The organism is Microbacterium sp. ZW T6_19, assembly GCF_044987465.1.
Taxonomy (GTDB): Bacteria; Actinomycetota; Actinomycetes; order Actinomycetales; family Microbacteriaceae; genus Microbacterium; species Microbacterium natoriense_A.
Genome location: NZ_JBJDRH010000004.1, coordinates 340,477 through 395,915 on the forward strand (window position 1 = coordinate 340,477; position 55,439 = coordinate 395,915).

Genomic DNA, 55,439 nt, shown 5'->3' on the forward strand with positions numbered 1-55,439 from the left:
AGGCGAGCCTCCGATCGGATTCTCTGGAGCACCTGACTGCCCTAGCCGAACTCATCGTCGGTCCGAAGGAATAGCGACGCGCGGCGAAGGCCCGGTGGTTTCAGCGCGTGGGATCAGGAATCATTCACGTTGATGACGGCCGGGTTCGTGGTGGTGATCTGGGCCGTCGCCGGGCCGGCGCTCAGCGCTCTGTTCCAGCAGGCCATCGAACGGGTCTCCGGGCTCTGAGGCTCATGAGCCTGCGTCGAGAACTCGCGGACGAGCGGGGCTCCAGCCCGGTGGAGTTCGTGCTCGTCGGCACGCTGCTCACTCTGTTGACGCTCGCGGTGGTGCAACTCGCTCTGGCCACCTACGTGCGCAACGTGGTTCACGACGCCGCGGTCGAGGGAGCCTATTACGCAGCTCTCGCAGACACGACTCCCGAAGAGGGGGCGGAGCGGACGCGGCTGGCCATTGCTAGGGCGGTGGGCGCGTCGTATGCGGAGGACGTCGCGGTGAGCACGGCGGATGCGGGCGGCCAGCAGGTCATCGAGATGCGCGTGCGGACCACCCTCCCGATCATCGGGCTCATCGGACTTCCCTATGCGTTGGAGGTGGAAGCGCATGCGCCGATGGAATCGCTGGGTGACGGATGACGAGGGATCGGCCGCGCTCGAGTTCATCACCGTCGGACTGATCCTGCTCGTCCCTCTGGTGTACCTGATCGCGGCTCTCGGGGTCATCCAGGAGCAGACCCTCGGCGTCGAAGCGGCGGCACGGCACACCGCGCGCGTGATCTCCTTGGCGCCTGACGCGGATGCCGCCGTCGCGCGCAGCGAACAGGTGCTCGCGGGCATCGTCGAGGAGTACGGTCTCGACGCGGATGCCGTCGACGTCAGTCTGTCGTGCGTCCCCGCGGCGTCGGGGTGCCCGACGGCCGGAGCCACGGTCACCGTCACGGTGCTGACCCGCGTGTCGCTTCCCCTGATGCCCTCGCTCTTCGGACTCGATCGCTCGACCGCGATCCCCGTCGAGGCATCTGCCGTGCAGAAGATCTCGCGCCTGTGGGGAGGAGGGTGACGATGCGGAGGATGACGTCGAGACGCGATGCGGATGACGAGGGCAGCGTGCTGCTGCTCGCGCTCGGCTACGCGCTTCTCGCGATCGCCGTGATCTTCGTGTGCGTGTGCGCGACCGATCTGTACATCACGCAGAAGCGGCTCGACTCCCTCGCAGACTCGGCAGCGCTCGCCGGGGCCGACGGGTTCACGTTCTCGATCGACGCTGCCGGACCCCATGCAGAGCTCACCGACGACGGCGTGCTCGAGCAGGCGGAGGCGCTGCTCGCCGCGCTGCCCACCGACGCCGTCCTCGTCAGTGCGGGGACACCCGACGGAGTCTCAGCGCGTGTGACGGTGGCGGGCGTGTGGCATCCACCGCTGCTGAGCCCGTTCGTACCCGAGGGGGTCCCCTGGAGTCGACCGGGACCAGCCGCACCGCGCTCCAGTGAGTCAGCCTGTCGCGCGAGCCCGAAGCACGTCGAGCAGCGCGCGCACCCGCCGCTCGAACCCTTCCGGCACATCAGCCGGCAGGCTGTCGATCGGCCACCACCGCACGTCCTCCGACTCCTCGCTCACCGTCAGTGCGGCTGCGGTCGGCACGATGACCGCCACGCCGATGTCGAGGTGAGAGGCGCACCGGCCGAAGGCCGACGACAGGGCGTGGTGGTCGAGGTCGTAGAGGAACGGGTTCGAGACGGATGCCGTGACGCCCGTCTCCTCACGGAGCTCGCGCAGCGCGGCATCCGCTATCGAGGCGTCATCGTCCTCGAGATGACCGCCGGGCTGCACCCAGAACCGGCCCTTGCGGTGGAAGACGAGCAGCGTGCGAGCGAGCGTCGGATCGAAGACGAACGCCGACGCGGTCGCGTGGCTCGGGCCGTCATCGCGCCGCACCGGGCCGAAGTCGTCGGGAAAATGCGTGGCGAAGTCTGCTCGCGCGGCGTCGTCGCGAGGGGAGCGCGGAGCGAACGCGCTGACGAGTCGCCGGACGTCAGCCGCCAGCGTCATGTTTCGGTGCCCTTGTTCCGCGGCACGAACATCGGGATCCAGCGCAGGAACCCCGCGGCTCCTGCCACACCGAGCGCGCCCATGGTCGCTGCGGCCACCGGCAGCGAGGCGACGGCGACGATGGCCGAGATCAGCAGCGGGGCGATCGCGCCACCGGCATCCGTCAGTGTCCGCCATGACCCGAGGAAAGCCGCGGGCTCGCTCTTGGGCGCCACGTCGGCGCCGAGCGTGAGCAGGATGCCGCTGGACAGGCCGTTGCCCACGCCGAGGACCGCCGCGAACATCCCGAACCACAACACCGAGTCGTCAAGGTCGTGCGTGAACGACAGTGCGAGGAACCCCGCGCCCATCAGCACCATGGCGGGCATGGCTGCCCAGAGCCGTCCGAAGCGGTCCATCACCTGGCCGCTCGCATAGAACAAGGCGAAGTCGATCGCGCCGGAGACGCCGACCACGAGCGCGATCGTCGAGGCATCCAGACCGAGAGAGATTCCCCACAGCGGAAGCAGCACCTGACGAGCGCTGCGCACCGCCGACAGCGACGCGGCGGCGAGACCGAGTCGGCCCAGAACCGAGCGCTGCAGCCACATGGTCCGCAGGACGCCTGCGCGCTCGATCGTCGGTATCGATCCGCTGACCGCTTCGCCCGAGTCCTCGGCCTGCAGCGCGGGCGCTGCGACCGGGATCGTCTTCTCCGGATCCGGCCCGAACAGCACCAGCGCCACCATCACGACCAGGCAGCCGAGGAAGAACCAGAACGCCGCCGCCTCCGAGCCGAACAGCTGCAGCAGCCCCGCCGCGATGAACGGACCGACGAAGACACCGAGGCGGAAGCTCCCGCCGAGCAGAGACAGCGCTCTGGCGCGGAAATCGAGAGGCACACGGGTCGTCATGAAAGCATGCCGGGCGAGGCCGAAGGCCGCGGCGCAGAATCCCAGGAGGAAGACGGATGCCGCGAGCACTCCCGGCGACGCGGCGAACACCATGGCGACTCCCGCGACGATCGCCACCACGCCGGCGATCACCATCGTGAAGCGCTCCCCGAGCCGCGAGACAGCCCACCCCGCAGGCAGGTTGCCGCACAGCTGACCGACCACGAGAGCTGCGGAGATGAGGGCTGCGAGAGCGATGTCGGCGCCCATGCGCGAAGCCACGACGGGGATCAGGGGGATGACCGCACCCTCGCCGAGCGAGAACAGGATGGTCGGCAGGTACACCATGGGCCCGAACTTCTTCAGGACCACCGATGCACTGCTCATCACTGCGACTCTACTCGGCAGAGTAGGCTAAGGAAGCCATGCTCGAACTCGATCTCTCCGCCGACATCCAGGCCCTGCGACTCACCTACGGTGACATCCGCGAGGTCATCGATGTCGAGACGCTCCGTTCCGATATCGCCCGACTGAGTGAAGAGGCCGGTGCCCCAGATCTCTGGGATGACACCGAGCGGGCGCAGAAGGTGACCAGCGCGCTGAGCCACCGGCAGTCGGCGCTCGCGCGCGTCACGGCCATCGGAAGCCGTCTCGACGACCTCGAGGTCCTCGTCGAACTCGCCAACGAGATGGGCGACGAGGAGTCGGCGACCGAAGCACGTGCCGAGCTCGCCGCTCTCACCGACATCATCAGCCAGCTCGAGGTGCAGACGCTGCTCGACGGCGAATACGACGAGCGCAGCGCGATCATCACGATCCGTTCGGGGGCCGGAGGCGACGACGCCACCGACTTCGCCGAGATGCTCATGCGCATGTACCTGCGCTGGGCTGAGCGCCACAAGTACCCGGTGAAGGTCATGGACACGTCCTACGCCGAAGGAGCCGGCATCAAGTCGGCCACGTTCGAGATCGACGCCCCTTATGCGTTCGGGACCATCTCGGTCGAGGCGGGCACGCACCGCCTCGCGCGCATCAGCCCCTTCGGCTCAGCCGACAAGCGTCAGACCTCGTTCGCCGCGGTCGAGGTCATCCCGCTCATGGAGGAAGCGACCGAGGTCGACATCCCCGAGAGCGACATCCGCGTCGACGTGTTCCGCTCCTCTGGCCCTGGTGGCCAGTCGGTCAACACGACCGACTCTGCCGTGCGCCTCACGCACCTTCCGACCGGCATCGTAGTGTCGATGCAGAACGAGAAGTCGCAGATCCAGAACCGTGCGGCGGCCATGCGCGTGCTGCAGACCCGCCTTCTGCTGCTGCAGAAGGAACAGGAAGCCGCGAAGAAGAAGGAGCTCGCCGGCAACATCACGGCGAGCTGGGGCGACCAGATGCGCTCGTACTTCCTCTACGGCCAGCAGCTCGTCAAAGACCTGCGCACCGGGCACGAGTCCGGTAACCCGATGGCCGTCTTCGACGGTGATCTCGACGGCTTCATCTCGGCCGGCATCCGCTGGCGCAAGCGCAAAGAAGAGGACTGATCGGCCCGGGGAGTCGAACCGCTGCCGCGACGCTCTGAGCGTGCCGGCGACAACGGAATCAGCCCGGTTGCAGGACACCTCTCGGTGACCCAGCAACCGGGCTGATTCGCTTCGGCCGAGCGGAGGCTCAGCTCATCGTCACTGAGCCATCGCGCACGTGGCGAGGTTGTCGGTGAAGACCTCGAGGAATGCCGAGGCGGCCTCGTAGTCCTCGAACACGCCCGTGCCTTGTGCGATCTTGCGCAGGGTCTCGTCGTCGAGGTCGGAGTCGTAGAAGGCCTGTGCGAAGCATGTCATCTGCGCGTCGGTGTAGTCCTCGGGGCTGCTTCCGGACTCCTCCATGACAGCGACGAGACCCACCTTGAGCTCATCGACGGTCGGGCGGCCCAGCGATGCGGAACCGTCATCGGTCGGCTCATCGGTCGGCTCGTCGCTCGGAGTGTCCTCGGCGCTGCTCGACGGCGGCGATGACGGCAGGTCGTCGATCGCGCTGTTGATGGCCATGGCGGCGAAGAAGACGATCGCGACGATGAATGCGATGACGATGCCGATCACACCCACGATGAGTCCGGTGATTCCCGGCCACTTGCGGCCCTTCAGGAACAGCGAGACCACGGAGATCACGAGCCCCGCGAGCAGCACGACCCAGCCGATCACCATCACGGGCGTGACGGGGATGCAGGAGAGGATGACGCCGAGGACGGCCAGACCGAGGCCGACCAGACCCAGGATCGAGATCGACGCCGGCGCGCTGGGGGCCGTGCCATAAGGAGCGGCGCCCGCCGCAGCATAGCCGGGCGCTCCGCCCTGCGAACCGGGGGCTGCAGCAGGATACGCGGGTGCCTGGGGCACGCCGGCGTACGTCGGAGCGGCCTCGGGGTAGCCCGCCGAGGGCGCGTAGCCCGGTGCCGGTGCGGCATACGGGGGAAGCCCGCCGGTTACCGGCGGAGTCTGCTCACCGGCGCCCGGTGCTTCGAACTGCTGAGTGGGCTGCTCGGCGGGGGCGTCGAACGGGATCGTCGGCTGCTCCTGAGCGGGCGCCCACGCGTCGGTAGTCGGCTGCTCACCGTATGACAGGTTCTCGGGCACCGGAGGGACTTCGGGGACCTCGGAGGCTGCAACCGGAGCGGCGTCTTCGGAAGGCACGGAGGGGGCGGCCTCGATGACCCGCTCTTCGGCGGGCGCGAACGGATTCGACTCGGCGGTCTCGACGGAAGGCGTCTCGGCGACAGGGGCCTCGGGCTCGGCGACCGGTGCGAAATGCTCCGTCCACTGGGTGCCGTCCCACCAGCGCTGTCGGCCGGACCCGTCGTCGTACCAGCCAGCAGGTGTCGTCATGATGTGCATCCCCCTCGGAATCGGTCCCCGCGCGATCGCGCGGATCAGCAGTTCATGTATAGCAGTGACCGTCGACGCAAGGCAGGTGTGCGGGGTGTCGCTCGCGGGCAGGGGAGAGGTGGAGCTTAGGCTCGTACCGCCATGATTCGGTTCGAGAACGTCACGAAACGCTATCGCGGGACCACCAGGCCCGCTCTGTCCGGCGTCGACTTCGAAGTCCAGCGGGGAGAGTTCGTCTTCCTCGTCGGTGCATCGGGGTCGGGCAAGTCGACCTGTCTGCGACTGATCCTCCGCGAGGAGGTGCCGACGTCCGGACGCGTCGCCGTGCTCGGTCGAGATCTGCGTTCCCTCGCCAATCGCAAGGTGCCCTATTTCCGGCGCCACATCGGCTCGGTCTTCCAGGACTTCCGCCTGCTGCCGTCGAAGACGGTGTTCCAGAACGTGGCCTTCACACTGCAGGTCACTGGCTCGTCGCGCGGATTCATCCAGCAGGCGGTGCCCGAGGCTCTCGCTCTCGTCGGTCTCGACGGAAAGCAGAAGCGGATGCCGCATGAGCTCTCCGGCGGTGAGCAGCAGCGCGTGGCGATCGCCCGCGCGCTGGTCAATCGCCCGCAGGTGCTGCTCGCCGACGAGCCCACCGGCAACCTCGACCCCGGAACCTCGGTCGACATCATGCAGCTGCTCGCCCGTATCAACGCCGGAGGAACGACCGTGCTGATGGCTACGCACGAGGCGGCGTTCGTCGACGCGATGCAGCGCCGCGTCATCGAACTGCGCGACGGGGAGATGGTGCGCGACGAAGTGCACGGCGGATACGGCGACACCTCGAACATCCCGCGGTTGGTGCCGGAAGAGGTGCGAGGAGCCGCGGCCGCGGCAGCCCTCACCGCCGTCCAGGAGGTTCAGCGCCAGACCGCCGACCTCTCTGTCGTGCGGGCATCACTCGCCGAGGAGCTCAGCGCGCAGCGCAAGGCCGCGGCTGCCACCTCCGACGCGGTGCCGACGGCATCCGAGACTCCCGAAGCGCAGGCGGCTCCGGCCGAGCCGCAACCGGCTGCTGAGGTCGAGCAGCCTGCAGCCGTGGGCCCGCGCACGCACCCGATCATGCTTCCGCAGGTCGATGTCGCCGAGCTCGGCGTCGCCGACCGACTGGGCCTCTCCGACGACAGCGACGAAGTGGGGCCGACCTCATGAGAATCGGTCTGATCCTCGCGGAGGCCCTCGGCGGCCTTCGACGCAACATCTCGATGGTGATCTCGGTCGTGCTGGTCACCTTCGTGTCGCTGACGTTCGTGGGCGCGGCCATCCTGATGCAGGCGCAGATCGGCACGATGCGGGCCTACTGGTCCGAGCGCGCTCAGGTCGTCGTCTCGATGTGCTCCACTCTGTCCGAGTCGACCGAGTGCGTCGACGGCGCGGCCTCGGAGGAGCAGACGGCGGCGGTCAAGGCTCAGCTCGAGGACGACGCGCTCTCCCGGCTGATCTCTGACGTGCGCTTCGAGACCAAGGACGAGGCCTACGCCAACATCGTCGAGCAGCTCGGAGAAGACAAGGCGAGCCTGTTCAGCGCAGAGCAGATGTCGGAGAGCTTCTACGTGACTCTCAAGGACCCGGCGCAGTCGCAGGTGCTGGTCGAGGCGTTCAACGGGAAGACCGGCGTCGAGCAGGTGACCGATCAGTTGCAATACCTCGAACCTCTGTTCTCAGCGCTCACGGTTGCGACCTATATCGCGGTCGGCATAGCCGTGCTGATGCTGATCGCAGCGATCCTGCTGATCGGCACGACCATCAGACTGTCGGCGTACGCGAGACGCAAGGAGATCGGCATCATGCGGCTGGTCGGCGCCTCCAACCGCTTCATCCAGACGCCGTTCGTCCTCGAAGGAGTGTTCGCGGCCTTCCTCGGCTCGGTGCTCGCGAGCGCCGCGGTGCTCGCCGGGGTGCATTTCGGGGTCGACGGCTACCTCCGCGGCCGCGTCGCGTTCATCACGACATGGGTGGGGATGAAGGACGCGGCGATCGTCGTGCCGGTGCTGATCGGCATCGGGATCGTGCTCGCCGCGCTCTCGGCCGGCTTCGCGATCCGCCGATGGCTGCGCACCTGAGGTAGGCTGGTCGGCTGGCCGCCGACGATCATGGCCGGCCACCGACACGGAGAGCAGGAGCATCATGCCCAGGGAACGCGGGGAGAAGGTCGTCGCGACCAATCGTCGCGCACGTCACGACTACAACATCGAGAAGTCGTACGAGGCGGGGATGGTGCTCACCGGCACCGAGGTCAAGTCGCTGCGCCAAGGGCGCGCCAATCTGAGCGACGGATACGCCTTCATCAAGGGCAACGAGGTGTTCCTCGACTCCGTGCACATTCCGGAGTACTCGCAGGGCCACTGGACCAATCACTCCGCCAAGCGCATCCGCAAGCTGCTGCTGCATCGCGAGGAGATCGCGAAGCTGCAGCATGCCGTCTCTGCCGGGGGCTACACGCTCGTCCCGCTCAAGCTGTACTTCTCCGACGGCCGGGCCAAGGTCGAGATCGCCCTCGCGAAGGGCAAGCGCGAGTTCGACAAGCGTCAGACGCTCCGCGAGCGCCAGGACACTCGTGAGGCCGAGCGCGCCATGCGGATGCGCAACCGCACCGGGGAGTAGCCCCCAGACAGACTCAGGGACCCGGATTCAGGGCGCTCTGAAGGAACGCGATCTCGCGATCCAACGCATCGACGATGGTCTCGGCGCGGCGGAACCCGTGTCCCTCCGCCGGGTATTCGACGTACTCGTGGGCGACGCCGTGCGCGGCCAGGGCATCGCGGATCGCCTCGGACTGCGAGGGAGGAACCACGCGGTCGTCGGCGCCCTGCAGAAGCAGCACCGGCACGTCGATGCGATCGGCGTTCGTGAGGGGCGAGCGGTCGATATAGAGCGATTCGGATGCCGGCAACGGGCCCACCAGTCCCTCGATGTAGTGCGCTTCGAAGTCGTGCGAGTGCTCGACGAGGCCGCGCAGATCGGTCACGCCGTACCTGCTGATCCCCGCGGCGAACGTGCCTCCCCGCACCAGGGCCGACAGAACCGTCCAGCCGCCGGCCGAACTGCCGCGGATGGCGATGCGCGCGGGGTCGGCGTGCCCGGCGTCCGCAAGGCCTCGTGCGGCGGCGATCACGTCGTCGACGTCGACGACGCCCCACTCGCCGAGCAGCCGCTCGCGATAGGCGCGGCCGTAGCCGGTGGAGCCGCCGTAGTTCACGTCGAGCACCCCGATTCCGCGGCTGGTGTAGAAGGCGATGGCGGTGGACGCCGCGCCTGTGACGTGCGCGGTGGGCCCGCCGTGCACGAAGACGACGTACGGCGGGAGCTCGTCGGACGGCGGCTCGACGTGGGGATTCGCGGGGGGATAGGCGAAGGCGTGCACGGGACCATGCTCGCCGTCGACGACGATCCCGCGCGCGGGTGGCATCCAGGCCGCGTCGACCGGCGTCCCGCCGGCGATCGTGGTCACGACACCGGTGTCCGCGTCTGCGCACCACACGCCTGGTGAGACGGTCGAACCGTTGCCGCTGAGCAGCACGCGCGATCCCTCAGCTGCGTCGACGCTCACGTGGCCGTCGCAGGGCGCGTCCAGAGTGCGCGGCGCGCCCTCGGGTGAGATCACGACGACCTCGTCGCGCCCGTTCGTGCGCACCGCGACGATCCGTCCGTCGGACAGCGGCTGGTACCAGCGGTTGCCCAGCACCCACAGTCCGTAACCGGTGTCGGCATCCGTCGTGGTGACGGGCACGGCCTCGCTCACCGGGGCCGACCGTTCCAGCCGCAGGCGGTGCAGTTGCCACCGGCCGTCCGGATCGTCTGCGAAGAGCAGCTCGTCGTCGCCGATCCACTCCGGCTGCAGCGCCGCTCTGGTGCGTATCGGAGCGAGACTCTGGTCGTCGAGATCGACGGTCACCAGCTGCGCCTCCTGCCACGGCATCCGGCTGCCGCTCCACTCGACCCAGGCCATGCGGCTGCCGTCGGGGGAGAGGGCGGGATGCGCGAAGAAGACTGTGCCTTCCACGATCACCTGGATCGCCGAGGGATCATCGGCCGCGGAGCCGTCGGACGGGATCTCGACGATCGCGCGCAGGTGGGGATCGACGGAGAGATCCTCGCGCACGGCGAACAGACGCCCGCGCTGCAGGCGGAGGCCTCCGTGCGCGGGACCCGCGGGCGTGAGGGGCACCGGCTCGACGCCGGGCTCGAGGCGGTGCACCCGCTGATCGCGGGCGTCGACGAAGAACAGCGTGCCGTCGGCGTCGGCCGCCCAGGATCCGCCACCGTACTCGTGCACGCGGGAACGGGCGCTCCAGGGAGCGGGCAGCACTTCTCGTCCCGAGGTGCTCCGCACGGTCATCCGCCCGCCCTCGGCAGGCACGGACTCGCCCCACCAGATCTCCTCGCCGACGAAGGCCGATCCGTCGATGCGAGGGACGGATGCCGCGACCGACGCGGCGGTGAAGGGCGAGGGCCAGAACCCGAACGGCGTCGACATGACCTCGAGCCTATTGCGACGATGACACACGACGTCACAGTTGATGCGGAGCGCGGAGGATTGCCATAGGTTTCTGGAAACGCCCGGTTCACCCTGAGCGTGGAGCGACAGCCGAGCCCGGCACCCGCCCGCGAAAGAGACGCAGAAGCGCGTCGTTCGCGGCCCTGTGCCCGCCCTGTCCCCTGGAGTAGAAGATGTCTTCCGAGACGACGAAGCCCTCTGCAGATCAGACCAGCAGAGTGCCGTTCTCGTTCGAGCTGTACCCGCCGCGCTCCGAGTCGAGCCAGACGGCGCTGCACGAGACGGTGCGACGGCTCGCCGCCGCAGGGCCGGACTTCATCTCGGTGACCTACGGCGCCGGCGGCTCGACCGGCGGGCGCTCGCTCGAAGTTCTGCGATTCATCCGCGAGCACACCGACGTCGAGCCGCTCGCGCACATCACCTGCGTCGGCAACACCTATGCGGGTGCGGCGGGCCTCATCAGGGAGTTCCTGGATGCCGGAATCCTCAGCTTCCTCGCGCTGCGCGGCGACCCGCCTGTCGGCCACGACGAACCGTTCCTCGGCGACCTCGAGAGCGCGGCGCAGCTCGTGCAGCTGATCGATCGCGTGCAGGCGGAACGGTCACCCTACGAGGAGTCGCCCGTCCCGGGGTTCCCGGGAGCAGCGACGGTGGGTGCCCGGCGGAAGGCGTCCGTCGCCGTGGCGGCCTTCCCGAACGGGCATCCGCGGTCGACCCATCGCTGGCAGGACATCGACGCCCTGCTCGCGAAGCAGGCGGCGGGTGCGACGTCGGCGATCACACAGCTGTTCTTCCACTCCGACGACTACCTGAGCTTCGTCGAGAAGGCGCGCGCCGAGGGGGTCACCATCCCGATCCTCCCCGGCATCATGCCGATCGTGTCGCCCGTGCGCCTCACCCGCGTGCTGGAGCTGACGGGCGAGACCCTGCCGAGCGAACTCGCCATCGCGCTCGATGTCGAGCCGACGCCGGAGGGGCGCCATGAGATCGGCGTCGAGTGGGCGGCCCGTCTCGCCCGCGAGGTGATCGCGGGCGGTGCCCCCGGCATCCACCTGTATGCGTTCAACCAGCACGACACCGTGCTCACCGTTCTCGAAGAGGCCGGCGTCCTGCCGGTCGCTCGCATCCGCTGACCCCGCTGAACCCCCATCGAAAGGCTCCACCATGTCCGGATTCCCTGAGGGCACCATCCTCGGCTACCCCCGCATCGGCCGACGCCGCGAGCTCAAGAAGGCCGTCGAGGCGTTCTGGGCCGGTCGCTCCGACCTCGCCCAGCTCGAGGCGACCGCCGCGGAACTCCGAGCCGCGACCCGCGAACGGCTCGCCTCGCTCGGTCTCGGCCGCGCCGACTCCGCCATCCCCGAGTCGTTCTCTTTCTACGACCAGGTGCTCGACGCCGCAGTCGCCGTCGGTGCGATCCCCGCACGCTTCGAAGACCTCCGCGCGGCGGACGGCACGATCGGGCTTCCCGCCTACTTCACGATCGCGCGCGGTGAGGGCGATCGCGCTCCGCTCGAGATGACGAAGTGGTTCGACTCGAACTATCACTACCTGGTGCCCGAGATCGGGCCGGACACGAGCTTCTCGCTCTCCGACGACCGTCTCGTGCGCGACGTCGCCGAGGGCGTCGCCGCCGGCTTCGTGACGCGTCCTGTGATCGTCGGACCCGTCACGCTCCTCGCGCTGGCGAAGGCGGCGGACGGCGCGCCCGATGACTTCGACCCGCTTTCCCGCCTCGACGACCTTCTGCCCGTCTACGTCGAACTCCTCGCGGCCCTGAAGGATGCGGGAGCGGAGTGGGTGCAGCTCGACGAACCGGCGCTCGTGAGCGAGTCGCTGCCCGCGTCCGTCGCCCAACTGGCGGATGCTGCGGCCCGCGCGCTGGCTGTGCTCGGTGGCTCGTCCGACCGTCCCTCGATCCTGGTCGCAGCTCCCTACGCCGACCTCGGCGAGGTGTTCCCGGTGCTCGCCGCCGCCCCGATCGAGGCGATCGGGGTGGACCTCGTCCGCGGTGGAGTGCCCGCGGAGGCCCCGGGCCTCGAAGGCAAGGCCCTCGTCGGGGGAGCGATCGACGGGCACAACATCTGGCGCGGCGATCTCGCTGCGGCGGCCGACAAGCTCGAGGCGCTGGGCGGACTCGGTGCGGCATCCGTCTCGGCATCCACCTCCACCTCGCTGCTGCACGTGCCGCATGACGTCGACGACGAGACGAAGCTCGACGCGCGCCTGGTCTCGTGGCTCGCGTTCGCCGACCAGAAGGTCGCGCAGGTCGTGACCCTCGCTCGCGGCCTCGCCGAAGGACGCAGCGCGATCGCGGCCGAGCTCGACGCGGCATCCGCCGCCCTGGCCGACCGACTGTCGGCCCCGGGCGTGCGCGACGGCGCCGTGCGCGATCGCGCCCTCACCGACGCCGACTTCTCGCGTGCGTCCTACGAGGAGCGCGAAGCGGCCCAGGAGGCGCTCGGCCTGCCCGCCCTGCCGCTCACCACGATCGGATCGTTCCCGCAGACCGGTGACATCCGCCAGGCACGCGCCCGCTTCACGAAGGGCGAGATCCCCGTGGAGGACTACGAGGAGTTCCTGCGCCGTGAAGTCGCCAGCGTCGTCTCACTGCAGGAGGATCTCGGTCTCGACGTCCTCGTGCACGGCGAGCCGGAGCGCAACGACATGGTGCAGTACTTCGCCGAGAACCTCGATGGCTTCGACGTCACCGAGAACGGCTGGGTGCAGTCCTACGGTTCCCGCGCGACGCGTCCGTCCATCCTCTGGGGCGACGTCTCGCGTCCGGCGCCCATCACGGTGGGCTGGTCCACGTACGCGCAGTCACTGACCACCGCGCACATGAAGGGCATGCTCACGGGCCCCGTGACGATCCTCGCCTGGTCGTTCGTCCGCGACGACCAGCCGCTCGCCGAGACGGCCAACCAGGTCGCGCTCGCGCTGCGCGATGAGATCGCCGACCTCGAGGCCGCGGGCATCGCGATCATCCAGGTCGACGAGCCCGCGCTGCGCGAGCTGCTCCCGCTCAAGAAGGCGGACCAGCCCGAGTACCTGCAGTGGTCGGTGGACTCGTTCCGTCTCGCCACGGGTGGAGCCGCCTCAGGCACGCAGGTGCACACGCACCTCTGCTACTCGGAGTTCGGGGTCGTGATCGACGCGATCCGGGCGCTCGACGCCGACGTCACCTCGATCGAGGCGGCACGCAGCCGTATGGAGGTCGTCGCGGACGTCGCCGAGGCGGGCTTCGACCACGGCATCGGGCCCGGCGTGTACGACATCCACTCGCCGCGGGTGCCGAGCGTCGAAGAGGTCGAGGCGCTCCTGCGCCGGGCCGTCGACGAGATCCCGCTGCGTCAGCTCTGGGTGAACCCCGATTGCGGTCTGAAGACCCGCGGCTACGACGAGACGGTCGCGTCGCTGCGCAACATCGTCGAGGCGACCCGTCGCGTCCGGGAGGACGTCTCGGTCGCCGTCTGATCGAGGATCGTCGGTCCGCAGCAGTGCCGGGAGCCCGCCGAGAACGGATGCCGGCGCCGCCCGCGAACAGCAGAAGCCCCCTTCACCTGTGAAGGGGGCTTCTGCGCGTCGGAGACCGTTCAGACGGCGCGGAGCACCGCCACGACCTTGCCGAGGATCGTCGATTCGTCGCCGAGGATCGGTTCGAAAGCGGAGTTCCGGGGGAGCAGCCAGGTGTGACCGTCACGACGGCGGAGGACCTTGACTGTGGCCTCGCCGTCGAGCATGGCGGCGACGATCTCGCCGTTCTCGGCCGTGTGCTGGGTGCGGACGACGACCCAGTCGCCGTCGCAGATCGCCGCGTCGATCATGGACTCGCCTGACACCTTGAGCATGAACAGGTCGCCCTTGCCTACCAGCTGGCGGGGGAGCGGGAAGATCTCCTCGACCTGCTGATCGGCCGTGATCGGGACTCCGGCTGCGATGCGTCCGACGAGCGGCACCAGGGCGGCATCGCCCACCGGGGTCGCGACGTCGGCGGGGTTCTCGCCGCTCGTGCCTGGCAGATCGATCAGCACCTCCATGGCACGGGTCTTTCCAGGGTCGCGGCGCAGGTAGCCGCTGAGCTCGAGCTGGCCGAGCTGATGGGTGACGCTCGACAGCGACTTGAGGCCGACGGCGTCGCCGATCTCGCGCATGCTCGGCGGATAGCCGTGCCGGCTGATCGAGTTCTGGATCACCTCGAGGATCGCCATCTGCTTGGGGCTCAGGCTCTTTCGGCGACGGGTGCGCGGCGCCTCGGGCTCAGGTGCGGAGTTGTCGCTCATCGTGCTCCTTAGATGCGTGATTCCGGGGCCGCAGTTCGAATGTCGGTGGTCCGTGATGTGGTGTCCGTATCGAAACCGTATCCGAGAAACGGGCCGATCTGGAAGATCTGTTCGAGCGTGTCGGCAGATTCTCGAACCAGGTTTCGAAGAACGCTTGACAGATGTTCGAATTCGAATATAGATTCGGAACGTAGCTTCGCATCCACGGCTCCCGGCCGAGTCCTGAATGCGAACGCTACGCCAACTTCCCCCTCAGGGGGCTTCCCGCAGGGAAGCGACAAGAAGGAGCACGACATGAGCACCATCGCCTTCGGCACCGCGGCAGTTCTTCCGGCACGTCCGGCGACGCGCCTGCGAGTGACGGCGCGTGGTCGCCGTGTGCTCCTGGCCCTCGCGTCGATCCCTCTCGCCGCTGGTATCGCATTCGGCGTCCTCAGCGGCGGCAGCGCTCTGGCCTCGAACGACGCGGTCTCCACGGCGACGTTCGAGACCGTCACGGTCGTGCCCGGTGACTCGCTCTGGTCGATCGCCTCGAAGGTCGCTCCGAATGAGGACCCGCGCGGCGTCATGGACGAGATCAGCGACCTCAACATGCTCGAGGGTTCGACCCTGCAGGTCGGTGACGAGCTCGCGATCCCTGCTCGGTACACGAGCTGACCATCGATGTACGCGAACTGACCATCGTTCGGTTCTGGGAGCGTCCTTCGGCAGGCTCAGGAACCCAAGGGGCGAAGTGTGTCACCTGGCTCGGTTGCATAGCCGGTGCGTTCTAGCATGGGAAGGGTGACCGCTTCTCTTGACGACCTGCCGCTTCGCGACGACCTCCGGGGGCTGACGCCTTACGGTGCACCTCAGGCTCCCCTCCCGATCGCGCTCAACGTCAACGAGAACACCCATCCGGTGCCGGATGCCGTCGCCAGCGACATCCTCGACGACATCGCGGTCGCGATCCGCGACGTGAACCGCTACCCCGACCGGGAGTTCACGACGCTGCGTGAGGCGTTCGCGTCGTACCTCGGGCACGGTCTGACCTCCGAGCAGATCTGGGCGGGCAACGGATCGAATGAGGTGCTGCAGCACATCCTGCAGGCCTTCGGCGGCCCTGGGCGCACCGCGTTCAGTTTCGCGCCCACCTATTCGATGTATCCGCTGATCGCTCAGGGGACAGGTGCCCGCTGGGTGGCCGGCACCCGCGAGCCGGACTACACGATCACCCCGGACGACGCCGCGGCGCAGGTGCGCGACGCGGATCCCGACGTGATCCTGTTGTGCTCGCCGAACAATCCGACCGGCACGCCGCTTGGGCTCGACGTGGTCGAGGCGGTGTACGACGCGGCTCGTGGCATCGTGATCGTGGACGAGGCTTATCAGGAGTTCGCGCCGCGGGATGCGGCATCCGCCCTCAGCCTGCTCGAGGGGCGTCCGCGCCTCGCCGTCTCGCGGACCATGAGCAAGGCCTTCGCCTTCGCGGGCGCCCGAGTCGGCTATCTCGCCGCCGACCCCGCGTTCATCGACGCACTGAGGCTGGTGCGTCTGCCGTACCACCTGAGTGCGCTCACGCAGGCCGCTGCCGTCGCCGCTCTGCGCAACGCCGACGTGATGCTGGGGATGGTCGACGAGATCGTCGAGCAGCGCGACCGCATCTCGGCCACGCTCGAGGCGCTCGGCTACACCCCCCACGAGTCCTGGTCGAACTTCGTCCTGTTCGGTGGCGTGTCCGATCCGAAGGCGACCTGGCAGGGGCTGTACGACCAGGGCGTGCTCATCCGCGACGTCGGGATCCCCGGGCACCTCCGCGTCACCGCGGGAACCGAGGCGGAGACCACGGCGTTCCTGGACGCTCTCGCCTCGATAGGATCGGCTTCATGAGCACCCCCGCGCCTCGCACCTCTCGTCGTGTCCGCAGCACGTCCGAGTCGACCGTCGAACTCGAGTTGAACCTCGACGGGACGGGCGTCAGTCACATCGACACCTCCGTGCCGTTCTTCGATCACATGCTCACGGCGTTCGCGAAGCACTCGCTCACCGACCTCACCGTGCGCGCATCCGGCGACACCGACATCGACGCGCACCACACGGTCGAGGACGTCTCGATCGTGCTCGGCCAGGCGATCCGCGAGGCACTCGGCGACAAGTCGGGCATCTCGCGGTACGGCGACGCTCTCGTGCCTCTCGACGAGGCTCTCGCTCAGGCTGTCGTCGACATCTCGGGGCGTCCCTACCTCGTGCACGAAGGCGAGCCGACGGGCTTCGAGTTCCACCTCATCGGCGGCCACTTCACCGGCGCGCTCGTGCGTCACTCTTTCGAAGCCATCACCTTCAACGCCGGTCTCACTGTGCACGTGCGCGTTCTCGGCGGCCGTGACCCGCATCACATCGCGGAAGCGGAGTACAAGGCGTTCGCACGTGCGTTCCGCCAGGCGAAGGCGCTCGATCCACTGGTCGACGGCATCCCGTCGACCAAGGGCGCACTGTGAGCACTGCACCGAGAGTCGCCGTCTTCGACTACGAATCCGGCAACGTGCACTCCGCGGTCAAAGCTCTCGTCGCCGCCGGTGCGGATGCCGTGCTCACGCGAGACAAGAAGCTCACGCTCGAGGCCGATGGTCTCGTCGTGCCCGGCGTCGGCGCCTTCCAGGCCGTCCGCGACGCCCTGTACGCGCACGGCGGTGACGAGATCATCGACCGTCGACTCGCGGGCGGGCGACCGGTGCTCGGCATCTGCGTGGGCATGCAGGTGCTCTTCGCCCACGGGGTCGAGCGGGGTCGTGACACGGAGGGTCTCGGCGAGTGGCCGGGTGCGGTCACCGAGCTCAACGCCCCCGTCCTCCCGCACATGGGCTGGAACACGGTCGAGCCCGGCGATGACAGCGTGCTGTTCCGGGGCATCGAAGACGAGCGCTTCTACTTCGTGCACTCCTATGCCGCGCAGTCGTGGGAGCTCGACGTGATCCCGCCGTTCCCGCAGCCCGTGCTCACGTGGACGACGTATGGCGACCCCTTCCTCGCGGCGGTCGAGAACGGACCGCTGTCGGCCACGCAGTTCCACCCGGAGAAGTCGGGGGACGCCGGCATCCAGCTGCTGCGCAACTGGGTCGGAAGCCTCTGATTCCGGTGTTCGACGTCACGCATTTGGGTGAGCGTCGATCGCAGGGGTACCCTCGTTTCTCGTGCCCGCCATGGGCGCCTTCTCACCACTCAAGGACGTCATGAACGACTTCGCACAGTCCCCTTCGCTCACTCTGCTCCCCGCGGTCGACGTCGCCGGCGGCAAGGCCGTCCGTCTCACGCAGGGCGAGGCCGGAAGCGAGACCAGCTATGGCGACCCGCTGGACGCCGCGGGGGAGTGGGTCGCGCAGGGTGCGCAGTGGATCCACCTCGTCGACCTCGACGCGGCCTTCGGACGCGGCAGCAACGCGCCGATCCTGCGCAAGGTCATCAAGCAGTTCAAGAACGTGAACGTCGAACTCTCCGGCGGCATCCGTGACGACGCCACCCTCGAGGCGGCGCTCGAGAGCGGGGCGACCCGCATCAACCTCGGCACGGCCGCGTTGGAGAACCCGGAGTGGGCAGCCGACGTGATCGGCCGCTACGGCGAGGCGATCGCGGTCGGCCTCGACGTGCGCGGCACGACGCTCGCCGCTCGGGGCTGGACCAAGGACGGCGGCGACCTCTGGGAGGTCCTGGCCAGGCTCGAGGATGCCGGCTGCAGCCGCTACGTCGTCACCGACGTCACGAAGGACGGAACGCTGCGCGGCCCGAACCTCGAGCTTCTGCGCGAGATGACGTCGCGCACTCCGAAGCCCGTCGTGGCTTCCGGCGGCATCGCCAACCTCGATGACATCGTCGCTCTTCGCGAGCTCGTGCCCCTCGGCGTCGAAGGCGCGATCGTCGGCAAGGCTCTCTACGCCGGCGCGTTCACGCTGGCCGAGGCGCTGGATGTCGCAGGAGACTGACCCCCACTCCTGCGGACCGGAGTCGCACGGCCACGGCATCCCGGCAGGTCAGGGCGAAGCCGGCGATTCGGCGCCTCCAGGCGGAGCCGGCGATTCGGCAGGCGTCCCGTGGGAGGGGCGCAGCTTCGAGTCGAACCCGCATGCCGGGGATGACGGATCGGCTGATCCCGCTCTGCTCGACGCCCTGCTGAGGTTCCGGTCGGGTGAGGGGTCGCAGGCCGAGGTCGTCGACGCCTTCCGCTCGGCGCGCGTCCTCATCCCTCTCGTCGCCGAGAAGGGCGACGAAGGCGTCGGGCCCACCGGGCTTGTCGTCGACAAGACCCAGGAATTGTCGATCGTGACCGTCGCCGCTCCTGACGGGCGTCGCGTTCAGCCTGTCTTCTCCTCTGTGCAGGCGATGCAGAGGTGGGATGCGACCGCGCGGCCGATTCCGGTAGAAGCGGTGCGTGCGGCTCTAGCGGCCTCGGCGGAGGACACCGACCTGATCGTTCTGGATCCGACCTCTGAGACCGAGTTCGTGCTCCGCCGTCCTGCCGTCTGGGCAGTCGCCCAGGGGCAGGCGTGGGAGCCGAGCTTCCTGTCGCCCGAGGTGTTCCAGGCTCTCCAGGCCAGTGTGGCGCACGAGCTGGCTGTGATCGACGTGGCGGTCGACGCGGGAGACCCCGATGCGCGTCTGCGCGGCCCCGAGCTCGTGGTGATCCTCGAGCTCGTCGACGGCCTTGAAAAAGATGTGCTGGATGCGGTCCTGCAGCGCCTCGCGCAACGCTGGGCGGCAGACGACCGCATCGCCGTGCTCGCCGACTCCCTGACCGTGAAGTTGCGCCGCTCCGCCTGAACGATGCGGTGCCCACGCGGAGCATGAGTCGTGCGCCTCACCGCGTTTCGTCTCGCTCGCTGCGCTCTCTCGCTCAACGACCGGCAGTGTGCGAACAGCGAGACAACGGCTTGATGAGCCCCGCTGCTGGTCGCCCAGGACTAGTCGGTTCGCACCCATGCCCTTCAGCCGAAGTCAACGGTGACGCGAGGGCGCAGGGTCGGAAGGCGCAGGGATTCGCTCCTCAGGCAAATCGGGAGGGGCCCGCGAAGCGGGAGGGTCCCCGCTCTTTGCCTGAGGAGCGAATCCCGGAGCCTGGAGGACCGGAGCCCGAAGGCGGTCAGCTCAGTTGACCGGCCCGGTCCACTTCTCGCCCGGCCCCTTGCCGATCGGGTCGGGGATGCTCGACGCCTCGCGGAACGCGAGCTGCAGCGACCGGAGCCCGTCGCGCAGAGACCTCGCGTGCATGTCGCTGATCTCCGGCGCGCCGGCGGTGATGAGGCCGGCCAGAGCGTTGATGAGCTTGCGAGCCTCGTCGAGGTCGAGCTGCGCTGCGGCATCCGGGTCGTCCGCGAGCCCGAGCTTGACCGCGGCTGCGCTCATGAGATGCACGGCGGCGGTGGTGATGACCTCCACAGCGGGCACGTCCGCGATGTCCCGCGTGGCGGAGGAAGCCGCCTCCTCCTGCCGCGCCCAGCGCTCTTCGCGCTCGCGTGCAGCCTCGTCCGATGCCTGGTTCGTCACTTCGCCTTGCCTTCTGTTAGACTGTGTCGGGCTCCGGAGCGTCATGCTCCGGTACGAAAGAGGATTCACTTCCCACCCGCGCTTGCCGTTCAAGGCTACCGGGTCTAGCACTCCACCGGATCGCATCGAGAGATGCCCCCGGTTGTCTGGGTGCAGAGCCGGCGTCTGAATGCCGGTGGGTGGGGGACGACTCCGATTTCGCCCGGGATGCCGACAGCATCCTGGTGGCCGAAACCATCGTCTAAGGAGTCACGCATCAGCGATCCCCGCACCAATGAGCGCATCCGCGTCCCCGAGGTCCGCCTCGTCGGCCCCGCGGGTGAGCAGATCGGCGTCGTCCGCATCGAGGCGGCGCTGCGCCTTGCGCAGGAAGCCGACCTCGACCTCGTCGAGGTCGCACCCAACTCGAAGCCGCCCGTGGTCAAGATCATGGACTACGGCAAGTTCAAGTACGAAGCCGCCCAGAAGGAGAAGGAAGCTCGCCGCAACCAGGCGAACACCATCCTCAAGGAGGTCCGCTTCCGCCTGAAGATCGAGGCGCACGACTACACGACGAAGCTCAAGCGTGCCGAGGGCTTCCTCAAGGCCGGCGACAAGGTGAAGGCGATGATCCTGTTCCGCGGACGCGAGCAGTCGCGCCCCGAGCAGGGTGTCCGCCTTCTCCGCAAGTTCGCAGAGGACGTCGCCGAGCTCGGAACGGTCGAGTCGAACCCGACCATCGACGGTCGCAACATGGTGATGATCGTGGCTCCGCTGAAGAGCAAGTCCGAGGCCAAGCAGGAGCAGAACGCCGTTCGCGATGCGCAGCGCGCCGCGAACAAGCAGGCTGCTCGCGAAGCCAAGAGCGACACCGACGAGCCGGCCGCGGCCGCAGCGGAGTAACTCCCGCCCCCAGACTCCCGCACCGCGGGTTGACACCGTCGCCTGAAAAGGCGCCATACGAAGGAAGAGAAGATGCCGAAGCAGAAGACCCACTCGGGTGCTAAGAAGCGCTTCAAGATCACCGGCAGCGGCAAGCTGAAGAAGCAGCAGGCCGGAATGCGCCACAACCTCGAGCACAAGTCGAGCCGTCGTACCCGTCGCCTCAACCAGGACCAGGTGCTGTCGAAGGCTGACACCAAGGTCGCCAAGAAGCTTCTCGGTCGCTGAGCGCCCGAACGCACGAATAGGAACACAGGAAAATGGCAAGAGTCAAGCGGGCGGTAAACGCTCACAAGAAGCGTCGGGTCATCCTCGAGCGCGCCTCCGGCTACCGCGGTCAGCGTTCGCGCCTCTACCGCAAGGCCAAAGAGCAGGTCATCCACTCCCTGGTCTACTCGTACCGGGACCGTCGCAAGCGCAAGGGCGACTTCCGCCGTCTCTGGATCCAGCGCATCAACGCCGCTGCCCGCCAGAACGGCATGACCTACAACCGCTTCATCCAGGGCCTGGGCCTCGCGGGTGTCACGGTCGACCGTCGTATGCTCGCTGACCTCGCGGTCAACGACGCCGCCACCTTCACCACGCTGGTGGAGACGGCGAAGAAGGCCCTGCCTTCCGACGTCAACGCGCCGAAGTCGGCTGCGTAAGCACCTCTTCACACAGGGCGCTCTCCTTCGGGAGGGCGCCCTGTCGCATGTCCGACGGGCGTCGAGCGGGACGTCTTGGCGAGCAGCGCGTCGGCGGCGGCCGCGACGATGACGGCCAGCGCGTAGACGACGAGGTCGCGCGGGTCGAAACCGGATCCGAGCACCAGGGCGGAGGGCGGGAAAGCCGCGGCCCAGACCTGCGGAAGGCCGGTCAACTGGAGAAGCTCTACTCCTGTGCAGAACACGAGGGCGATCAGTGCCGGCCTCATCCCGGGGGAGCGCGGCAGCGCGAACGCCGCAATCAGATAGATCAGCACCGCATACAAGGCGTCGCCCGCGATGTCGCCGAGCTGCCCGCCGACGAACCGATGCACGAGCAGACCGGTGGCGACGACGAGGACGGCGAGACCCGCGAGCACTGTCCGGCGACGAGTCACCACCGTTGGGGGAGAGGTCATTGAGGCACCCTACTCTGCAGGCGAGGACGAGGCTGGCAGGGAAAGCTCCTCGCTGTCCCTAGACTGAGACCGTGCTGGAGAACCCCCGGTCCCCCCGAGTCCGTGCCGTCGCCAAACTGACCAAGCGCAGTGCGCGCGCCGAGACCGGGCTGTACCTTCTCGAGGGCCCGCAGGCCGTCCGCGAGGCGCTGACGTACCGGCCGGATGCGATCGTCGAGCTGTTCGCGACGACGAATGGCTGGGAGAAGCACCCCGACATCCGGGCGAAGGCGGCGGATGCCGGCGTCGACGCCGTGCACGTGACCGACTACGTGCTGGGAGCGATGGCCGACACCGTCACGCCCCAGGGGCTCGTCGCAGTGGTCCGGCAGACCCCGACCGCGGTCCGCGAGGTGTTCGCCTCCGCCCCGCGTCTCGTGGCGATCTGCGAGGAGATCCGCGACCCCGGCAACCTCGGCACCATCATCCGCGCGGCCGATGCGGCGGGCGCCGATGCCGTCGTGCTCACGGGGCGCACGGTCGACCCCTACAACCCCAAGGTGGTGCGCGCCACGACGGGGTCGCTGTTCCACCTTCCCGTCTCCGTCGCGGCCGACCTCGGCGAGGTCATCGCACACGCGCACGCTGCGGGACTGAACGTGCTCGCCGCCGATGTGAAGGGCGACGATCTGCTCGCGGCGCGCGCGGAAGGGGTCCTCGCGCAGCCGACCGCCTGGCTGTTCGGCAACGAGGCGCGGGGCCTGGAAGACGATGCGCTCGCGCTCGCAGACCATGTACTGAAACTGCCGATCTTCGGACGGGCCGAGTCGCTGAACCTCGCGACGGCGGCGAGCGTCTGCCTGTATGAGAGCGCCTTCGCACAGCGTGCCGCGTCCGGGTCGTGATGGACCGGTGATGAGCGCCCTCGCCCGGCTGGTACGGTAGATCCCCGGTAGCGCGCGGTGATGTCCGCCGCGCGAGGGGGCGCCGGCTGAAAAGGGGCAGGATCGATGCGGATTCTGATAATCGAAGACGACGAGCGCGTCGCAGCGGCGCTCGACGCGTTCCTCGCGAGGTCGGGTTACGCGACCGAACGCGCGTCGGACGGAGCATCCGCCCTGCAGCTCCTCGACGCGCACACCGAGGTCGTCCTGCTGGATCTGGGTCTGCCTGATGTCGACGGCATCGACCTGTGCCGGCGCATCCGCGCGCGCTCCGACGTTCCGATCGTCGTCGTCACGGCGCGCAGTCAGGTCACTGAGCGGATCAAAGGGCTTCGCGCCGGTGCGGACGATTTCGTGGTCAAGCCCTACGACGTTCATGAACTCCTCGCACGGATCGAGGCCGTCACTCGGCGCTCGCGCCCCGTCCACACCGAAGCCGAGCGCGTCGTCGTGGTGTCCGGCGACGACGTGCGGATCGATCTCGTGGCGCGACGGCTGCTGGTCGGCGACGCGCCCGTCGACCTCACGCCGAAGGAGTTCGACATCGTCGCGGTGCTGGCACGGCATCCGGGAGTCGCGGTGCCGAAGGACCGTCTGATCCGCGAAGTGTGGAACACCGACTGGCGGGGTTTCACGCACTCCCTCGAGGTGCACGTCGGCGCGATCAGGCGAAAGGCCGGCGAGAGACGCTTCATCGAGACGGTGCGCGGCGTCGGCTATCGACTCGTGAGCTCCTGACCTGTGCGTGCCCGACTCGTCGTCGTCTTCCTGGTTCCGCTGATCGCCGTGCTGCTGGCCCTCGGCGGCGCGGCGGGCTGGAGCGCCGCGCGCAGCATCCAGCAGACCTTCTACACGCAGCAGCTCGGCGACCTCGGCTACTTCGTGACGACCGCACGACAGTCTCTTCTCGCGGGCAGCACTGCCGTGTTCGACGCCGAGGCCGCCCGCTTCCAGGAGGTGTACGGCACGCAGGTCGCGGTCTTCGATCTCTCGGGAGGAGTGTGGGCGGCGAGCGACATCGCGTCGTCCCGTCCGCTGTCCGAGACACAGGGCGAGCAGGTCGTTCAGGCTCTCTCCGGACGCCGTGCGGAGGTCCCCACGCCGGCGCAGCCCTGGGTCGTCGCGGACCTGTCGCTCGTCGAGCCCGTGTTCGATGACGGCGATGTGATCGGCGCGGTGATGATCTCGGCGACCGGCGAAGCGGCTCGCGTCGCCATCGCCAGGCAGGTCACGATCTTCGCCGTGATCGCCGTCGTGTCGATCGCTCTGGGAATAGGGCTGGTGTTCCAGCTCGCCCGATGGGTGCTGTCGCCCGTGCGCCGACTCGATGAAGCGATGGTCGCGATCGAGCACGGCGCGATGGACGCTCGCGTCGATGTCGACACGGGACCGCCGGAACTGCGCCGGGCGACGCAGGTGTTCAACGGCATGGCCGACGAGATCGAACGCGTGGTCGCGCGGCAGCAGGAATTCGCGGCCAACGCCTCGCATGAACTGCGCAATCCGCTCAACGCCCTTCTGCTGCGCGTCGAGTACCTCGCGACCGGCCTGGGGCCCGAGTGGGATGGAGACGTCGAGGAGACTCGGCAGGAGGGGCGGCGGATGACGGAGATACTGGAGACGCTTCTCGCCCTCACGCGAAGCGGGCGCGGCGATTCGACCTTCTCCGCCGTCGATCTCACGGCTCTCGCCGCGCGACGCGCGGGTGCCTGGCGTGAGGTCGCGGCGCAGCGCGGAGTCACGCTGAACGCCGACGGCGGCGACGCCGTGCTGAGCGTCACCGACCGCATGATCGTGGAGAGCGCTCTCGACGCCCTCATCGACAATGCGGTGAAGTTCTCACCCGACGGGGGCGTCGTCGATCTCCGCGCAGCACGGGACGGCGTCGAGTGCAGCATCACCGTGAGAGACCACGGACCCGGCCTCACTCCGGATCAGGCCGTCCAGGCCGCCGATCGGTTCTGGCGGGGTGCGGACGGCGACGACGTGCCGGGCAGCGGTCTCGGACTCGCGATCGCGACGGACCTCATGCGTTCGATCGGGGGAGACCTTCTGGTGTCTCCGGCGGACGGCGGAGGTCTGCAGGTGGCGCTGCGTCTGCGGGACGGACGCGCGGAATGAGGGCGACAGGGCGGAGGGTCGCGGCAGGGGTGCTGACGGTGATCGCGATGCTGGCCATGAGCGCCTGCGCGTCTCGCGCCGGCGAGTGGACGGATCAGACCTACACGATCGCCGGAGGCAGCCCGACGGGCGTCTACTACGACTACGGCGGGCGGATCGCCGACACCATGTCGGAAGCGCTGGACATCACGATGCAGGTGGAGCAGACCGCCGGGTCGCTCGACAATCTCCGCCGCGTCGGCACGGGGGAGGCGCTGCTCGGATTCGCGCAGGCGGATGCTGCGGCCGACGCCGAGATGGGGACCGGAGCGTTCGACGAAGCGCTTCCGATCGTCGCGATCGCGCGACTGTACGACGAGTACCTGCACGTGGTCGTGCGGGGAGACTCCGACATCGACTCGATCACCGACCTCGCCGGAGCGACCGTGTCACTGGGCGCGCGCGATTCCGGCGTGAATGTGATCGCGACGCGGGTTCTCGACGCCGCGGGAGTCGACATCGCTACTGTCGACGATCCGCAGCTCGGTCTGAGCGATTCGATCGGCGCGATGCGTTCGGGGAGCATCGACGGCTTCTTCTGGGTGGGCGGACTGCCGACGCCGGGCATCGAGGAGCTCGCAGCGACCCAGCCCGTGCGGCTGCTGCCGATAGAGCGGACCTGGGTCACGGCGGTCAACGAACGCTACGCGAACGCCTATCGCACCGCGGACCTCCCCGTCGGCACGTACGGACTGACCGAGAGCGCCCCGACCATGGCGGTCCCCAACTACCTCATCACCGCGTCATCCACCCCCGATGCGGTCGTCCGAGACGTCCTCTCCACCCTCTTCGACGCGCGTCAGCGGATCGCGACCCAGGTGCCGGCCGCTGCTCTGCTCGACCGACGACAGGCGATCTTCACGAGCCCTGTCGATCTGCATCCCGGGGCGGTCGGGTTCTATCGCGGGATGCGCGAGTGAGTGCCGGCGGTGAGTCTCAAGAAATCCTCAAGAAAGCCTCACTCGTGTGCGCTGCTCTGCCAATCTGGGGTCGATCGCATCAGTGATCACACCGATCGGGTGCCAGCCTGACTGCGTCGTCCGGGGGCTGAGGACAGCAGTCAAGGCGACCCCACGGCCTGCTAGGGGCAGGACGTGGGGTGACCCGGTGGGATGTCAGCGTAGACGGATCGCCCTGTTACGAACGGGTAAATGTCGCAGGCGCGGCCTAGAAGCCCGCGAGCGACGTGGCTAGCTTGGAGAGATGATGACCTCAGGTTCGGCCCTCGTGGTGGTCGAGAACGTCCAGAAGCACTACGGAGAATTCCAGGCGCTCACCGACATCGACCTCACCGTGAACGAAGGAGAGGTCGTCGTCGTGATCGGCCCCTCGGGCTCTGGCAAGTCGACGCTGTGCCGCACGATCAACCGGCTCGAGACGATCACCAGCGGCAGCATCCGCATCGACGGAGATGAGCTCCCCGCCGAGGGCAAGGGGCTCGCGCACCTGCGGGCCGACGTCGGCATGGTGTTCCAGTCGTTCAACCTGTTCGCGCACCTGACGATCCTCGAGAACGTCACCCTGGGGCCGATCAAGGTCCGCGGCGTCAAGAAGGCGGATGCCGAGAAAGAGGCCATGGCGCTCCTGGAACGCGTCGGCGTCGCAAAGCAGGCGTCGAAGCTCCCGGCTCAACTCTCCGGCGGCCAGCAGCAGCGCGTGGCCATCGCCCGCGCCCTCGCCATGCACCCCAAGGTGATGCTGTTCGACGAGCCCACCAGCGCTCTCGACCCCGAGATGATCAACGAGGTCCTCGATGTGATGGTCGAGCTCGCACACGAGGGGATGACCATGATCGTGGTCACGCACGAGATGGGATTCGCCCGCAAGGCTGCCGACAGGGTCGTCTTCATGGCCGACGGCCGCATCGTGGAAGAGGCCACGCCCGAAGAGTTCTTCACGCACCCGAAGAGCGATCGCGCCAAGGACTTCCTCTCGAAGCTGCTCACCCACTGAACTTTTCTGCCCTGCACACACAGCACACGAAGGAGACGCACATGCGACGCACACGGACACTGGCAGGAATCGGGATCGCGGCAGCAGCGCTGCTCGCGCTGACCGCCTGCAACAGCGGCACGCCGACCAGCACCGGCACCGGCGGCGGCACGGAGGAGGAGCCTTCGTCGAACAGCACGCCGTGGACGGTGGAGAAGGACGTCAAGATCGACGGGAGCCCCACGTTCGACCGGATCTCGTCGAGCGGCACCATCAAGGTGGGCGTCAAGGAAGACCAGCCCGGTCTCGGCTACCTCGACCCGGTGACGAACGAGCGCACCGGCTTCGACGTGGACATCGCCCGGTGGATGGCCGCATCACTCGGCGTCGACCCCGAGAAGATCGAGTTCCAGGCGATCGCCTCGGCGAACCGCGAGCAGGCGATCGTGAACGGCGACATCGACTACTACGTCGGCACCTACTCGATCAACGACAAGCGCAAGGAGCAGATCTCCTTCGCTGGTCCCTACTTCATCACCGGTCAGGGCCTTCTCGTCGCGTCCGACAGCAAGATCAAGAGCGTCGACGACCTCGACTCCTCGACCACGGTCTGCTCGGCGACGGGATCGACGCCGATCCAGAACATCAAGACGAACTACCCCGAGGTGCCGACCAAGGAGTACGACACGTACTCCAAGTGCGTCGAGGATCTGAAGAACGGACAGGTGGATGCCGTCACCACCGATGAGGCGATCCTCATCGGCTACGCGGCACAGGCCCCCGACCAGATCAAGGTCGTCGGCGAGCCGTTCAGCGAAGAGCGCTACGGCATCGGCATCGCGAAGGGCGACACCGCACTGGTGGAGTACTTCAACACGCAGCTGACCGACGGTGGCGACATCTGGCAGCAGATCTTCGACAACAACCTGGGCGCCTCCGGCGTCAAGGCGACCCAGCCGAAGGTCGACCCGGTCGGTTGACCCTGAGCGGGCGGCCGGAGATCCGGCCGCCCGCCGTCCGTCCGGCATCAGCATCCGAAATCGACAGGAGCATCAGTGGGAGTCATCACCGACCACCTCGACCTCTGGGGCGAAGCGCTGCGGGGAACCCTCGTGCTCTTCTTCGGCGGCGGTCTCATCGCCATCGTGCTCGGACTGATCGTCGGCGCCGCGCGCGTGTCGCCGGTGCCGATCGCGCGAGCCGTCGGCGGGATCTACGTGAACTGGATCCGCAACACTCCGCTCACCCTGGTGATGTTCTTCTTCGCCTTCTGCCTGCCGATCCTCCTCGGCGAGAGAGTCAACTCGCTGCTGCTCGCTGTCGTGGCGTTGGGGATCTACACCGCCACGTATGTCGCTGAGGCGCTTCGTGCCGGGATCAACACGGTTCCGGTCGGACAGGCAGAGGCGGCGCGGGCGATCGGGCTGAACTTCGGACAGGTGATGCGCTACGTCGTGCTGCCTCAGGCGACGCGTTCCGTGGTGCCGCCGATGATGAGCGTGCTGATCGCCCTCATGAAGAACACGACCGTCGCGGCCGGCTTCTCGGTCGTCAATCTCGGCACGATCCGTGCATCCCTCAGCGACGTCGGTGAGAACGCACTGGTGGTGCTGCTCTGGGTCATGGTCGTCTTCGTGGCGCTCGTGCTGCTGCTCGGCTGGCTGCAGCGCTATCTCGAGAACAAGTGGAGGATCGCACGATGAGCTCCGTACTCTTCGACGTCCCGGGTCCCAAGGCGATCGCCCGGAACCGGATCATCGGCGTCCTCACCGTTCTCGTCGTTCTCGCGGTGCTGGCGTGGGTCGTCTGGCGACTGTACGCGACCGGCCAGTTCACCGCCGCGAAATGGAACATCTTCAGCTTCTCCGCCGTCTGGGTGAGGTTCGGGCAGGGCCTGCTGAGCACCCTCGGCGCGTTCGCCGCCGCCGGCGTCGGATCGCTCGTCCTCGGCTTCCTGCTCGGCATCGGACGGCTCTCAGATCACGCCTGGGTGCGAGAGCCGGTCAGATGGATCATCGAGGTGCTGCGCGCGGTTCCGGTGCTCGTGCTGATGATGCTCCTGTACTACGGCCTCCCTGTCATCGGCGTGAAGATGCCTCCCTACTTCGCCGTCGTCATCGCCCTGATCGTCTACAACGGCTCGGTCCTCGCCGAGGTCCTCCGCGCCGGTGTCGAATCGCTCCCGCGGGGGCAGAAGGAAGCGGGCTACGCGATCGGTCTGCGCAAGAGCGGCGTCATGTCGCTGATCCTGCTGCCGCAGGCGGTGCGCGCCATGATGCCGGTCATCATCGCGCAGCTCGTCGTGGCTCTGAAGGACACGGCGCTCGGCTTCATCATCACGTATCAGGAGCTGCTGTACGTCATCAACCAGATCGGCAACCAGGCGCCGTACGGGTCGCCGCTGATCCAGTCGGCCATGATCGGCGGAACGATGTACGTCGCCGTCTGTCTCGTCCTCTCCTACATCGCCTATCGGATGCAGCGTCGTGTGAAGCGCTCGCCGAAGACGCAGGCCCCGGTGGCGAACGTCGCGGCCGACGACGAGGCGACGCTCACCGAGGCGATCGCGCTGCAGAGCCGTGCTGGGAAGTACGACAGCAGCGGTACTGGAATCTGAGCGCGGGGCAAGTCCCCGGTAGACTCGACTCTCGTGTCTGAGTCACCAGAGATCACCCCAGAAGCGGTCGAAGCCGCCGTCGCCGCAGCCCTCGAGGCCATCGGTGCGGCAGCCGACACGACCGAGCTCAAGGCGGCTCGCGCCGCCCACGTCGCAGAGGGATCGCCGCTCGCGATCCTGAACGCCTCGATGCGACAGGTCGCGCCCGAGAACAAGGCCGCGTTCGGCAAGCTCGTCGGCCAGGGCCGAGGGCAGGTCACGCAGGCGCTCGCCGCGAAGGAGGCGGAGCTGGCCGCCGCCGAGGTCGCCGCACGCCTCGAGGCCGAGCGCGTCGACATCACCGCGGTCCCGTCCCGCACGCGTGTGGGGGCTCGGCATCCGCTCACCCTGCTCAGCGAGCAGATCTCTGACATCTTCGTCGGCATGGGGTGGGAGATCGCCGAAGGCCCCGAGCTCGAGCACGAGTGGTTCAACTTCGACGCTCTGAACTTCGATGTCGACCACCCCGCCCGCCAGGAGCAGGACACCTTCTACGTCGACCCGACCTCGCGTCACCTGGTGATGCGGACCCACACCAGCCCGGTGCAGGTGCGTTCGATGCTCGACCGTGAGCTGCCCATCTACGTGCTGTGCCCCGGCCGCGTGTACCGCACCGACGAGTTCGACGCCACGCACCTGCCGGTGTTCACCCAGTTCGAGGGCCTCGTGATCGACAAGGGCATCTCGATGGCGCACCTCAAGGGCACGCTCGACCATGTGGCCCGCCAGCTCTTCGGCCCCGAGGCGAAGACGCGGTTCCGCACGAACTTCTTCCCCTTCACCGAGCCCTCCGCCGAGCTCGACCTGTGGCACCCGACCTTCAAGGGCGGCGCGCGCTGGATCGAGTGGGGTGGCTGCGGCATGGTCAACCCGAACGTGCTGCGTGCCGCGGGCATCGATCCCGACGTGTACAGCGGCTTCGCGTTCGGCATGGGCGTCGAGCGCGGACTCATGTTCCGCAGCGACGTGCAGGACATGCGCGACATGGCAGAAGGCGATATCCGATTCAGCGAGCAGTTCGGGATGGTGGTGTGATGCGCGTACCGCTTTCGTGGTTGCGTGAGTACGTCGATCTGGCAGCGGATGCCACGCCCGAGGACGTCCTCGCGGCGATGGTGTCGGTCGGATTCGAAGAGGAGGACGTCCACCGCTTCGAGATCTCGGGCCCGGTCGTCGTCGGTCAGGTCGTCTCGCTCGAGGCTGAAGCCCAGTCGAACGGCAAGACGATCAACTGGTGCCAGGTCGACGTCGGCGAAGCACACGGCGGCGTCCGGGGGATCGTCTGCGGCGCGCACAACTTCGTCGCCGGAGACAAGGTCGTCGTGACCCTGCCCGGCGCCGTGCTGCCCGGCCCGTTCCCGATCGCCGCGCGCAAGACCTACGGCCACGTCTCCGACGGCATGATCGCCTCGGCTCGAGAGCTGGGGCTCGGCGACGAGCACAACGGCATCCTCGTCCTCTCCGATCTCGGCATCGACGCGCCCGTCGGCACCGATGCGATCGCCCTGCTGGGTCTCGACGACGTCGCGGTGGAGATCAATGTGACCCCCGACCGCGGATACGCGTTCTCCCTGCGCGGAGTCGCGCGCGAGTACTCGCACGCCACCGGCGCTTCCTTCCGTGACCCGGCCGACCGCGACTTCGCGGAACTGCAGCCAGGCACCGGCCACACCGCGATCATCGACGACCGGGCTCCGGTGCGCGGTCGACCGGGCGCCACCGAGTTCGTCACGCGCGTCGTTCGCGATGTCGACCCATCGCGTCCGACCCCGCCGTGGATGATCGCCCGGCTGTCGCTGGCCGGCATGCGATCGCTCGGCATCCTGATCGACATCACGAACTACGTGATGCTCGAGCTCGGACAGCCGCTGCACGGCTACGACCTCGACACGCTGAGCGGGGGCATCACCGTCCGCCGCGCGACCTCCGGCGAGAAGATCACGACTCTCGACGGTCAGGACCGCGCGCTGCACGTCGAGGATCTGCTGATCACCGACGAGTCCGGTCCGATCGGCATCGCGGGCGTCATGGGCGGCGGCACCACCGAGATGAACGATGCGACCCGCAACGTGCTGATCGAGGCGGCGACCTTCGACCCGATCACGATCGCGCGGTCGGCTCGTCGCCACAAGCTGCCCAGCGAGGCGTCCAAGCGCTTCGAACGCGGCGTCGACCCGCTGATCCCGTTCGTCGCGGCCCGCCGTGCCGCCGATCTGATGGTCGAGCTCGCGGGCGGCACGCTCACCGACGAGGGCGGCGCGCTGTTCTCCGAGGTCTTCGTCGGCGAGATCGAGCTGCCGGCCGGGTTCGTGCAAAGGCTCATCGGCGTCGACTACACGGATGCCGAGATCACGGGTGCACTGGAGACGATCGGTGCCGAGGTCACGACGGGGGAGGACCACTGGGTCGTCATCCCCCCGACCTGGCGTCCCGACCTCACCGACAAATGGACGCTCGCAGAAGAGGTCGCCCGCATCCACGGGCTCGATCGCATCCCCTCGGTCCTGCCCACCCCGCCGTCGGGTCGCGGCCTCACCGCGCACCAGCAGGGCCGTCGTCGCGTTTCGAACGCCCTCGCCGCGGCGGGCTTCGTCGAGACCTCTTCCTTCCCGTTCACGAGCGATGTCCAGAACGACCTGCACGGATCCGCCTCCGGCGAGAAGCTGCCCAGCATCCGTCTCGCCAACGCGCTCGACGGCCAGGCGCCGTTCCTGCGTCGTTCGCTGATCCCCGGCCTTCTGCAGATCGCGCACCGCAACATCTCGCGCGGCTTCACGGATCTGGCGATCTTCGAGACCGGCGTCGTGTTCCTGCCCGAGCCCGGGGTGGTCTACGGCACCGACGATGTGCCGCCGCTCGGCGCGCGGCCGAGTGACGACAAGCTCGCCGAGCTCAACGCGTCGATCCCGCCGCAGCACCGCCACATCGCGGCTCTTCTCACCGGCAACGTGTCCGCGCGCCAGCCGGGACGCCCGGCCGAGCCGGCCGGCCTGGCCGAAGCGCTCGACGCCATCGGCGTGATCGCCGCTGCCGCAGGCGTAGAGATCGACGTCGAGCAGAGCCAGCGCGCGGCTCTCCACCCGGGACGCACGGGTGTGCTGCGGGTCGGTGAGACCACGGTCGGCTACGTGGGAGAACTGCACCCCGACGTAGCCGCCGACGCGGATCTGCCGGGACGCGCAACCGTCCTCGAGCTCGACCTCGACGGCGTTCTGTCGCTCGCGGGCGAGTCGGTCGTCGCAGCCTCCCTGTCGGGCTTCCCAGCCGCGACGCAGGACGTGTCGCTCACCGTAGCGGCCGACCTGCCCGCAGCCGAGCTGCGTGCGGCGCTCGTCGAGGGCGCGGGTCCGCTTCTGGAATCGCTGCGTCTGGTCGACGACTATCGCGGCGAGGGTGTGCCGGCGGGTTCGAAGAGCCTCACCTTCGCATTGCGCTTCCGCGCCGACGACCGCACGCTGACCGCAGCCGAGGCGACCGAGGCGAAGCTCGCCGGTGTGGCCGTGGCGGCAGAGCGTTTCGGCGCCGCGCTGCGCGACTGACCAGGATTCGGGTACGGCGCCGGGGTAGCGTGGCGGGATGAGCATCCTCCCGCACAGCACCCCGGCGGCCGTCCCGGAGGGCGCCCGTCCGCTGGGCGAAGGTCCGTTCCTCGTGCCTGGCGATCAGATCGACTGGCACTACCGCGCGCCGGGCTGGCAGCCCGGCGACCCGTCGACGATCTCACCCATGCGTGTGGTTCGTGATGACGAACGCGGTCTCGTCGCCTGGCTCGCGCCTGGGACGCTGCAGGAGGCGCAGGGCTCTGCGACCGGCGACCGGGTCCGCTCGATTCCGCTCGAACGGCGGTGGCTGGATCGTCGTACGAGGATCGTCGAGGAGTGGTGGGGCGGAGGCAGTCTGCGCATCGCTCCGGTCGGAGCCGCCTGGTCCGTGTGCCTGTTCTGGAAGCCTGCAGACGACGGCGACTGGCGTTTCGACGGGTGGTACGTGAACCTCGAGAACGCGCATCTGCGCACCGACCGTGACACGTACTCCTCGGATCACATCCTCGACGTCTGGATCGCGGCGGACCGCACAGTCCATCTCAAGGATGAGGACGAGGTCGTCGCCGCGATCAGCCAGGGGAGGCTGACCCGCGAGCAAGCGGCGCAGATCGAACGTCACGCCGGAGCGGCGATCGAGTCGTTCCGCTCGGGCGAATGGCCGTTCGATGCGGAGTGGATCGATTGGCGGCCCGATCCGTCCTGGACGATTCCCGCTCTGCGCGGTCTGGACGAACTGGGCGGCGCCTGACCTTCGGCTTCCGCTCTCGGCGGATCACCTTCCCTCGGGCGGCGGATGCTGGTGACATGGACGGATGACGAACGCTCTGATCCTCGGCGGAACCGGCTGGCTCTCCGGCCGCATCTCACAACGCCTGCAGGACGATGGCGTCGACGTCACCTGCCTTGCACGGGGCGGCCGGGCGGCGCCTGGCAGCGCCGAGCTCGTGCGCGGAGATCGCGACGACCCTCGCGTGTACGAGGCGCTGTCTGCGCGGGAGTGGGACCACGTGATCGACATCTCCTCGCGGGCCGATCACGTCATCGCCGCCGTGCTCGCGCTCGGCGATCGTGCTGCACGCTGGACGTACGTGTCGTCGGTGTCGGCGTACGCCGATGACGTCACGGTGGGCGCCGACGAATCCGCACGTCTGCACGTTGCGGCGAAGCCGGGAGACGAGTACGAATACGGCGCGCAGAAGGTCGCCGCCGAAGACGCGGTGCGCACCCTCGGCGGTCGTGCACTGATCGTCCGGCCTGGGCTCATCGTCGGATCGGGCGACCCCAGCGATCGTTTCGGCTATTGGGCTGCGGCCGTGCTGAGAGCGGGATCGGCGGACGTGCTGCTGCCGCCGACGGAGGGGCGCACGGCGCAGGTGATCGACGTCGACGACGTCGCGGCGTTCATCGCGACGGCCACCGCCACCGGTGCGATCAACGCGGTCGGTGCGCAGCATCCGCTCGGCGACGTGCTCGCGCTGTTCCGCACAGCGACCGGACACACCGGCGGCACAGTATCGGCCGAGGAGGAGTGGCTCGTCGAGCACGGCGTCGAGTATTGGGCGGGCGAGCGTTCGCTGCCGCTGTGGCTGCCCGCCGAGATGACGGGATTCATGGCGCGGTCGAACGCCGCCTACCTGACGAACGGCGGTCTCCTGCGCCGGCTGGAGGACACGGTGGCAGAGGTCGTTCAGGACGAGCGCGTGCGCGGCGTGGAGCGCGAGCGGCGTGCCGGGCTCACAGGATCCGAGGAGCGGGAGCTCCTCGCCGAACTGCGCCGACTGCCGCTTCGCTAGACTGCCAGCAGTGACACGGGGTGCCGCATCCGCGGCTGAGAACAGACCCGTCGAACCTGATCTAGTTAGCACTAGCGAAGGGAATGTCGCATGAGCGATCTTCTGCGTCCTGCATCCGCCGCCGACCTCGTCACAGAGGCCGCCTCCCTGCTGGAGGTGCTGCGTGCCGACCCGCCGCTGACGCACTGCATCACGAACTCGGTCGTCACGGGCTTCACGGCGAACGTGCTGCTCGCGATCGGGGCGGCGCCCGCCATGGTGGACATCGTCGGCGAGTCCGGCATGTTCGCGGGCATCGCCTCGGGACTTCTCGTGAACCTCGGCACGCCGACCCCCGAGCAGCGGGAGGCGAGCCTCGAGGCGGTCGAGGGAGCCACGGCATCCGGAACTCCCTGGGTCCTCGATCCGGTCGCGATCGGTGCGCTGCCGGTGCGCACCGCGCTCGCGCACCGTCTCGCCGAGCAACGCCCGACCGCGATCCGTGGCAATGCCTCGGAGATCCTCGCACTCGCCGGACTCAGCGCAGGAGGGCGCGGTGTCGATGCGACGGACAGCGCAGACGCCGCGATCGATGCGGCCCGCGCGCTCGCCTCGAGATTCGGCAGCGTCGTGGCGGTCTCCGGACCGGTCGATCTCATCACGGACGGCGAGCGCGTGCTCCGGCTCGCCAACGGGCACGAACTGCTCACCAGGGTGACCGGCGGCGGATGCGCCCTCGGCGCAGTGATGGCTGCCTTCCTCGGAGCCGCGCGCGCCAGAGCCACCCCGCCGCTGCTCGCCGTGGCCTCGGCGAGCCTCGTCTACACGGTCGCTGCTGAACGCGCCGCCAGCGCATCCACGGGGCCCGGCAGCTTCGCCGTCGCGCTTCTCGATGCGCTCGCCGCCGTGCAACCCGCCGACATCGAGTCCGCGGCTCGCGTCGAGACGGCTGCGCTGTGATCGCCGACCTGTCGCTGTACCTCGTCACCGATCCGGCGTTGTGCGGAGAGCGCGGCGTCGTCGACACGGTCCGTCACGCGGTCGACGGGGGAGTGCGCGTCGTCCAGCTGCGCGACAAGCAGGCGACGGATGCCGAGATCACCGCGCAGCTGATCGAACTGTCGCGGGCGATCGACGGGCGATCGCTGCTGCTCGTCAATGACCGGCTCGACGCGGCGATCGCCGCCCGGGAAGCAGGCGCCAGGGTCGACGGCGTCCACCTCGGGCAGGGCGACGCGTCGGTGCTCCGTGCCCGATCGGAACTCGGCCCCGATGCGCTGATCGGTCTCACCGCGAACAGCCGGGCTCATCTCGACGCTGCACTCGCCCTCCCCGCCGGAACCGTGGACTACCTGGGGGTGGGAGTCATCCGCCCGACGAAGACCAAGCCCGATCATCCTCCGGCTCTCGGCGTCGACGGCTTCCGTGCGTTCGCCGCCGCGAGTCCGCTGCCCTGCGTCGCGATCGGAGGTGTCGGCATCGACGACACCGAGGCGTTGCGGGACGCCGGTGCGGCAGGCCTCGCCGTCGTGTCCGCACTGTGTGCCGCAGAAGACCCCGCCGAGACGGCAGCAGCGTTCGTGCAGCGGTGGCGGGCGGCCGGAGTCCCTCGCGTGCTGAGCATCGCCGGCAGCGACCCGTCAGGCGGCGCCGGCGTGCAGGCCGATCTCAAGTCGATCGCAGCCTCCGGGGGATACGGCATGGCTGTGATCACGGCCCTCACCGCGCAGAACACGCAAGGCGTCCGCGCCGTGCATGTGCCGCCGATCGACTTCCTCCGGGAGCAGCTCCACGCGATCTCCGACGACATCGTGATCGACGCGGTGAAGATCGGGATGCTCGCGAACGCAGAGGTCATCCGAACTGTCGTCGAGTGGCTCGACGCGGCCCGTCCGCCCATCGTCGTCGTGGACCCGGTGATGGTCGCGACCAGCGGGGACCGGTTGCTGGATGCCGAGGCCGAACACGCCCTCGGCGCACTGCTCGCCCGCGCCGACGTCATCACCCCGAACCTCGGCGAACTCGGCGTGCTCGTGGGGCGCGACATCGACGGCTGGGACGACGCGCTCGCTGCGGGCGCGGTGCTGTCAACCGCGATCGGAGCGCGGGTGCTGGTGAAGGGCGGGCACCTCGACGGTGCGGAGGCACCGGATGCTCTCATCGGCGCCGGCACGACCATCGAGTTCACGGACGCGCGCATCGAGACCCGCAACACGCACGGAACCGGCTGCTCGCTGTCATCCGCGCTCGCGACCCGCCTCGCGAGGGGTGAGGCTCCTGACGACGCCGTCGCGGGATCGCGGGCCTGGTTGCGCGAATCGCTGCGAGAGGGCGAGGCGCTCATGGTCGGGCGCGGTCACGGGCCGATCAACCACTTCGCCGGGTTGTGGGCGCGGGGCGGACTCGAGACCAGACCGAGCGCCGAGGGCATCGCGACCGACTGGTGGGAGAGGATCTCCGGCATCCGCTCGGATATCGATGGGCTGCCGTTCATCCGGGCTCTCGCCGACGGCACGCTCGGACGCGAGGCCTTCGTCTTCTATCTGGAGCAGGATGCCCTGTACCTGCGCGAATACGCTCGGGTGCTCGCCGAGGCGTCGCGCCTCGCGCCCACCTCGGCCGAGCAGGCGTTCTGGGCGCACTCCGCCCACGGCTCGATCGTCGGCGAACTCGAGCTGCACGCGTCTTGGCTCACCCCCGAGGCGGGCGTCAGCGCCGAGACCTTCGCGGCCGAGCGCGCACCGGCGACCGCGGCGTACCTCGACCATCTGCGGGCGACCGCGTTCACCGGCGACTACGCCGAGCTGATCGCCGCGATCCTGCCGTGCTTCTGGCTGTACGACGATCTGGGCCGCCGCCTGCACGAGGGGGAGTTCGGCGAGTATGCCTGCGATCCGCAGCATCCGTACGCCTCGTGGCTCGCAACCTACGCCGACCCGGCATTCGAGCAGGCTACGGTCCAGGCGATCGCCTACGTCGCGGAGGCAGCGGTCTCGGCCTCGCCCGCGCAGCGGAGTCGCATGTACCGCGCCTTCGAGATCGCCGCCGCGCACGAGCTCGCGTTCTTCGCCGCACCGCTCTGAACGGCCGAACCGCTCACTCTGCCGCGAGACGCAGGGCGAGTGGTTCCCGCATGCGGGCCATGGCCGGAACGAGCGTCGCCGAGACCGTCAGAACGAGACCGAGCGCCACCAGCTGCGCGGCCGCTCCGATGTCGATGACGGGGACCGCGGGGACGAAGCGGCCGAGCGCCGCCGCACTGATGAGAGCGGTGCCGAACACCACGATCGACGCGAGCAGCGTCGCCGTGATCACATGAATCGCTGCCTGGCACACAGCGGCGCCGAGCACGACGCCGTGGCTGGCCCCGCTCGCCCGAAGCAGCGCCTGCTCTGACGCCTGCGTGCGGTTGCTCATGAACAGCACGACTGCAGCCCCCGTCGCACCGAGCAGCACGGGCCCGCCCACGAGGAGCATCACCTGCATGATGCCCAGATCGAAGTTCCCCGGCAAGCCGGCCGACGTCATCGCCGTGCTGGTGGTAGCCGACATCGTCATCAAGCCGCCCAGCAGCGCGGTGCCGACGAACAGGGGAGTGACGGATGCCGTGCTCCTCCCGAGGTGGTAACGCGCCTGGTGCCGGGCGAGGTGCCAGGTCGCGGATGCCCGTGCAGGGATCAGCGCTGTCCACGCTCTGAGGACGAGCGGGGACAGCACAGGGGCGGCGGTCGCGACGATCGCCGTCAGATACGCGGGGAGCAGCGGGAACTGCGAGATCGCGGTGCTGCGCTCTTCGGCACGGAACGGTGCGAGGGCACCGCCGAACCCTGCTGCGAGCAGTACGGCGACCAGCAGCATCCAGCGCCACCATCGCATGCGCTTCGCCTCCGCCTCCGGTTCGCGCAACGCACTGAGAGCCGGCGTACGGCCCGCCGATCTCGCGCCACGGAACCCGCCCAGCAGCACCACCAGCGTCGTGAGCGGCACCACGATGACACCGGTGAGGGTCCCCGGCCGAATCGACGACTCGGCCCACCAGGACGAGTCGTCGACGAAGACGGCGTGGAGGAACGGCGGGACGATGAGCACAGCAGCACCGAAGCCGACGAAGCCTGCGAGCAGGCCGACGCCCGTGAGCTGCGAGATGACGACTGCGGAAGTCTGTGCGGGGCTGACTCCCGCGAGCTGCCATCGTGCGTACACCGCACGGTGAAGGTCGACAGCGAGGCGCGACACGGCGGCGATCACGATCGCCCCGGCGGGGACGTTCAGGATCAGCAGGATCGAAAGGAAGCTGACAGACGCGTCCAGGATCTCCCCACCCTCCGCGAGGCCGGCCTCGAGCATCGCGATCGCGGCCGAGAACGAGACTGCGGCAACCGCGCCGACCGCGGCCAGGCCGCTCCAGGTGGCCCAGCCGTGCCGCAGCTCAGCACGGAGCAGCGGGATCACGCGGCCGCTCCGGTGCGAACGGGCGACTGCAGCGCGCCGAGGATGTCCGCGGCGGAAGGACGCAGAAGCTCCGTCACCGCGGCGCCGTCTCTGAGGACCACGGTACGGTCGGCCCGAGCAGCCGCCTCCAGGTCGTGGGTGACGAGTATCACGCCGTTCCGTCCGGAAGCGTGTGCGCGCAGAAGATCCAGCACCTGCGCCCCCGTGGCCGTGTCGAGCGCCCCTGTGGGCTCGTCTGCGAAGACGATCTCCGGCTGCGCGGCGAGTACTCGTGCGATCGCGACGCGCTGCTGTTGCCCGCCCGAAAGCTGGCCGGGGCGCTTGCTCCCGTGTCCTGACAGCCCGACAGCGGTCAGCGCTGCCGCGGTGTCGGGCGATCGGCGACGTGCCAGACGCGCCGGCAGCGCGACGTTCTCCGCAGCGGACAGCGACGGGATCAGGTTGTAGCTCTGGAACACGAATCCGATCCGATCGCGCCGGATTTTGGCGAGTCGTCGCTGAGACATCCGTTCGATGCGTGTGCTGTCCAACTCGATCTCGCCGGCATCCGCTCGTTCGAGTCCCGCCAGGCAGTACATCAACGTCGATTTGCCCGATCCGCTCGGCCCGACGATGCTCACCATCTCGCCTCGCGCGACGTGGACATCGACGTCACGCAGCACGTTCGCCGCCGGACCACGGCCGACGGCGTAGGCTTTCGATATCCCCTTCGCTCTGAGCAGGGGAACCGCAGTCGCAGGTGTGGGAGTAGTCATTGCTCCAGTAGACGGCGAACGACGACGACGCGCATCGGAGCGTGAGAGGCATCCCTGGTAGACCTGGCGCTACCTTCGGGCTCTCGACCACTGGCGGACGAGTTCCTGTGCATAGGCTGATCCCGTGCGCACCGAGACGATCTGGCAGGGGCTGATGCTGCCGCCCGGCCGTTTCCTGATCTCCCGATGGCCGTGGGCCGGACTGCTGGGCGTCGTCATCACCGCCGTGCTCGGCGTGGTGCTGGTGCTCCCTGTCGTCGCGACGATCGTGATCCTTCCGCTCTGGGGGATCCTCTTCGCGATGATCGAACGAAAGAGGCTGCGCCTGATCGGTCATCCGGCGCGCGCCAGCGGTCATGTCCGCGTGCCCAGGGAGGAGAAGCACAACTGGCTCTGGATCCGGCTCACCGAGCCCACGACCTGGCGCGAGGTCGTCGCGCTCTCGATCGGCATCATCATGGGGCTCCTGGCCTTCGCCCTCCTCCTCGCGCAGGTCATCGCAGTCGGGCTCCCCTTCGCATTGGCGGTCACAGGCCTCACACGCCCGGGCGCAGAAGTGAATCTGTTCTCCGACGTGACGTTCGCGGTCGGCGTGGACAATTGGTGGCATCCGCTGCTCTGCGTACCGCTCATCCTCGTCGTCACGGCGTACGTCAACGCGTCGTTCATGGCTCTGCACGGCGGTGTGATCAGCCGGCTCATCGCCCCGCGCGTCGCCGAGATCGATCGCCGTGTCGCGCAGCTCACGCGCTCGCGTGCCGCGATCGTCTCCGCCCACGAGGATGAGCGTCGGCGTATCGAGAGAGACCTGCACGACGGGGTCCAGCAAGAACTGGTCGGCATCGCCGCGCGCCTCGCGATGCTCGAGCTGGAACTCCGATCGGGAGACGCCGATGCGTCCCGGGCCGCGCTCATCGCGGCGCAGGACCAGACCGAGCGCGCACTCGTCTCGCTCCGATCCACGGTCAGAGGGATCCACCCGACCGTGCTCGCCGACCACGGGCTCACAGAAGCGCTCCGCGAGCTCGCGGGGCGCAGCACCCTCGTGCTGCGGATTCGCGACGACGGCTTTCCTCGAATGCGGCCCGACGCAGAGGCCGCGGGCTACTTTCTCGTCGCCGAAGCACTCACGAACGCGACGAAGCACTCGGCAGCTTCGAGGTTGACCGTCGAGCTCGGCTCCCAGAACGATCGGGCGTACATCCGGGCCACGGACGACGGGCACGGCGGCGCCGATCCCGAGCAGGGCACCGGACTGCGCGGGCTCGCAGGTCGCGCGGAGGCGCTGGGCGGTGCGCTCACCGTGTCCAGTCCCCTCGGAGGACCGACAGTCGTCCTGATGGAACTGCCGCTGATCGGGTCAGGAGAGATCACGCACGGCGGCAAGAGAGGAGGCGCCGATGAGGATTCTCCTCGCGGATGACGCGACTCTGCTGCGCGAAGCACTGTCCGCGCTCCTGGAGAGACTCGGGCACGTGATCGTCGCCACGGCGTCCGACGCTCCGGAGCTGGAGCGCAGCTACTTCACACTCGCCGAGCGGCCGGATCTCGTCATCACCGATGTGCGGATGCCGCCGGGAGGCGCCGACGACGGTCTCGCAGCGGCGCTGCGGATTCGTGAGCACGCGCCGACTCAGCCGGTGCTCGTCCTGTCGCAGTATGTCGCCGAGCGCTATGCGCGCGAACTGCTCCTCCTGCCGGAGGCGGCCGTCGGATATCTGCTGAAGGAGAGAGTCAACCGGATCAGCGACTTCGATCGGGCGCTCGCCGTGGTGCGCGACGGCGGAACGGTCATCGACCCGGAGGTGACCAGGCAGCTGTTGAGGGCAGAGGTCGCCGGCCCACTGGACGCGCTCACCGCGCGCGAACGGGAGGTCCTCGCGCTGATGGCCGACGGCGCTTCGAACAGCGACATCGCCTCCACGCTCTTCCTCAGCGACGCCGCCGTGCGCAAGCACGTGGGCAACATCTTCAGCGGGCTCGGACTCAGCCCCGCAGCTGAGAACCGCAGGGTGCGCGCGATCCTCGTGTTCCTGGAGGCTCGCCGGGAGGGTTGACGTACGTTACGCGTCTGATTTGCGGATGCCGCGCCGCCCGCGCTATGGTCGCGACATGCCTTCGGCCGCCCACGCTTCTTCGACGCTCGCTCCGAGCGTCGTCGTCGTGCGCCGACGCCGCGGCGGCCGCCGACTCTAGGCGACCCCGCGCTCCTGCCTGCGTACGCACGGCGGTCGAGTGCCGGTGTCGCCGCTCCGGCCCCAGACCCTCCCAGCGTTAAGGTAGAAGCATGACGTACACGGTCGCCGTTTCCGGCGCATCCGGCTATGCGGGTGGCGAGATCCTCCGTCTCCTGGCCGCACATCCCGACATCGAGATCCGCACCGTCACGGCGCACTCGAACGCCGGCCAGCCGCTGATCCAGCACCAGCCGCACCTGCGCTCTCTCGCGCACCTCACCCTGCAGGACACGACGCCAGAGGTCCTCGCCGGGCATGACATCGTGTTCCTCGCGCTGCCGCACGGGCAATCCGGCCAGTACACCGATGCCCTCGGCGCGGTCCCGCTGGTGATCGACGCGGGCGCCGACCACCGGCTCACCTCGAAGGACTCCTGGGACTCCTTCTACGGCGGGGAATTCCACGAGCCGTGGGCGTACGGAGTGCCGGAACTTCCCGTGAACGGGACGAAGCAGCGCGAGAACCTCGTGGGAGCGACGCGCATCGCGGCTCCCGGGTGCAACGCCTCGACGGTGAGCCTCAGTCTCGCCCCCGGCGTCGCCTCCGGCGTGATCGATCCTGGTGACATCGTCTCGGTTCTCGCGGTGGGGCCCTCCGGCGCGGGCAAGAGCCTGAAGACGAACCTCCTCGGCAGTGAGATCCTCGGCACGGCGAATCCGTACGCGGTGGGCGGCACGCACCGCCACATCCCCGAGATCCGGCAGGCGCTCGCCGCGGCATCAGGCCCTTCGACAGGCTCAGGGACCCAGATCGAGCGGAGCATCCGCATCTCCTTCACCCCGGTACTCGTGCCGATGTCGCGGGGCATCCTCGCCACCTCGACGGCACCGATCGTCGAGGGCGTCACCGATGCGCAGGTCCGCGAGGCGTGGGAGAGCGCTTACGCCGGAGAGACCTTCGTGCAGCTGCTCCCCGAGGGCCAGTTCCCGCGCACCGCCGACGTGCTCGGCGCGAACACCGCGCTCATCGGTCTTGGGATCGATCGTGCCGCGAACCGTGTCACGGTCGTCACCGCGGTCGACAACCTCGTCAAGGGCACCGCCGGTGCCGCCATCCAATCCATGAACATCGCGCTCGGCCTACCCGAAGACCGCGCGCTCTCCGTGAACGGAGTCGCACCGTGAGTGTCACCGCCCCTGCAGGATTCGAGGCGGCCGGTGTCGCCGCCGGTCTCAAAACCACAGGCAAACCCGATGTCGCGGTCGTGGTGAACCGGGGCCCGCGCAAGGTCGGTGCCGCCGTCTTCACGAGCAACCGTGCCAAGGCCAACCCGATCATCTGGTCGCAGCAGGCCGTCGCCGACCGTGTGGTCGAGGCCGTCGTGCTGAACTCCGGGGGAGCGAACTGCTTCACCGGCGCCTTCGGGTTCCAGACCACGCACCAGACCGCCGAGAAGGCCGCTGAACTGCTCGGCGTCAGCGCCGGCGACGTGCTCGTCTGCTCGACGGGGCTCATCGGCGTCGGAGATGAGGTCTTCCGGGCCAAGGTCCTCACCGGCACGGAGCAGGCGATCGCCGAGCTCTCGTCCGACGGAGGCGAGAGCGCAGCACAGGCGATCATGACCACCGACACCGTCGCGAAGACCGCGGTGGTCAGCCGCGACGGCTGGACGATCGGCGGCATGGCGAAGGGAGCAGGCATGCTCGCCCCCGGGCTCGCGACCATGCTCGTCGTCATCACGACGGATGCCGTGCTCGAGCCCCTCGAGGCCGACTCCGCCCTCCGCACGGCCACTGGGCAGACATTCGACCGCCTCGACTCGGACGGCTGCATGTCGACGAACGATCAGGTCACTCTGCTCGCCAACGGGGCGTCCGGGGTCGTTCCCGATCTCGACGACTTCGCAGCCGCGCTCTCCGGGTTGTGCCAGGAGCTCGCGGTCAAGCTGCAGGGCGACGCTGAAGGGGCGAGCCACGACATCACGATCGAGGTGCAGCACGCCGCCTCCGAGCAGGAGGCCGTCGAGGTCGGCCGCTCGGTCGCCCGCAACAACCTCTTCAAAGCAGCGATCTTCGGCAACGACCCGAACTGGGGTCGTGTCCTCGCGGCGATCGGCACGACCGCCGCGCAGTTCGATCCCTACGACGTGGACGTGTGGATGAACGGCGTCCGTGTCTGCAGCGAAGGCGGCCCCGACCGTCCGCGCGAAGAGGTCGATCTGACGCCGCGGGCGACTCACCTGGTCATCGATCTCAAGGTCGGCGAGGCCACGGCATCCATCCTCACCAACGACCTCACCCACGACTACGTGCACGAGAACAGCGCGTACGCATCATGACCGACATCCAGGACACGCCGGCCGAGATCGCCGCAGTCAAGGCCGAGACGCTCATCGAGTCGCTGCCGTGGCTCAAGAAGTTCCGTGATCAGATCGTCGTCGTCAAGTACGGCGGCAACGCGATGGTCTCGGATGAGCTGCAGGAGGCGTTCGCCCAGGACATCGCCTACCTGCGGTACGTGGGAGTGCAGCCCGTCGTCGTGCACGGCGGAGGCCCGCAGATCTCCGACATGCTGGGACGCCTCGACATCCCCAGCGAGTTCAAGGGCGGTTACCGCGTCACCACGACCGAGGCGATCAGCGTCGTCCGCATGGTGCTCACGGGGCAGGTCAATCCGCAGCTCGTGTCGAAGATCAACTCGCACGGCCCGATCGCGACCGGTCTGAGCGGAGAGGACGCCGGTCTGTTCGGCGGCCGCCGTCGTGGCGTCGTCATCGAAGGGGAAGAGGTCGATCTCGGGCGCGTCGGCGATGTGGTCGAGGTCGACCCCACCGCCGTGTTCGATCATCTGGCCGCAGGGAGGGTTCCGGTGATCTCCTCGATCGCGCCGGATCTCGACCACCCCGGCCAGTCGCTCAACGTGAACGCGGATGCCGCGGCTGCGGCCCTCGCGGTGGCACTCGGCGCCCGCAAGCTGGTCATCCTGACGGACGTACCCGGGCTCTACGCGGACTGGCCGAATCGCGACTCGCTCGTCTCGCACCTCACGGCGGAGGCCCTCATCGAGATGCTCCCGAGCCTGGAGTCCGGCATGATCCCGAAGATGCGAGCCTGCCTCGACGCTGTCGAGGGCGGCGTCGACGCCGCGGCGATCATCGACGGACGCGTGCCGCACTCGGTGCTCGTCGAGCTCTTCACCAGCAAGGGAATCGGAACAGAAGTGGTCTTGGAAAGCGCAGGGACGAAAGCATGAGCAATTGGCAGGATGACGCAGCGAGCCATCTGGTCCTCAACGCAGGGCCCCGCCTGGCGATGCTCACACGAGGCGAGGGTTCGTACGTATGGGATGCAGACGGCAACCGCCTTCTCGACTTCCTCGCCGGCATCGCCGTGACCTCGCTCGGACACGCGCACCCGGTGTTCGTCGAGGCCGTCTCGCGGCAGGCCGCGACGCTCGCGCACGTGTCGAACTACTTCGCCACGCCGCCGCAGCTCGCGCTCGCCGCTCGTCTCAAGCGTCTCGCCGGCGCCGGCATCGACGGGCGGGTGTTCTTCTCGAACTCGGGCGCTGAGGCCAACGAGGCCGCGTTCAAGCTCGCCCGTCTGCACGGCGGCGCCGAAAAGCCGCGCATCATCGCACTCGAGAACGGCTTCCACGGCCGCACCATGGGCTCCCTCGCCATGACCGCGAAGGCGTCGATGCGCGCGCCGTTCGAGCCGATGCCCGGAGGAGTCGAGCACATCCCGGCGACCATCGAGGCGCTCGAGGCCGCGATCGACGATCGCGTCGCCGCCGTCATCGTCGAGCCGATCCAGGGCGAAGCCGGAGTGGTCGAGCTTCCAGAGGGCTACCTCGCCGCGGCGCGGTCGCTCACCCTGAAGCACGGCGCGCTCCTCATCGTCGACGAGATCCAGACGGGCGCCGGTCGCACCGGGGCGTGGTTCGGCTTCTCCCACGAGGGCATCACCCCCGACGCGATCACCCTCGCCAAGGGCATCGGCGGAGGCTTCCCGATCGGCGCCCTCGTCACGTACGGCGCGGCGAGCGACCTGTTCACACCGGGCTCGCACGGCTCGACGTTCGGCGGCAACCCGCTGGCGACGGCCGTGGCGGACGCCGTGCTCGCCGAGATCGAGAACGCAGGACTCGTCGAGAACGCCGCGCGCCGCGGCGAAGAACTGCGCGGGATCATCGAAGGCATCGACTCGCCGCTGATCGACGGCGTCCGAGGCCGTGGACTTCTCATCGGCGTCGGTCTCGCAGCTCCGGTCGCGGGGGCTGTCGTGGCCGCCGCCCAGGAGCAGGGTCTCATCGTCAACGCCGCCAACCCCGAGACCGTGCGCATCGCACCGGCCCTCACGATCGGCGACGCCGAGCTCGCCGAGTTCCGCGAGCTTTTCGCCGCCGCGCTCGCCGACGTGTCGGCATCCCTCACCACTTCCGGAAAGGCCCCCGCATGACCCGCCACCTGCTGCGTGACGACGACCTGACCCCCTCCGAGCAGGCGGAGATCCTCGACCTCGCGCTGGAGCTGAAGAAGGACCGCTGGGCCAGCAAGGCCCTCGCGGGTCCTCAGACCGTCGCGGTGATCTTCGACAAGTCCTCGACCCGCACCCGCGTCTCTTTCGCCGTGGGCATCGCCGATCTCGGAGGCTCGCCGCTCATCATCTCGACCGCCAGCAGCCAGCTGGGCGGCAAGGAGACCCCGTCCGACACCGCGCGCGTGCTCGAGCGCCAGGTCGCCGCGATCGTGTGGCGCACCTACGCGCAGGCGGGTCTCGAGGAGATGGCCGCCGGCACGAGGGTGCCGGTGATCAATGCGCTCTCCGACGACTTCCACCCCTGCCAGCTGCTCGCCGACCTGCTCACGATCCGCGAGCACAAGGGCGATCTGCAGGGTCTCACACTCACGTTCTTCGGCGACGGCGAGAGCAACATGGCGCATTCCTATGCACTCGCCGGTGTCACCGCGGGCATGCACGTGCGGATCGTGTCTCCCGTCGACTACGCCCCCAGGGCCGACGTCGTCGAGGCGGCCGATCGGCGGGCGGCGGAGACAGGCGGTTCGATCACCCTCTACACCGACCCAGTCGAAGCCGCGGCCGGCGCCGACGTGATCGTGACCGACACCTGGGTCTCGATGGGCAAAGAGGAGGAGAAGCTCGCGCGCATCCGCGATCTGGGCGCCTACAAGGTGACGCCCGAGACGATGCAGCTGGCAGACTCCGAGGCCATCTTCATCCACTGCCTCCCGGCCGACCGCGGCTACGAGGTCGACTCCGAGGTCATCGACGGACCGCAGAGCGTCGTCTGGGACGAGGCCGAGAACCGGCTGCACGCCCAGAAGGCCCTCCTGGTGTGGCTGCTCGAGAAGAACGGGACGGCCGCCTGATGAGTGCAGAGAAGAACGAGGGCACGAACGAGGGCGCCCTGTGGGGAGCCCGGTTCGCGAGCGGGCCCTCGCCCGAGCTCGTCGAGCTCAGCCGGTCGACGCATTTCGACTGGATCCTCGCGCCGTACGACATCGCGGGTTCCCACGCGCATGCGACCGCACTCGAAGCCGCCGGCTACCTCGAGATCGACGAGGCTGTGCGGATGCACGAGGGGCTGGATGCCGTGGCGCGCAAGGTCGCCGACGCCACTCTGCTGCCCCAGCCATCCGATGAGGACGTGCACGGCGCTCTCGAACAGGCGCTGATCGCCGAACTCGGCCCCGAGCTCGGCGGGCGCCTGCGTGCCGGCCGCAGCCGCAACGACCAGATCGCCACGCTCGTGCGCATGTATCTCATCGACCATGCTCGTGTGATCGCCCGCGACATCCTGCGCGTGATCGACGCGCTCGTGGCGCAGGCCGAGGCGCACCCCGGAGCGATCCTGCCTGGACGCACGCATCTGCAGCACGCGCAGCCCGTGCTGCTCGCGCACCATCTGCTGGCACACGGCTGGCCGCTCGTGCGCGAGCTCGAGCGCCTCGTCGACTGGCGTCGCCGGGCGGGCGTCTCGCCTTACGGCGGGGGAGCACTGGCCGGTTCGACGCTGGGTCTCGACCCCGCACTCGTGGCGACCGAGCTCGGGCTGGATCGTCCTGCCGAGAATTCGCTCGACGGCACGTCGGCGCGCGACGTCGTCGCCGAGTTCGCCTTCATCACCGCGATGACCGGCGTCGACCTGTCGCGCCTGGCGGAGGAGATCATTCTCTGGAACACGCGTGAGTTCGGCTTCGTCACCCTGCACGACAGCTACTCGACCGGGTCGAGCATCATGCCCCAGAAGAAGAACCCCGACATCGCCGAGCTCGCTCGGGGGAAGTCGGGTCGTCTGATCGGCAATCTGTCGGGGCTTATGGCGACGCTCAAGGGCCTCCCGCTCGCGTACAACCGCGATCTGCAGGAGGACAAGGAGCCGGTCTTCGACTCTGTGCAGACCCTCGAGGTCGTACTGCCCGCATTCGCCGGCATGATCGCGACGCTGCAGTTCGACACGCAGCGCATGGCGGCTCTCGCTCCGCAGGGGTTCTCGCTCGCGACCGACGTGGCCGAGTGGCTGGTCAAGCGCCGGGTGCCGTTCCGTGACGCGCACGAGATCTCGGGTGCGCTCGTGCGTGCGTGCGAGGAGCACGGCATCGGGCTGGAGGACGCCACCGACGAGCTGCTGCTTTCGGTGTCTGCTCACCTCGTGCCCGAGGTGAAGGAGGTCCTCACGATCGAAGGATCCGTCGCCTCGCGCACGGGCGCCGGCGGCACCGCGCCCGAGCGAGTCGCCGAGCAGCGCGCAGAGCTCATCGCCCGGGCTCAGGCTGCGGTGCATGCGCTCGGGCTGTAACAGCGGCTGACGATTCACGGAGGTCGTGACGATTCACGGAGGGTTCTACGGAATCCCTCCGTGAATCGTCATCTCATCCGTCATCCGTCATCCGTCATCCGATCCTGCGCATCCGGCGGAGCGCCCCGAGGATCGCGGCCTGCACGACGGGCCAGTCGTGGACGATCTGGGCGTAGTCGAATCGGAGGGTCTCATAGCCGAGCGCGGATGCCTGGGCATCCCGCTTTCGGTCTCGATGCCGATGCTCGGGCGAATCGTGGTTCTCGGTCCCGTCGGCTTCGACGATCAGGCGCCCGGCGATGACGAAGTCGACTCTGCCGACCCCGTCGATCGTGACCTGCCGCTCGAGGGTCAGCCCGAGAAGATGCAATCGGAGCCGGAGCAGCGACTCCAATCCGCTGTCGGCATCCGCCCGAGCGAGGTCGACCAGCCATCGCGCGCTGGCCGGGAGCGCTGCTCGGATGCGTGACCGTGCCTCACGTGAGAGTTTTCGCAGCCGCCAGGCGGATTCGAATGCCGCGAAGAACGCTTCTTCGCCAGCGCAGCGACGCAAGTGGAGCAGGGCGGTCTCGACGTCGGTCGAGACGAGCGGCGGATGTCCGCTGTAGTGATGCGCGACGCAGACGCAGTGCGGATGCTGGAGGGGATGCTGTTTCGCGCCAAGCCACACGTGCGGTCCGTCGGCGACGGGGAGCACCCAGATGCCGTGTCGTCGTAGAAGGCTCGCGCAGGTGAGCGCTCCGCCATGTTCGATGGCCGCCCTCGTATCCGCATCGAGAGGCGCGGTGGCGAAGACGCCGTGCCGCACGCGTTCGATTTCTCCTCGCCGCACGTGAGCGGCGAGGGACTGCCGGGTGAATCCGAGTTTCTGCAACGTGCGCCCGCGGGCTATTCCGCCGAGCCGGGTGATGGTGTCCTTCGCTGAGAGCATGGCTCGACGATGCCGTGGACGGGCTCCGCATGGACGGGGAGAAGACGGATTGTGGACAGATCGGCGTCTTGCGCGAGTTGTGCAGTGAGAGTGATGAGGTGACGATTCACGGAGCGGATGACGATTCACGGAGGACTCGCCAGGATTCATCCGTGAACCGTCACCTCATCCGCGAACCGTCGGTTCGGGACGGCAGCCGGAATCAGTGCAGTGCGGAGTCCGCGCTCGAGCGCTCCCAGCGGGTGAACTGCACGGTGAGGCCGGAGCGGGTCGGAGCAGCGAGGAAGGGGCCCGCGGATGCCGTGGCCTCTCCATCGAACGGGGCGACGCGCACCAGGCGCCACTCTCCGTGATCGGCACGGGCGCGAACGATCACGGCATCCGGCCATCGGCTCACCCGCACAGTGATCTCGCCGCCGTGCCAGTCGTCGACGTGGCCGACCGACCAGTCCGATCGGATGTCCGTGACGACGGCGCCGAGGCCGAGGTGTCCGTCGGCGTACTCGAGGCCTGCCTTGATCCAGTGCTCGTCATCGATCCGCACGAAGACGCCGGCCTGGTCGAACTGGCCGTCCCAGGGTGCCCTGAACGAGACCTCCATGGCCTCTCCCACGGCGAGGGGAGCGAGCAGTGCGTGCTCGGTGTCGTGCACGAACCCGTACGCCGTGCGCCGCCAGGCATCGCTGCCCTCGACGGCGACCACTTCGAGGTGCGAGCCGATCGTGCGGGAGGACTGGGGCTCGTTGGTCCAGGACGCGTCGTCCCAGGGAATGATGTGTGTTTCAGGCATGATCCCAGAGTATAGCCAAAACGGGCATAAATCTAGGATTATTCGTGATATGGTTATCACATGGTCATCGCTGTTCTCGCCGACATCGTCGGGTCGCGCAAACTCCGCGACCGGGAGTCCGCGCAGCGGGTCCTGGACGAGACGATCGCGCGGGTCGAGCGGGATCTTCCGCTCGCGGCGCAGCCGCTCACACCAACCGTAGGAGACGAGCAGCAGGGCGTCTACCGCGAACTCGAAGATGCGCTGGTCTCGCTTCTGATGATCCAGCTGCGACTGCCCGAGGGCATCGCGTTCCGCTTCGGCGTCGGCATCGGAGAAGTGCGACCGGTCGAGTCCGTGCACCGCGAGCTCGCCGACGGACCCGGCTGGTACGCGGCCCGTGAGGCGATCGACATCGTGCACGCGCGCGAGAGCCGCGCCGTGCCGCGCACGCGCACCTGGATTGTCGGAGCCCCGGGGCAGGATGAGGTCATGCAGAGCACGATCACGGCATCCAACGCCTACCTTCTCGTCAGAGACGAGCTGGTCGGGGCCATGAGCGAGCGCGAGCGTCGACTGGCCTACGGTCGCCTCGTCGGGCACTCTCAGCAGGAGCTTGCGACCCAAGAGGGAATCTCACAGCCGAGCGTCTCGAAGGCCCTGCGCAATGCCGGCGCTGCGGCTCTGCTCGAAGGAGTGGCAGCGCTCAGAGGAGGCGGGGAATGATCGTCGCGGGGCTCGTGCTCCTGGCCGTCGGCGCCGCCGACCTGGTGCGCCAGTTCGCACCGAGACGCTGGATCGGCTATCTCACGGTCGCCGTGATCCTGCTGCTTCTCGGCAGCGTCAGCGATGCCCTCATCCCCATGATCGCCGCGCTGATCGTGGGTGCGCTCTGGGTGTGGTGCATGCCGTCCGATCGTCCGGCGCCCCTCGGGTTCTGGCCGGCCGTGCTGCTCGGTGCTCTGAGCATCGGCGCGGTCGTCTGGGCGGGCGCCCGGACGGATGCCGGCCTGATCGGCGAGATCTGGACGCTCCGCTCACCGTTCGGCGACGTTCCGTTCGACCTGGCAGTTCTCGCGCTGGGCGCCGGCGCGTTCCTTCTGGAGTCGGCGAACCTCGTCGTGCGAGCGGCCCTCGACGGCGAGCACACCTGGCGACCGGCCGATCCGGCGCCCGAGGTGGTGGCGCCCGTCGCCGCAACGGGCGAGGAGGGCGAGATCGCCGATGGCGCGGAGGAGGATGCCACGCCGATCCGCGATCCGCGCAGCGGCTTCAAGGGAGGCCGCCTCATCGGCCCGCTCGAGCGCGTGCTCGTCATGATCCTCACTCTCGCCGCCGCCTACCCGATCCTCGCCGCGATGCTGGCGGCCAAGGGAATCGTGCGATTCCCCGAGATCTCGCGCGACGGCGAGACCGGGGCCCGGGCCGAGTACTTCCTCGTCGGGAGTCTCGTCAGCTGGGTGATCGGGCTGGGGGCCGCATTCCTGGTCTGGTGGGCCGCGCACAGCTGACCGGTCGCGGGCCGAGGCGAGCGGAGCGTCCGCCCGCTGATAGCCTTGAACGCGTGTCAACTCCCGATCTGACGACCGCGGCACCAGCGATCGACCACACGTTCGAGAACGTGTGGGACGAACTCGTCTGGCGCGGCCTCGTCCATGTGTCCACCGACCAGGAGGCGCTGCGCGCCCTGCTCGCGGGAGAGCCCATCACGTATTATTGCGGTTTCGACCCGACCGCCCCGAGCCTGCACCTGGGAAACCTGGTGCAGCTGCTGACGCTGCGCCGTATCCAGCTCGCCGGCCACAAGCCGCTCGGTCTCGTCGGCGGATCGACCGGTCTGGTCGGCGACCCCCGCCCCACGGCGGAGCGCACGCTCAACACGCGAGAGACCGTGGCCGAATGGGTCGGGCGCCTGCGCGCGCAGGTCGAGCGCTACCTCAGCTTCGAGGGCGACAACGCGGCCCGCATCGTGAACAACCTCGACTGGACGGCGCCTCTGTCGGCGATCGACTTCCTGCGCGAGATCGGCAAGCACTACCGCGTCGGCACGATGCTGAAGAAGGATGCGGTCGCTGCCCGTCTCAACTCCGACGAGGGCATCAGCTACACCGAGTTCAGCTACCAGATCCTGCAGGGTCTCGACTACCTCGAGCTGTACCGGCAGTACGACTGCGTGCTGCAGACCGGCGGCAGCGACCAGTGGGGGAACCTCACGAGCGGCACCGATCTCATCCGCCGTGCGGAGGGCGTCTCTGTGCACGCGATCGGCACCCCGCTGATCACGAACAGCGACGGCACCAAGTTCGGCAAGAGCGAGGGCAACGCCATCTGGCTGGATGCGGAGATGTGCAGCCCGTACCGCATGTACCAGTTCTGGCTGAGCACGACGGATGCCGACGTGATCGACCGGCTCAAGGTCTTCACGTTCTTGACCCGGGCCGAGATCGAGGAGTACGAGCGCCTCGTCGAGTCCGAGCCGTTCCGTCGTGCGGCGCAGAAGCGCCTGGCTCTCGAAGTCGTCGCCACCGTGCACGGTCTCGAGCCCGCCGCGGCGGTGATCGCAGCATCCGAAGCGCTGTTCGGCCAGGGCGATCTGACCGCGCTCGACCCGTCGACGCTGCGGACCGCGCTCGAGGAACTGCCGAATGCGACCGTAGCGGGCGGGAGTCCCGTCGTGGAGGCGCTCGTGGCCACGGGACTCGTGTCTAGCCTCAGCGAGGCTCGTCGTGCGATCGCCCAGGGCGGCGTTTCACTCGACGGAGTCCGAGTCGACGACGACGCCGCAGCCGTGCAGGGGTCTCTGCCCGGGGGAGTCTCCGTGCTCCGCCGAGGGAAGAAGACCCTCGCCGGCGTCTTCATCGACTGAGTCGCCAGAGCGGATGCCGTTCACTCTGAGCCATGCGCTGGTCGCGCTGCCGTTCGTGCGCACGCCTCTGGTTCCTGCGGCGATCGCGATCGGTGCGATGGCTCCTGACCTGCCGCTGTTCGTCAGAGGTGCGGGGATCAACTACGGGTTCACGCACACGTACGGGAATCTGGTCTGGACGGGGCTGCTCGCGTTCGGACTGTTCCTGATCTGGCGAGTCGTGCTGCGACCGGCCGTGCCGGAACTGGCGCCCGCCTGGTTGGCCCGTCGCCTGCCCGAAGACTGGTCGGACACGGCCCGCACCTCACTCCTCAGGGCCGTGGGCATCGGGCAGTCCCGCTGGTATCCGGTGCTTCTGGCGGTGTCTCTCATCCTCGGAGCGGCGTCGCACATCCTGTGGGACTCCTTCACACACGAAGGGCGGTGGGGCGTCGCGGTCATTCCGATCCTCGACGAACCGTGGGGTCCGATCACCGGGTTCAAGTGGCTGCAGTACGGCTCCGCGATCGCCGCGCTGATCATCATCGCGGTGTGGGCGGTGATGCGATTGCGCGGCGCCTCACCGCGCGAAGATTCTCCGCGAGCGCTGCCTCTCGCGGTCAGGCTCTCGTGGTGGATCTCGTTGCCGGTCATCCTGCTGACTTCGTGGATCATGGGTCTCGTCGCCTATGGTCCGCTGACGGCCGAGTTCACGGTGCCGCATCTCGCCTACATCGTGCTGCCTCCGGCGTGCGCGATCTGGGGCGCGCTCACCCTCATCCTCTGCCTGCTGCTCCCGGTTTTCCGCGCGCGTCACCAGCGCGGCTGATCCGCCCCCCACGGTCGCGGCGCTCGGAACTCCCGCTCCGGGATCACGGGGCGCGCGGTTGTGAGCATCCGTCCACCGACTTCGAAGACCGCCGTGTGCTCGGCCGGATCGATGTGCTGTTCGGGTTCCGGAGTCAGGCGACGCGGCATTCCGAGCAGTTCGGCCGCGATGCGTCGTAGCGAGGTCCGAGTGATCCAGCTGCCGCCCTCGGTCCTACGTCTTTCGAGGAGGGAGACGACCGATGCCGCGAGCAGGTACCCCGCGCTGTGATCGAGAGCCTGAGCAGGAAGGGCGCCCGGCCGATCACCGTCGGGCGACTCGATCATCGCGATGCCCGATTCCGCCTGCACGAGGCTGTCGAATCCCGCACGCTCAGGGGCATCGATGCCCCACGCGCTGAGCTGCGCGACCACGAGACCCGGATGGCGCTCGACGAGTTGCTCGGGAGAGAGCCCCATCCGGGCGAGAGCGGCTGGTCGATAGCCCAGCACGACCGCGTCCGCACGATCCAGCAGGTCGTGCAGGCGAGGCGAGCGCGCATCGAGCAGCGCCGAGCGCTTGCCGTGGCCCGTGTCGAAGTGCTGCCATTCGGGTTCGGGTAGATCAGGTGGATCGATGCGGAGCACGTCCGCACCGAGCAGCGCGAGGCTGCGTGTGCAGACCGGGCCCGCGATCACACGCGTGAGATCGAGGATGCGGGCGCCTTCCAGTCCGT

Annotated in this window: 56 protein-coding genes and 1 riboswitch (2 of these 57 only partly in view); of the genes, 44 read left to right on the plus strand and 12 right to left on the minus strand. The window is 68.6% G+C overall.

What is annotated here, in order from left to right; translation table 11 throughout:
• The 3 genes from ACI3KT_RS08640 to ACI3KT_RS08650 form a co-directional block, all read left to right on the plus strand.
• Positions 1–74, plus strand: the 3' portion of a protein-coding gene (locus ACI3KT_RS08640) for an ATP-dependent nuclease (RefSeq protein ID WP_404903626.1). Its footprint begins 1,657 nt before the window's first position; only the last 74 of its 1,731 coding nucleotides appear in the window; the start codon falls outside the window, past its left edge; it ends in the stop codon at positions 72–74.
• Positions 75–233: 159 nt separating this feature from the next.
• Positions 234–635: a TadE/TadG family type IV pilus assembly protein gene (locus tag ACI3KT_RS08645; RefSeq protein WP_404903627.1), complete on the plus strand. Its 402-nt coding sequence runs from the start codon at positions 234–236 to the stop codon at positions 633–635.
• A complete protein-coding gene (locus ACI3KT_RS08650; protein ID WP_307298049.1) occupies positions 604–1,059 on the plus strand; it encodes a TadE family protein in 456 nt (151 codons plus the stop codon). Before ACI3KT_RS08645 ends, ACI3KT_RS08650 begins: the two co-directional genes overlap by 32 nt.
• Before the next feature lie 431 nt (positions 1,060–1,490).
• Here the strand turns inward: ACI3KT_RS08650 and ACI3KT_RS08655 are convergent, their stop codons facing one another.
• Positions 1,491–2,048, minus strand: coding sequence for an NUDIX hydrolase (locus ACI3KT_RS08655; protein ID WP_404903629.1), 558 nt, complete (start codon positions 2,046–2,048; stop codon positions 1,491–1,493).
• Complete coding sequence (locus ACI3KT_RS08660; RefSeq protein ID WP_404903631.1) at positions 2,045–3,307, minus strand: MFS transporter; 1,263 nt, start codon at positions 3,305–3,307, stop codon at positions 2,045–2,047. Before ACI3KT_RS08660 ends, ACI3KT_RS08655 begins: the two co-directional genes overlap by 4 nt.
• 38 nt (positions 3,308–3,345) lie before the next feature.
• On the opposite strand from ACI3KT_RS08660, the gene prfB reads away from it, so the two are divergent.
• Entirely contained in the window at positions 3,346–4,455 is a 1,110-nt protein-coding gene (gene prfB / locus ACI3KT_RS08665) for a peptide chain release factor 2 (protein WP_292909267.1), read from the plus strand.
• A gap of 138 nt (positions 4,456–4,593) precedes the next feature.
• Here prfB and ACI3KT_RS08670 read toward each other — a convergent pair whose 3' ends face one another.
• Positions 4,594–5,793, minus strand: coding sequence for a DUF2510 domain-containing protein (locus tag ACI3KT_RS08670; RefSeq protein WP_404903632.1), 1,200 nt, complete (start codon positions 5,791–5,793; stop codon positions 4,594–4,596).
• 141 nt (positions 5,794–5,934) lie between these two features.
• Between ACI3KT_RS08670 and ftsE the strand changes: the two genes are divergently transcribed.
• From ftsE to smpB, 3 genes are all read left to right on the plus strand, one after another.
• On the plus strand, positions 5,935–6,987 hold the full coding sequence (gene ftsE / locus ACI3KT_RS08675) for a cell division ATP-binding protein FtsE (RefSeq protein WP_404903634.1): 1,053 nt from the start codon (positions 5,935–5,937) through the stop codon (positions 6,985–6,987).
• Positions 6,984–7,898 (plus strand): permease-like cell division protein FtsX, encoded by a 915-nt coding sequence (ftsX, locus tag ACI3KT_RS08680; protein WP_292909275.1) that lies wholly within the window; start codon positions 6,984–6,986, stop codon positions 7,896–7,898. The genes ftsE and ftsX overlap by 4 nt, the downstream gene beginning before the upstream one ends.
• Before the next feature lie 64 nt (positions 7,899–7,962).
• Entirely contained in the window at positions 7,963–8,439 is a 477-nt protein-coding gene (gene smpB, locus ACI3KT_RS08685) for an SsrA-binding protein SmpB (protein WP_292909277.1), read from the plus strand.
• Positions 8,440–8,452: 13 nt separating this feature from the next.
• Here the strand turns inward: smpB and ACI3KT_RS08690 are convergent, their stop codons facing one another.
• Positions 8,453–10,312 (minus strand): S9 family peptidase, encoded by a 1,860-nt coding sequence (locus tag ACI3KT_RS08690; RefSeq protein WP_404903636.1) that lies wholly within the window; start codon positions 10,310–10,312, stop codon positions 8,453–8,455.
• A 194-nt stretch (positions 10,313–10,506) separates the two neighbouring features.
• Here ACI3KT_RS08690 and ACI3KT_RS08695 point away from each other — a divergent pair, with 194 nt between their 5' ends.
• Positions 10,507–11,466, plus strand: a complete 960-nt coding sequence (locus tag ACI3KT_RS08695; RefSeq protein ID WP_292909281.1) for a methylenetetrahydrofolate reductase — start codon at positions 10,507–10,509, stop codon at positions 11,464–11,466.
• Between the two features lie 31 nt (positions 11,467–11,497).
• Entirely contained in the window at positions 11,498–13,810 is a 2,313-nt protein-coding gene (metE, locus tag ACI3KT_RS08700; protein ID WP_404903638.1) for a 5-methyltetrahydropteroyltriglutamate--homocysteine S-methyltransferase, read from the plus strand.
• A gap of 119 nt (positions 13,811–13,929) precedes the next feature.
• On the opposite strand, the gene lexA is transcribed toward metE, so the two are convergent.
• The gene (gene lexA, locus ACI3KT_RS08705; protein ID WP_292909285.1) at positions 13,930–14,616 is read right to left on the minus strand and encodes a transcriptional repressor LexA; all 687 of its coding nucleotides are present in this window, start codon (positions 14,614–14,616) and stop codon (positions 13,930–13,932) included.
• Positions 14,617–14,910: 294 nt separating this feature from the next.
• Between lexA and ACI3KT_RS08710 the strand changes: the two genes are divergently transcribed.
• The 6 genes from ACI3KT_RS08710 (at position 14,911) to ACI3KT_RS08735 (ending at position 19,407) form a co-directional block, all read left to right on the plus strand.
• Entirely contained in the window at positions 14,911–15,273 is a 363-nt protein-coding gene (locus ACI3KT_RS08710) for a LysM peptidoglycan-binding domain-containing protein (RefSeq protein ID WP_404903640.1), read from the plus strand.
• 117 nt (positions 15,274–15,390) lie between these two features.
• On the plus strand, positions 15,391–16,485 hold the full coding sequence (locus ACI3KT_RS08715) for a histidinol-phosphate transaminase (RefSeq protein WP_307298027.1): 1,095 nt from the start codon (positions 15,391–15,393) through the stop codon (positions 16,483–16,485).
• The gene (hisB, locus tag ACI3KT_RS08720; RefSeq protein ID WP_292909288.1) at positions 16,482–17,093 is read left to right on the plus strand and encodes an imidazoleglycerol-phosphate dehydratase HisB; all 612 of its coding nucleotides are present in this window, start codon (positions 16,482–16,484) and stop codon (positions 17,091–17,093) included. Before ACI3KT_RS08715 ends, hisB begins: the two co-directional genes overlap by 4 nt.
• Positions 17,090–17,725: an imidazole glycerol phosphate synthase subunit HisH gene (gene hisH / locus ACI3KT_RS08725; protein WP_404903642.1), complete on the plus strand. Its 636-nt coding sequence runs from the start codon at positions 17,090–17,092 to the stop codon at positions 17,723–17,725. Before hisB ends, hisH begins: the two co-directional genes overlap by 4 nt.
• A gap of 100 nt (positions 17,726–17,825) precedes the next feature.
• Positions 17,826–18,572, plus strand: coding sequence for a bifunctional 1-(5-phosphoribosyl)-5-((5-phosphoribosylamino)methylideneamino)imidazole-4-carboxamide isomerase/phosphoribosylanthranilate isomerase PriA (gene priA, locus ACI3KT_RS08730; protein WP_292909290.1), 747 nt, complete (start codon positions 17,826–17,828; stop codon positions 18,570–18,572).
• Positions 18,556–19,407 (plus strand): SseB family protein, encoded by an 852-nt coding sequence (locus ACI3KT_RS08735; protein WP_404903644.1) that lies wholly within the window; start codon positions 18,556–18,558, stop codon positions 19,405–19,407. The genes priA and ACI3KT_RS08735 overlap by 17 nt, the downstream gene beginning before the upstream one ends.
• Positions 19,408–19,731: 324 nt before the next feature.
• On the opposite strand, the gene ACI3KT_RS08740 is transcribed toward ACI3KT_RS08735, so the two are convergent.
• Positions 19,732–20,130 carry a DUF1844 domain-containing protein gene (locus ACI3KT_RS08740; RefSeq protein WP_047524328.1) on the minus strand — a complete coding sequence of 133 codons (399 nt, stop codon included), beginning with the start codon at positions 20,128–20,130 and terminating at the stop codon, positions 19,732–19,734.
• A gap of 207 nt (positions 20,131–20,337) precedes the next feature.
• On the opposite strand from ACI3KT_RS08740, the gene infC reads away from it, so the two are divergent.
• The 3 genes from infC to rplT all read left to right on the plus strand — a co-directional run bounded on the left by infC (position 20,338) and on the right by rplT (position 21,698).
• Positions 20,338–21,012 (plus strand): translation initiation factor IF-3, encoded by a 675-nt coding sequence (gene infC, locus ACI3KT_RS08745; protein ID WP_292909295.1) that lies wholly within the window; start codon positions 20,338–20,340, stop codon positions 21,010–21,012.
• Between the two features lie 72 nt (positions 21,013–21,084).
• Entirely contained in the window at positions 21,085–21,279 is a 195-nt protein-coding gene (gene rpmI / locus ACI3KT_RS08750) for a 50S ribosomal protein L35 (protein WP_017828564.1), read from the plus strand.
• 32 nt (positions 21,280–21,311) lie between these two features.
• Positions 21,312–21,698 (plus strand): 50S ribosomal protein L20, encoded by a 387-nt coding sequence (gene rplT, locus ACI3KT_RS08755; RefSeq protein WP_017202428.1) that lies wholly within the window; start codon positions 21,312–21,314, stop codon positions 21,696–21,698.
• Between the two features lie 8 nt (positions 21,699–21,706).
• Here rplT and ACI3KT_RS08760 read toward each other — a convergent pair whose 3' ends face one another.
• Complete coding sequence (locus ACI3KT_RS08760) at positions 21,707–22,156, minus strand: DUF2809 domain-containing protein (protein WP_307297995.1); 450 nt, start codon at positions 22,154–22,156, stop codon at positions 21,707–21,709.
• Positions 22,157–22,227: 71 nt separating this feature from the next.
• On the opposite strand from ACI3KT_RS08760, the gene ACI3KT_RS08765 reads away from it, so the two are divergent.
• From ACI3KT_RS08765 to thiD, 14 genes are all read left to right on the plus strand, one after another.
• Positions 22,228–23,040, plus strand: a complete 813-nt coding sequence (locus ACI3KT_RS08765) for a TrmH family RNA methyltransferase (protein WP_404903646.1) — start codon at positions 22,228–22,230, stop codon at positions 23,038–23,040.
• A 105-nt stretch (positions 23,041–23,145) separates the two neighbouring features.
• Positions 23,146–23,817, plus strand: a complete 672-nt coding sequence (locus ACI3KT_RS08770; RefSeq protein WP_404903648.1) for a response regulator transcription factor — start codon at positions 23,146–23,148, stop codon at positions 23,815–23,817.
• 3 nt (positions 23,818–23,820) lie between these two features.
• Positions 23,821–25,200 (plus strand): sensor histidine kinase, encoded by a 1,380-nt coding sequence (locus ACI3KT_RS08775; protein ID WP_404903649.1) that lies wholly within the window; start codon positions 23,821–23,823, stop codon positions 25,198–25,200.
• Entirely contained in the window at positions 25,197–26,159 is a 963-nt protein-coding gene (locus tag ACI3KT_RS08780; RefSeq protein ID WP_404903651.1) for a TAXI family TRAP transporter solute-binding subunit, read from the plus strand. Before ACI3KT_RS08775 ends, ACI3KT_RS08780 begins: the two co-directional genes overlap by 4 nt.
• 283 nt (positions 26,160–26,442) lie before the next feature.
• Positions 26,443–27,192: an amino acid ABC transporter ATP-binding protein gene (locus tag ACI3KT_RS08785; RefSeq protein ID WP_373426295.1), complete on the plus strand. Its 750-nt coding sequence runs from the start codon at positions 26,443–26,445 to the stop codon at positions 27,190–27,192.
• 41 nt (positions 27,193–27,233) lie between these two features.
• Complete coding sequence (locus tag ACI3KT_RS08790; protein ID WP_404903653.1) at positions 27,234–28,151, plus strand: glutamate ABC transporter substrate-binding protein; 918 nt, start codon at positions 27,234–27,236, stop codon at positions 28,149–28,151.
• Between the two features lie 75 nt (positions 28,152–28,226).
• On the plus strand, positions 28,227–28,874 hold the full coding sequence (locus ACI3KT_RS08795; protein ID WP_404903654.1) for an amino acid ABC transporter permease: 648 nt from the start codon (positions 28,227–28,229) through the stop codon (positions 28,872–28,874).
• Positions 28,871–29,788 carry an amino acid ABC transporter permease gene (locus ACI3KT_RS08800; RefSeq protein WP_404903656.1) on the plus strand — a complete coding sequence of 306 codons (918 nt, stop codon included), beginning with the start codon at positions 28,871–28,873 and terminating at the stop codon, positions 29,786–29,788. The genes ACI3KT_RS08795 and ACI3KT_RS08800 overlap by 4 nt, the downstream gene beginning before the upstream one ends.
• 33 nt (positions 29,789–29,821) lie before the next feature.
• Positions 29,822–30,862 carry a phenylalanine--tRNA ligase subunit alpha gene (gene pheS, locus ACI3KT_RS08805; RefSeq protein ID WP_404903658.1) on the plus strand — a complete coding sequence of 347 codons (1,041 nt, stop codon included), beginning with the start codon at positions 29,822–29,824 and terminating at the stop codon, positions 30,860–30,862.
• Entirely contained in the window at positions 30,862–33,366 is a 2,505-nt protein-coding gene (gene pheT / locus ACI3KT_RS08810) for a phenylalanine--tRNA ligase subunit beta (protein WP_404903660.1), read from the plus strand. The genes pheS and pheT overlap by 1 nt, the downstream gene beginning before the upstream one ends.
• A 37-nt stretch (positions 33,367–33,403) precedes the next feature.
• The gene (locus ACI3KT_RS08815) at positions 33,404–34,120 is read left to right on the plus strand and encodes a DUF402 domain-containing protein (RefSeq protein WP_404903662.1); all 717 of its coding nucleotides are present in this window, start codon (positions 33,404–33,406) and stop codon (positions 34,118–34,120) included.
• A gap of 64 nt (positions 34,121–34,184) precedes the next feature.
• Positions 34,185–35,165, plus strand: coding sequence for an NAD-dependent epimerase/dehydratase family protein (locus ACI3KT_RS08820; protein ID WP_404903664.1), 981 nt, complete (start codon positions 34,185–34,187; stop codon positions 35,163–35,165).
• A 6-nt stretch (positions 35,166–35,171) separates the two neighbouring features.
• A riboswitch (TPP riboswitch) is annotated at positions 35,172–35,266 on the plus strand.
• On the plus strand, positions 35,256–36,104 hold the full coding sequence (gene thiM, locus ACI3KT_RS08825; RefSeq protein ID WP_404903666.1) for a hydroxyethylthiazole kinase: 849 nt from the start codon (positions 35,256–35,258) through the stop codon (positions 36,102–36,104). (Overlaps the previous riboswitch by 11 nt.)
• Positions 36,101–38,227, plus strand: coding sequence for a bifunctional hydroxymethylpyrimidine kinase/phosphomethylpyrimidine kinase (gene thiD / locus ACI3KT_RS08830; protein WP_404903667.1), 2,127 nt, complete (start codon positions 36,101–36,103; stop codon positions 38,225–38,227). The genes thiM and thiD overlap by 4 nt, the downstream gene beginning before the upstream one ends.
• Positions 38,228–38,240: 13 nt before the next feature.
• On the opposite strand, the gene ACI3KT_RS08835 is transcribed toward thiD, so the two are convergent.
• Both ACI3KT_RS08835 and ACI3KT_RS08840 read right to left on the minus strand, forming a co-directional pair.
• The gene (locus tag ACI3KT_RS08835) at positions 38,241–39,596 is read right to left on the minus strand and encodes a hypothetical protein (RefSeq protein WP_292909322.1); all 1,356 of its coding nucleotides are present in this window, start codon (positions 39,594–39,596) and stop codon (positions 38,241–38,243) included.
• Positions 39,593–40,351, minus strand: coding sequence for an ABC transporter ATP-binding protein (locus ACI3KT_RS08840; RefSeq protein WP_404903669.1), 759 nt, complete (start codon positions 40,349–40,351; stop codon positions 39,593–39,595). Before ACI3KT_RS08840 ends, ACI3KT_RS08835 begins: the two co-directional genes overlap by 4 nt.
• Before the next feature lie 124 nt (positions 40,352–40,475).
• Between ACI3KT_RS08840 and ACI3KT_RS08845 the strand changes: the two genes are divergently transcribed.
• The 8 genes from ACI3KT_RS08845 (at position 40,476) to argH (ending at position 49,350) form a co-directional block, all read left to right on the plus strand.
• Positions 40,476–41,774 carry a sensor histidine kinase gene (locus tag ACI3KT_RS08845; protein WP_404903671.1) on the plus strand — a complete coding sequence of 433 codons (1,299 nt, stop codon included), beginning with the start codon at positions 40,476–40,478 and terminating at the stop codon, positions 41,772–41,774.
• Positions 41,752–42,408, plus strand: coding sequence for a response regulator (locus ACI3KT_RS08850; RefSeq protein WP_404903673.1), 657 nt, complete (start codon positions 41,752–41,754; stop codon positions 42,406–42,408). The genes ACI3KT_RS08845 and ACI3KT_RS08850 overlap by 23 nt, the downstream gene beginning before the upstream one ends.
• A gap of 230 nt (positions 42,409–42,638) precedes the next feature.
• The gene (gene argC, locus ACI3KT_RS08855; protein ID WP_404903674.1) at positions 42,639–43,712 is read left to right on the plus strand and encodes an N-acetyl-gamma-glutamyl-phosphate reductase; all 1,074 of its coding nucleotides are present in this window, start codon (positions 42,639–42,641) and stop codon (positions 43,710–43,712) included.
• Positions 43,709–44,866, plus strand: coding sequence for a bifunctional glutamate N-acetyltransferase/amino-acid acetyltransferase ArgJ (gene argJ / locus ACI3KT_RS08860; RefSeq protein ID WP_404903676.1), 1,158 nt, complete (start codon positions 43,709–43,711; stop codon positions 44,864–44,866). The genes argC and argJ overlap by 4 nt, the downstream gene beginning before the upstream one ends.
• Positions 44,863–45,780, plus strand: a complete 918-nt coding sequence (argB, locus tag ACI3KT_RS08865; RefSeq protein ID WP_292909334.1) for an acetylglutamate kinase — start codon at positions 44,863–44,865, stop codon at positions 45,778–45,780. Before argJ ends, argB begins: the two co-directional genes overlap by 4 nt.
• Complete coding sequence (locus tag ACI3KT_RS08870; protein ID WP_404903678.1) at positions 45,777–46,988, plus strand: acetylornithine transaminase; 1,212 nt, start codon at positions 45,777–45,779, stop codon at positions 46,986–46,988. Before argB ends, ACI3KT_RS08870 begins: the two co-directional genes overlap by 4 nt.
• On the plus strand, positions 46,985–47,920 hold the full coding sequence (argF, locus tag ACI3KT_RS08875) for an ornithine carbamoyltransferase (RefSeq protein WP_404903680.1): 936 nt from the start codon (positions 46,985–46,987) through the stop codon (positions 47,918–47,920). Before ACI3KT_RS08870 ends, argF begins: the two co-directional genes overlap by 4 nt.
• Positions 47,920–49,350, plus strand: coding sequence for an argininosuccinate lyase (gene argH / locus ACI3KT_RS08880; RefSeq protein ID WP_404903681.1), 1,431 nt, complete (start codon positions 47,920–47,922; stop codon positions 49,348–49,350). The genes argF and argH overlap by 1 nt, the downstream gene beginning before the upstream one ends.
• Positions 49,351–49,444: 94 nt before the next feature.
• Here the strand turns inward: argH and ACI3KT_RS08885 are convergent, their stop codons facing one another.
• Positions 49,445–50,281, minus strand: coding sequence for a DUF559 domain-containing protein (locus tag ACI3KT_RS08885; protein WP_404903683.1), 837 nt, complete (start codon positions 50,279–50,281; stop codon positions 49,445–49,447).
• A gap of 202 nt (positions 50,282–50,483) precedes the next feature.
• A complete protein-coding gene (locus ACI3KT_RS08890) occupies positions 50,484–51,071 on the minus strand; it encodes a DUF1349 domain-containing protein (protein ID WP_307297938.1) in 588 nt (195 codons plus the stop codon).
• Positions 51,072–51,131: 60 nt separating this feature from the next.
• Here ACI3KT_RS08890 and ACI3KT_RS08895 point away from each other — a divergent pair, with 60 nt between their 5' ends.
• Genes ACI3KT_RS08895 through ACI3KT_RS08910 form a run of 4 tightly spaced genes read left to right on the plus strand, consistent with a single transcriptional unit; the run spans position 51,132 to position 54,724 of the window.
• A complete protein-coding gene (locus tag ACI3KT_RS08895; RefSeq protein WP_404903685.1) occupies positions 51,132–51,776 on the plus strand; it encodes a SatD family protein in 645 nt (214 codons plus the stop codon).
• Positions 51,773–52,561 carry a hypothetical protein gene (locus tag ACI3KT_RS08900; RefSeq protein WP_404903686.1) on the plus strand — a complete coding sequence of 263 codons (789 nt, stop codon included), beginning with the start codon at positions 51,773–51,775 and terminating at the stop codon, positions 52,559–52,561. Before ACI3KT_RS08895 ends, ACI3KT_RS08900 begins: the two co-directional genes overlap by 4 nt.
• A 53-nt stretch (positions 52,562–52,614) precedes the next feature.
• Positions 52,615–53,916, plus strand: coding sequence for a tyrosine--tRNA ligase (gene tyrS, locus ACI3KT_RS08905; protein WP_404903688.1), 1,302 nt, complete (start codon positions 52,615–52,617; stop codon positions 53,914–53,916).
• A 13-nt stretch (positions 53,917–53,929) separates the two neighbouring features.
• Positions 53,930–54,724 carry a DUF4184 family protein gene (locus ACI3KT_RS08910; protein ID WP_404903690.1) on the plus strand — a complete coding sequence of 265 codons (795 nt, stop codon included), beginning with the start codon at positions 53,930–53,932 and terminating at the stop codon, positions 54,722–54,724.
• On the opposite strand, the gene ACI3KT_RS08915 is transcribed toward ACI3KT_RS08910, so the two are convergent.
• Positions 54,709–55,439, minus strand: partial view of a CoA transferase gene (locus ACI3KT_RS08915; RefSeq protein WP_404903692.1) — the 3' portion only. 466 nt of this gene lie beyond the right edge of the window; 731 of the gene's 1,197 nt are visible here — the last part of the coding sequence; its start codon lies off the right edge, out of view; it ends in the stop codon at positions 54,709–54,711. The genes ACI3KT_RS08910 and ACI3KT_RS08915 overlap by 16 nt on opposite strands.

What these genes read in the sequence shown, in the direction of transcription:
- ACI3KT_RS08910 (WP_404903690.1), top strand. Translation starts at nt 53,930, where the DNA reads ATGCCGTTCACTCTGAGCCATGCGCTGGTCGCGCTGCCGTTCGTGCGC.
- argF (WP_404903680.1), top strand. Translation starts at nt 46,985, where the DNA reads ATGACCCGCCACCTGCTGCGTGACGACGACCTGACCCCCTCCGAGCAG.
- ACI3KT_RS08690 (WP_404903636.1), bottom strand. Translation starts at nt 10,312, where the DNA reads ATGTCGACGCCGTTCGGGTTCTGGCCCTCGCCCTTCACCGCCGCGTCG.
- infC (WP_292909295.1), top strand. Translation starts at nt 20,338, where the DNA reads ATGCCGACAGCATCCTGGTGGCCGAAACCATCGTCTAAGGAGTCACGC.
- ACI3KT_RS08715 (WP_307298027.1), top strand. Translation starts at nt 15,391, where the DNA reads ATGGGAAGGGTGACCGCTTCTCTTGACGACCTGCCGCTTCGCGACGAC.
- ACI3KT_RS08870 (WP_404903678.1), top strand. Translation starts at nt 45,777, where the DNA reads ATGAGCAATTGGCAGGATGACGCAGCGAGCCATCTGGTCCTCAACGCA.
- ACI3KT_RS08770 (WP_404903648.1), top strand. Translation starts at nt 23,146, where the DNA reads ATGCGGATTCTGATAATCGAAGACGACGAGCGCGTCGCAGCGGCGCTC.
- argB (WP_292909334.1), top strand. Translation starts at nt 44,863, where the DNA reads ATGACCGACATCCAGGACACGCCGGCCGAGATCGCCGCAGTCAAGGCC.
- ftsE (WP_404903634.1), top strand. Translation starts at nt 5,935, where the DNA reads ATGATTCGGTTCGAGAACGTCACGAAACGCTATCGCGGGACCACCAGG.
- ACI3KT_RS08785 (WP_373426295.1), top strand. Translation starts at nt 26,443, where the DNA reads ATGATGACCTCAGGTTCGGCCCTCGTGGTGGTCGAGAACGTCCAGAAG.
- prfB (WP_292909267.1), top strand. Translation starts at nt 3,346, where the DNA reads ATGCTCGAACTCGATCTCTCCGCCGACATCCAGGCCCTGCGACTCACC.
- ACI3KT_RS08780 (WP_404903651.1), top strand. Translation starts at nt 25,197, where the DNA reads ATGAGGGCGACAGGGCGGAGGGTCGCGGCAGGGGTGCTGACGGTGATC.
- ACI3KT_RS08670 (WP_404903632.1), bottom strand. Translation starts at nt 5,793, where the DNA reads ATGACGACACCTGCTGGCTGGTACGACGACGGGTCCGGCCGACAGCGC.
- thiM (WP_404903666.1), top strand. Translation starts at nt 35,256, where the DNA reads ATGAGCGATCTTCTGCGTCCTGCATCCGCCGCCGACCTCGTCACAGAG.
- lexA (WP_292909285.1), bottom strand. Translation starts at nt 14,616, where the DNA reads ATGAGCGACAACTCCGCACCTGAGCCCGAGGCGCCGCGCACCCGTCGC.
- ACI3KT_RS08735 (WP_404903644.1), top strand. Translation starts at nt 18,556, where the DNA reads ATGTCGCAGGAGACTGACCCCCACTCCTGCGGACCGGAGTCGCACGGC.
- ACI3KT_RS08840 (WP_404903669.1), bottom strand. Translation starts at nt 40,351, where the DNA reads ATGACTACTCCCACACCTGCGACTGCGGTTCCCCTGCTCAGAGCGAAG.
- argC (WP_404903674.1), top strand. Translation starts at nt 42,639, where the DNA reads ATGACGTACACGGTCGCCGTTTCCGGCGCATCCGGCTATGCGGGTGGC.
- ACI3KT_RS08695 (WP_292909281.1), top strand. Translation starts at nt 10,507, where the DNA reads ATGTCTTCCGAGACGACGAAGCCCTCTGCAGATCAGACCAGCAGAGTG.
- hisB (WP_292909288.1), top strand. Translation starts at nt 16,482, where the DNA reads ATGAGCACCCCCGCGCCTCGCACCTCTCGTCGTGTCCGCAGCACGTCC.
- pheT (WP_404903660.1), top strand. Translation starts at nt 30,862, where the DNA reads ATGCGCGTACCGCTTTCGTGGTTGCGTGAGTACGTCGATCTGGCAGCG.
- ACI3KT_RS08655 (WP_404903629.1), bottom strand. Translation starts at nt 2,048, where the DNA reads ATGACGCTGGCGGCTGACGTCCGGCGACTCGTCAGCGCGTTCGCTCCG.
- argH (WP_404903681.1), top strand. Translation starts at nt 47,920, where the DNA reads ATGAGTGCAGAGAAGAACGAGGGCACGAACGAGGGCGCCCTGTGGGGA.
- ACI3KT_RS08820 (WP_404903664.1), top strand. Translation starts at nt 34,185, where the DNA reads ATGACGAACGCTCTGATCCTCGGCGGAACCGGCTGGCTCTCCGGCCGC.
- ACI3KT_RS08885 (WP_404903683.1), bottom strand. Translation starts at nt 50,281, where the DNA reads ATGCTCTCAGCGAAGGACACCATCACCCGGCTCGGCGGAATAGCCCGC.
- ACI3KT_RS08900 (WP_404903686.1), top strand. Translation starts at nt 51,773, where the DNA reads ATGATCGTCGCGGGGCTCGTGCTCCTGGCCGTCGGCGCCGCCGACCTG.
- ACI3KT_RS08815 (WP_404903662.1), top strand. Translation starts at nt 33,404, where the DNA reads ATGAGCATCCTCCCGCACAGCACCCCGGCGGCCGTCCCGGAGGGCGCC.
- smpB (WP_292909277.1), top strand. Translation starts at nt 7,963, where the DNA reads ATGCCCAGGGAACGCGGGGAGAAGGTCGTCGCGACCAATCGTCGCGCA.
- priA (WP_292909290.1), top strand. Translation starts at nt 17,826, where the DNA reads ATGAACGACTTCGCACAGTCCCCTTCGCTCACTCTGCTCCCCGCGGTC.
- ACI3KT_RS08760 (WP_307297995.1), bottom strand. Translation starts at nt 22,156, where the DNA reads ATGACCTCTCCCCCAACGGTGGTGACTCGTCGCCGGACAGTGCTCGCG.
- ACI3KT_RS08890 (WP_307297938.1), bottom strand. Translation starts at nt 51,071, where the DNA reads ATGCCTGAAACACACATCATTCCCTGGGACGACGCGTCCTGGACCAAC.
- ftsX (WP_292909275.1), top strand. Translation starts at nt 6,984, where the DNA reads ATGAGAATCGGTCTGATCCTCGCGGAGGCCCTCGGCGGCCTTCGACGC.
- rplT (WP_017202428.1), top strand. Translation starts at nt 21,312, where the DNA reads ATGGCAAGAGTCAAGCGGGCGGTAAACGCTCACAAGAAGCGTCGGGTC.
- ACI3KT_RS08650 (WP_307298049.1), top strand. Translation starts at nt 604, where the DNA reads ATGCGCCGATGGAATCGCTGGGTGACGGATGACGAGGGATCGGCCGCG.
- ACI3KT_RS08660 (WP_404903631.1), bottom strand. Translation starts at nt 3,307, where the DNA reads ATGAGCAGTGCATCGGTGGTCCTGAAGAAGTTCGGGCCCATGGTGTAC.
- metE (WP_404903638.1), top strand. Translation starts at nt 11,498, where the DNA reads ATGTCCGGATTCCCTGAGGGCACCATCCTCGGCTACCCCCGCATCGGC.
- ACI3KT_RS08850 (WP_404903673.1), top strand. Translation starts at nt 41,752, where the DNA reads ATGAGGATTCTCCTCGCGGATGACGCGACTCTGCTGCGCGAAGCACTG.
- ACI3KT_RS08800 (WP_404903656.1), top strand. Translation starts at nt 28,871, where the DNA reads ATGAGCTCCGTACTCTTCGACGTCCCGGGTCCCAAGGCGATCGCCCGG.
- ACI3KT_RS08895 (WP_404903685.1), top strand. Translation starts at nt 51,132, where the DNA reads ATGGTCATCGCTGTTCTCGCCGACATCGTCGGGTCGCGCAAACTCCGC.
- ACI3KT_RS08645 (WP_404903627.1), top strand. Translation starts at nt 234, where the DNA reads ATGAGCCTGCGTCGAGAACTCGCGGACGAGCGGGGCTCCAGCCCGGTG.
- ACI3KT_RS08790 (WP_404903653.1), top strand. Translation starts at nt 27,234, where the DNA reads ATGCGACGCACACGGACACTGGCAGGAATCGGGATCGCGGCAGCAGCG.
- ACI3KT_RS08710 (WP_404903640.1), top strand. Translation starts at nt 14,911, where the DNA reads ATGAGCACCATCGCCTTCGGCACCGCGGCAGTTCTTCCGGCACGTCCG.
- rpmI (WP_017828564.1), top strand. Translation starts at nt 21,085, where the DNA reads ATGCCGAAGCAGAAGACCCACTCGGGTGCTAAGAAGCGCTTCAAGATC.